The organism is Streptomyces sp. NPDC041814 (genome assembly GCF_055590565.1).
Genome location: NZ_JBVJAM010000005.1, coordinates 230,428 through 288,098, shown reverse-complemented (window position 1 = coordinate 288,098; position 57,671 = coordinate 230,428). Strand labels below are relative to the sequence as shown.

General features: G+C 71.7%; 29 protein-coding genes and 2 pseudogenes (2 of these 31 only partly in view). 20 read left to right on the top strand and 11 right to left on the bottom strand.

The annotated features are described in order from the left end of the window. The 5 genes from ACZ6C6_RS15870 to ACZ6C6_RS15850 all read left to right on the top strand — a co-directional run. Positions 1-580, top strand: partial view of a serine/threonine-protein kinase gene (locus ACZ6C6_RS15870; RefSeq protein WP_469203096.1) — the 3' portion only. Its footprint begins 566 nt before the window's first position; the window shows 580 of its 1,146 coding nt (coding positions 567-1,146); its start codon lies beyond the left edge, outside the window; the stop codon is at positions 578-580. Positions 581-707: 127 nt separating this feature from the next. Next, complete coding sequence (locus ACZ6C6_RS15865) at positions 708-3,953, top strand: SNF2-related protein (protein WP_469203095.1); 3,246 nt, start codon at positions 708-710, stop codon at positions 3,951-3,953. Then, positions 3,950-9,595 (top strand): hypothetical protein, encoded by a 5,646-nt coding sequence (locus ACZ6C6_RS15860; protein WP_469203093.1) that lies wholly within the window; start codon positions 3,950-3,952, stop codon positions 9,593-9,595. Before ACZ6C6_RS15865 ends, ACZ6C6_RS15860 begins: the two co-directional genes overlap by 4 nt. Beyond that, positions 9,592-16,446, top strand: coding sequence for a DEAD/DEAH box helicase (locus ACZ6C6_RS15855; RefSeq protein ID WP_469203092.1), 6,855 nt, complete (start codon positions 9,592-9,594; stop codon positions 16,444-16,446). The genes ACZ6C6_RS15860 and ACZ6C6_RS15855 overlap by 4 nt, the downstream gene beginning before the upstream one ends. Further along, positions 16,443-18,782, top strand: coding sequence for a UvrD-helicase domain-containing protein (locus ACZ6C6_RS15850; protein ID WP_469203090.1), 2,340 nt, complete (start codon positions 16,443-16,445; stop codon positions 18,780-18,782). Before ACZ6C6_RS15855 ends, ACZ6C6_RS15850 begins: the two co-directional genes overlap by 4 nt. Before the next feature lie 22 nt (positions 18,783-18,804). Here the strand turns inward: ACZ6C6_RS15850 and ACZ6C6_RS15845 are convergent, their stop codons facing one another. From ACZ6C6_RS15845 to ACZ6C6_RS15830, 4 genes are all read right to left on the bottom strand, one after another. Further along, the gene (locus ACZ6C6_RS15845; RefSeq protein WP_469203088.1) at positions 18,805-21,636 is read right to left on the bottom strand and encodes an FAD-binding and (Fe-S)-binding domain-containing protein; all 2,832 of its coding nucleotides are present in this window, start codon (positions 21,634-21,636) and stop codon (positions 18,805-18,807) included. A gap of 34 nt (positions 21,637-21,670) precedes the next feature. Next, complete coding sequence (locus tag ACZ6C6_RS15840; RefSeq protein WP_469203086.1) at positions 21,671-22,609, bottom strand: formylglycine-generating enzyme family protein; 939 nt, start codon at positions 22,607-22,609, stop codon at positions 21,671-21,673. A gap of 87 nt (positions 22,610-22,696) precedes the next feature. Continuing rightward, positions 22,697-24,892 carry an arylsulfatase gene (locus tag ACZ6C6_RS15835; protein WP_469203084.1) on the bottom strand — a complete coding sequence of 732 codons (2,196 nt, stop codon included), beginning with the start codon at positions 24,890-24,892 and terminating at the stop codon, positions 22,697-22,699. Then, positions 24,889-26,355, bottom strand: a complete 1,467-nt coding sequence (locus tag ACZ6C6_RS15830; protein ID WP_469203082.1) for a sulfatase-like hydrolase/transferase — start codon at positions 26,353-26,355, stop codon at positions 24,889-24,891. The genes ACZ6C6_RS15835 and ACZ6C6_RS15830 overlap by 4 nt, the downstream gene beginning before the upstream one ends. Before the next feature lie 153 nt (positions 26,356-26,508). Here ACZ6C6_RS15830 and ACZ6C6_RS15825 point away from each other — a divergent pair, with 153 nt between their 5' ends. From ACZ6C6_RS15825 to ACZ6C6_RS15795, 7 genes are all read left to right on the top strand, one after another. Continuing rightward, positions 26,509-27,969: an MFS transporter gene (locus tag ACZ6C6_RS15825; RefSeq protein WP_469203080.1), complete on the top strand. Its 1,461-nt coding sequence runs from the start codon at positions 26,509-26,511 to the stop codon at positions 27,967-27,969. A 58-nt stretch (positions 27,970-28,027) separates the two neighbouring features. Then, complete coding sequence (locus ACZ6C6_RS15820; RefSeq protein WP_469203079.1) at positions 28,028-28,771, top strand: GntR family transcriptional regulator; 744 nt, start codon at positions 28,028-28,030, stop codon at positions 28,769-28,771. Between the two features lie 155 nt (positions 28,772-28,926). After that, positions 28,927-31,212: a hypothetical protein gene (locus tag ACZ6C6_RS15815; protein ID WP_469203077.1), complete on the top strand. Its 2,286-nt coding sequence runs from the start codon at positions 28,927-28,929 to the stop codon at positions 31,210-31,212. A 94-nt stretch (positions 31,213-31,306) separates the two neighbouring features. After that, a complete protein-coding gene (locus ACZ6C6_RS15810) occupies positions 31,307-37,297 on the top strand; it encodes a hypothetical protein (RefSeq protein WP_469203075.1) in 5,991 nt (1,996 codons plus the stop codon). A 244-nt stretch (positions 37,298-37,541) separates the two neighbouring features. Continuing rightward, positions 37,542-41,303 carry a S8 family serine peptidase gene (locus tag ACZ6C6_RS15805; RefSeq protein ID WP_469203073.1) on the top strand — a complete coding sequence of 1,254 codons (3,762 nt, stop codon included), beginning with the start codon at positions 37,542-37,544 and terminating at the stop codon, positions 41,301-41,303. 62 nt (positions 41,304-41,365) lie between these two features. Beyond that, positions 41,366-44,650 (top strand): S8 family serine peptidase, encoded by a 3,285-nt coding sequence (locus ACZ6C6_RS15800; RefSeq protein WP_469203071.1) that lies wholly within the window; start codon positions 41,366-41,368, stop codon positions 44,648-44,650. A gap of 104 nt (positions 44,651-44,754) precedes the next feature. After that, a complete protein-coding gene (locus tag ACZ6C6_RS15795; protein ID WP_469203069.1) occupies positions 44,755-45,132 on the top strand; it encodes a nuclear transport factor 2 family protein in 378 nt (125 codons plus the stop codon). Positions 45,133-45,250: 118 nt separating this feature from the next. Here ACZ6C6_RS15795 and ACZ6C6_RS15790 read toward each other — a convergent pair whose 3' ends face one another. Further along, positions 45,251-46,048, bottom strand: a complete 798-nt coding sequence (locus ACZ6C6_RS15790) for an alpha/beta fold hydrolase (RefSeq protein ID WP_469203067.1) — start codon at positions 46,046-46,048, stop codon at positions 45,251-45,253. 83 nt (positions 46,049-46,131) lie between these two features. Here ACZ6C6_RS15790 and ACZ6C6_RS15785 point away from each other — a divergent pair, with 83 nt between their 5' ends. The 3 genes and pseudogenes from ACZ6C6_RS15785 to ACZ6C6_RS15775 form a co-directional block, all read left to right on the top strand. Beyond that, on the top strand, positions 46,132-46,773 hold the full coding sequence (locus ACZ6C6_RS15785) for a class I SAM-dependent DNA methyltransferase (protein ID WP_469203065.1): 642 nt from the start codon (positions 46,132-46,134) through the stop codon (positions 46,771-46,773). A gap of 358 nt (positions 46,774-47,131) precedes the next feature. Further along, positions 47,132-47,428 (top strand): annotated as a pseudogene (locus tag ACZ6C6_RS15780) (rhodanese-like domain-containing protein); the annotation flags it as partial. Then, positions 47,425-47,970 (top strand): annotated as a pseudogene (locus ACZ6C6_RS15775) (TSUP family transporter); the annotation flags it as partial. The pseudogenes ACZ6C6_RS15780 and ACZ6C6_RS15775, both read left to right, overlap by 4 nt. Positions 47,971-47,988: 18 nt before the next feature. Here the strand turns inward: ACZ6C6_RS15775 and ACZ6C6_RS15770 are convergent. Further along, on the bottom strand, positions 47,989-48,267 hold the full coding sequence (locus tag ACZ6C6_RS15770) for a metal-sensitive transcriptional regulator (protein WP_469203063.1): 279 nt from the start codon (positions 48,265-48,267) through the stop codon (positions 47,989-47,991). A gap of 186 nt (positions 48,268-48,453) precedes the next feature. Between ACZ6C6_RS15770 and ACZ6C6_RS15765 the strand changes: the two genes are divergently transcribed. The 3 genes from ACZ6C6_RS15765 to ACZ6C6_RS15755 are packed head-to-tail and all read left to right on the top strand — an operon-like array spanning position 48,454 to position 52,439. Continuing rightward, entirely contained in the window at positions 48,454-50,355 is a 1,902-nt protein-coding gene (locus tag ACZ6C6_RS15765; RefSeq protein WP_469203061.1) for an alkyl/aryl-sulfatase, read from the top strand. A 34-nt stretch (positions 50,356-50,389) separates the two neighbouring features. Next, the gene (locus ACZ6C6_RS15760) at positions 50,390-50,845 is read left to right on the top strand and encodes an SRPBCC family protein (protein ID WP_469203059.1); all 456 of its coding nucleotides are present in this window, start codon (positions 50,390-50,392) and stop codon (positions 50,843-50,845) included. Positions 50,846-50,876: 31 nt separating this feature from the next. Then, a complete protein-coding gene (locus ACZ6C6_RS15755; protein WP_469203057.1) occupies positions 50,877-52,439 on the top strand; it encodes a phytoene desaturase family protein in 1,563 nt (520 codons plus the stop codon). A gap of 8 nt (positions 52,440-52,447) precedes the next feature. Here the strand turns inward: ACZ6C6_RS15755 and ACZ6C6_RS15750 are convergent, their stop codons facing one another. After that, a complete protein-coding gene (locus ACZ6C6_RS15750) occupies positions 52,448-53,320 on the bottom strand; it encodes an SDR family oxidoreductase (protein WP_469203056.1) in 873 nt (290 codons plus the stop codon). A 195-nt stretch (positions 53,321-53,515) separates the two neighbouring features. Here ACZ6C6_RS15750 and ACZ6C6_RS15745 point away from each other — a divergent pair, with 195 nt between their 5' ends. Next, complete coding sequence (locus ACZ6C6_RS15745; protein ID WP_469203054.1) at positions 53,516-54,193, top strand: HemK2/MTQ2 family protein methyltransferase; 678 nt, start codon at positions 53,516-53,518, stop codon at positions 54,191-54,193. Continuing rightward, positions 54,123-54,425: a CDGSH iron-sulfur domain-containing protein gene (locus ACZ6C6_RS15740; protein ID WP_469203052.1), complete on the top strand. Its 303-nt coding sequence runs from the start codon at positions 54,123-54,125 to the stop codon at positions 54,423-54,425. Before ACZ6C6_RS15745 ends, ACZ6C6_RS15740 begins: the two co-directional genes overlap by 71 nt. Here the strand turns inward: ACZ6C6_RS15740 and ACZ6C6_RS15735 are convergent. The 4 genes in view from ACZ6C6_RS15735 to ACZ6C6_RS15720 are tightly spaced (at most 8 nt apart) and all read right to left on the bottom strand, a layout consistent with a single transcriptional unit that may run on beyond the window. Then, positions 54,373-55,605 (bottom strand): cytochrome P450 family protein, encoded by a 1,233-nt coding sequence (locus ACZ6C6_RS15735; RefSeq protein ID WP_469203050.1) that lies wholly within the window; start codon positions 55,603-55,605, stop codon positions 54,373-54,375. The genes ACZ6C6_RS15740 and ACZ6C6_RS15735 overlap by 53 nt on opposite strands. A gap of 8 nt (positions 55,606-55,613) precedes the next feature. Beyond that, the gene (locus tag ACZ6C6_RS15730) at positions 55,614-56,825 is read right to left on the bottom strand and encodes a cytochrome P450 (RefSeq protein ID WP_469203048.1); all 1,212 of its coding nucleotides are present in this window, start codon (positions 56,823-56,825) and stop codon (positions 55,614-55,616) included. Beyond that, complete coding sequence (locus tag ACZ6C6_RS15725; RefSeq protein ID WP_469203045.1) at positions 56,822-57,448, bottom strand: GTP-binding protein; 627 nt, start codon at positions 57,446-57,448, stop codon at positions 56,822-56,824. Before ACZ6C6_RS15725 ends, ACZ6C6_RS15730 begins: the two co-directional genes overlap by 4 nt. Next, positions 57,426-57,671, bottom strand: the 3' portion of a protein-coding gene (locus tag ACZ6C6_RS15720) for a DUF742 domain-containing protein (protein ID WP_391263479.1). Its footprint extends 81 nt past the window's final position; 246 of the gene's 327 nt are visible here — the last part of the coding sequence; its start codon lies off the right edge, out of view; its stop codon occupies positions 57,426-57,428. Before ACZ6C6_RS15720 ends, ACZ6C6_RS15725 begins: the two co-directional genes overlap by 23 nt.

Here is a 57,671-nt window from a genome sequence, read left to right as displayed (position 1 = left end):
GGCCCCGGCCGACGTGTACGGCCTGGGCACGGTCCTGCTGTACGCGGCGACCGGCCACTACCCGTACGAGGGCAACGGCTGGCCCGCGATCGTCGCGAAGGTGACCGACGAGACCTGCCCGCCGGACCTCTCGGGACTGCCCGGGGCGCTCCGTCCGCTGGTCACGGCGATGTTCGCCCACGCTCCGGAGGACAGGCCCGGCCTCGCTGACGTCACCGCCCAGTGCGTGGGGCTGATCAAGGGCTCGGGTTCCACTCCGGTCGAGGCGCGGCACGCCCTGATCGACGTTTCGGCCCGCCCCGGGGAGCCCCGGCGAGGCCCTTCGCCGGACGTGTGGGAGCGCATCACCACTCAGCACGTGGACGCCCTCGACGTGCTCACCTCGATCGTGGACGAGGAAGGGCTCGACAGCCCCCTGGACCGCCTGGTCCCCACCGATCCCTCCGACGTCGCGGAGCAGCCGCCCCGTCCACCGGACCGGACGCCACCCGGGCCCCGCCCCAGACCCAAGCGGAGGCCGGCCTCGCAGAAGGTGGCCGAAGAGCTGAGGGCCAGGTACGCCATGCAGGCGGCCCTGTAGCGGTATCGAGCGGGCGGCACCGGTAGGGACCCGCATCGCCGTGCGGCACGGAGTGGGATGGCCCGGACCCGGCGTGGCCACGGCCCGCGCGGGCGAGAACGATGCGGAAGAAGCGGTGGGGAGCGGTATGCGGGACGTCAGGGACGACGAGGAAACGGAGCGGTTCGTGAGTGGTGCGGCGGCGGGCGGGGACACGGTTCCGGGGCAGGGCACCTTCGATGCGGCGTACCGGGACCAAGCCGCAGCGGAAGCGTCCGCCGACGCCCCCGCCGGTTCCGCGCCGCGTTCGCACCGCCCCAGGTTCGCCCCCGGCTCCCAGGTCCTGGTGCGCGACGAGCAGTGGCTGGTGAAGAAGGTCGCCGACACGACGCACGACGGCTGGATGGTCGAGGTCACCGGTGTCTCCTCCCTGGTGCGCGGCACGGACGCGGTCTTCTACGAGAAGCTCGACCACATCGAGCCGCTCGACCCGGACCGGACCCGCCTGGTCCCCGACTCGTCCCCGAACCACCGCAAGGCGCGCCTCTACCTGGAGGCCGTCATCCGCAAGACCGCCCTGCCGCAGACCGAGCAGGGCCTCGCGCTGGCCGACAACTTCCTCATGGACCAGCAGACGCACCAGCTCCGCCCCGCTCAGCTGGCCCTGTCCATGGAGAACCCGCAGCCCCGCGTGCTCGTGGCGGACGTGGTGGGCCTCGGCAAGACCCTGGAGATCGGCATCCTCCTCGCCGAGCTGATCCGCCGGGGCCGCGGTGAGCGCATCCTCGTGGTGACCCCGGCGCATGTCCTGGAGCAGTTCCAGCGCGAGCTGTGGACCCGTTTCTCCATTCCGCTCGTCCGCCTCGACTCCACCGGTATCCAGCGCATCCAGCAGGACATCCCGGCCGGCCGGAACCCGTTCGCCTACTTCAAGCGGGCGATCATCTCCGTGGACACCCTCAAGAGCGATGTCTACGCCCACCACCTGGAGAACACCGACTGGGACGCCGTCGTCATCGACGAATCCCACAACCTGGTCAACCGGGGGACGAAGAACAACGCCCTCGCCAGGCTCCTCGCCCGCCGCACCGACGCCCTCGTGCTGGCCTCCGCCACCCCGCACAACGGCGATGGGGAGTCCTTCGCCGAGCTGATCGGCATGCTCGACGAGGCGGCGATCGCCGACCCCACCGCGTACGACGTGAAGGACCTGGGGCACCTCTACATCCGGCGTACCAAGACCGACCCCGAGGTACGCGACTCCCTCAAGGGCGTGTGGGCGGACCGGGGCCCGTCCCGGCCGGTGATCGTCGAGGCCACCGCCAAGGAGCGGGCCGTCCTGGAGGAACTGGCCGCGCGCTGGATCCCGCGCGACCCGGCGGCCTCCTCGGTGTGCGCGGACCCGATGGTCGCGTACAACCTGCTGAAGGCGTTCCTCTCCTCCCACCGGGCCCTTCAGGATTCGGTCCAGGCACGGGCCAAGGCCCTCGACAAGCCCCTGAAGGGCCGCAGGAACCAGGACCCGGCCAAGCTGGAGGCCGCGCGACGGGTCGAGCGGGAAGCCATCCTCGACCTGGCCCGCGTCGCGGGCGACCTCGGCAGCGACGACTCGTCCAAGCTCGACGCCCTGGTCGAGGCGCTGAAGGAGATCGGTGTCGGCCCCGGTTCGGACACCCGCGTCGTGGTTTTCTCCGAGCGCGTCCCCACCCTCAAGTGGCTCGCCGAAACCGTACCGGCCCGGCTCGGATTCCCGGCGAAGCAACTGGAGCCGGGCGAGAAGAAGACGAAGCCGTGGAAGGCGTACGGCGGGGTCGTCGAGGTCATGCACGGCGACGCCACCGGTGAGGACGAGCAGAAGCGCATCGTCGAGGACTTCGGCCTGCGCACCGCGCCCGTCCGGCTCCTCTTCACCGGCGACGTCGCCTCCGAGGGCGTCAACCTGCACCAGGAGTGCCACCAGCTGATCCACTACGACCTGCCGTGGTCGCTGATCCGCATCGAGCAGCGCAACGGCCGCATCGACCGGTACGGGCAGGAGACGAAGCCCCAGTTCCGGGCCCTGGTGCTCACCAGCGACGTGGAGTGGCGCACCGACCCGGAGACCGGCGAACCCCTGCCGCTGGACGACCGGCTGGTCGGCGCCAAGCTCCTCGCCCGCGAGGAGGAAGCCCACCGCATCGAGGGCACCGCGGAGGCCGTCACCGGAATCTACCGGGCGAAGGAGGAGGACGACCGGCTGACCCGCGACCTCATCGCCGGGCGCACCGTCGAGCAGTCGATCAAGCAGTCGTCCGCGGGTGGCGGTGTCAAGGGCATGCTCGGCCGGCTGATGGGCAACGTCGGGGCGAAGAAGACGACGGACGACGTGCCGCGCGCCACCGTGCCCAGCCTGTTCGGTACCGGCGGCGGTACGGGCGCGACCTCCGGCTATTTCGACGAGGCGCTCCGCCAGGTCTGCCACCCCATCAGTCCGGACATCGCCCTCAAGCTGCGGCGTGAGGAGGACGGCACGATCGCCTTCGAGCCGCCGTCGGACCTCCTTCACCGGCTGAAGGCCCTGCCCAAGTCGTATCTCACCGAGCAGCAGATCCTCCCCACGGCGAACAAGGCCGGCCGCATCCGCCTCACCTTCGACAAGGGCCTCGCCGCCAAGCGCCTCAAGGTGGCCCGTGAGGACTCCGCCAGCCAGTGGCCCAACGTCAGTTACGTCTCCGACGTGCATCCCGTCCTGGACTGGGTCACCGACAAGGCGCTCGCGGCGCTCCGCCACGACGAGGCGTTCGTGCTCGCCTTCGACCCCGACAAGGAGAAGGCGGCCGACATCGATTCGGAGCTGGCCGCCGCCCTCGACGGCCCCGTCTACCTGCTCCAGGGCATCTACTCGAACACGGCCGGGCGTCCCACCGTGGTCGAGTGGATGGCCGTCAGCGGCCTGCCCGACGCCCCCCGCGTCCACCGGATCGACGACTCCTTCCTCGCCGCCTGCCGGGTCGGTCCCGGCATGCCCGGCCGGGCCACCCCGGTGGACCTCCCCCTCCTCCAGTCGCGCGTGCCGGATGCCGTCGCCGAGGCCCGGCGCTTCCTGACGGACCGCGAGGGCGCGTACGCGCAGGAAATCGACGCCGTACTCGCCCCGTACGAGAAGCGCGTCACGGAGTGGCGGCAGACGGCGCTGTTCACACCGGCCGCCCGCCGGTCGCACAAGGTCAAGCAGGACGTCGACCTCACAGCGAGCAGGCGCAAGACGCTGATCCGCTCCCTGCGGACCTCCGGCGCCCCGCTGCTGCGGCTGCTCGCCGTCCTCGAACCCCTCGCCGCCACCCCGGCACCGCGACCCACCGCCGTACCCGCCGAGACCGCCACGCCCGACGCCGGGGAGACGACCGCCCGATGAGCACCGACTTCGATTCCTTCTCCAACCGCGGCGAGTACCTGTCCGCCCACTACTTCGCCGAGCAGCTCGCCGACGGCCTGAAGAAGGGCGTCTTCGCGGCTTGGGCGGACCGCGAGTCCGACCAGAACGACGACCGCCCCACGCCCCGGGTCGCCCTGCGCGGCCTGCGGTCCGTCTACCTCGACGAGAAGTACCGCGGGTTCTTCGCGGAGCAGGCCAAGGCGGACGCCGAGGAGGACGAGCGCCCCGACGCAGTGGGCTACGAGAAGTTCTTCCACACCTACCAGGACGAGGAGTGGAGCGAACGCGTCGAGGACTGGCACCGCAAGGTGCTCGCCGCCCTCGGGTACGTACAGGCGGGTGCCGAGTCCGGTCCGCGCGAGCTGACCGTCCACCGGGCCGGGCGCGACCACACCGTCCCTGTCGCCTGGCACGGCGACGGCATCGTCGCCGTCGACTGCGGCTGGTCCGCGAGCAATGACACGGCCCTGGACGCCGACTCCTACGGCCGCCTGCTGCACCCGGTGCGGACGGTCGGCAGCGGCGAGACCTACGAGTCGGGGTACGCACTCGCCACCTGGCTGTTCCAAAGCGAGCTGGGAGGCGAGGGCGGCAGCGCTCCGCGCTTCGTCCTGCTGCTCTGCGGCGGCGTGATCGTCCTCGCCGACCGCCAGGCGTGGGGCGAGGGCCGCTACCTGGCCGCCAACCTCGATGCCGCCCTGGAGCGCAACGACCGCAGGCAGTCCGGCGAACTCGCCACCATCGCCGGCCTGTTCAGCCACGATGCGCTCGCTCCGGCCGAGGACGGCAAGGGCCCCGCCATCGACGCCCTCGTCAAAGCATCCCGCGACAACGCCGTCGGCGTCTCCGGCGAGCTGCGCCAGGGCCTCCAGAAGTCCGTCGAGATCATCGCCAACGAGGTCCTGGCCCGCCTGGAGGAGACGGGCCTCGAACCGCGCGACCTCGAAACGCCCGGCGACCCCTTCGCACGGCAGCTCACCCGCGAGTCCCTGCGCTACCTCTACCGCATCCTGTTCCTCCTGTACGCCGAGGCCCGCCCCGAACTCGGCATCCTCCCGGCCGACGACGGCACCTACGAGGCCGGCTACTCGGTGGCCCGCCTCCGCGATCTCGTCGAGCGGGACGCGCAGCTGACGGACGAGACCGCCCGTCGTGGCTTCCACCTGCACGCCTCGCTCGACCTGCTGTTCAACAAGGTCAACTACGGCCACCGGGAGTACGGCACCGAGCCCTGGGACGAGCGCCCCGGCGATGACGCGGAGACCCGCAAGAAGAAGGCCAAGCAGCGCAGCGAGGGCCGTGGCCTGCGCTTCGACCCCCTGCGCAGCGAACTCTTCGAACCGGCGTCGGTGAGGCTCATCGGCCTCGGCACCCGCGACCCGCGCCGCGACGAGGAGGGCCCCGAGGGACCGGCCTGGCTCGACCTGCGGCTCCGCAACAGCGCCCTGCACGAGGTGCTGCGCCTGCTCACCATGAAGAAGGCCAAGCGGCGCGGCGAACGCGGTGGCTTCATCTCGTACCGCAACCTCGGCATCAACCAGCTGGGAGCGGTCTACGAGGGCCTGATGTCGTACACCGGCATCATCGCCGAGGAGGAGCTGAGCGAGGTCGCCAAGGGCGGCGACCCGGAGAAGGGCTCCTGGCTGGTCCCCTCGCACCGGCTCAAGGAGTACCCCGAGAACACCTGGGTCGAGTACGACGAGCGGGACCGGGAGGAGAAGGGCCTGCGCGGGCCGAAGAAGTACCCGGCGGGCACCTTCGTCTACCGGCTCGCGGGACGCGACCGGGAGACCTCGGCGTCGTACTACACCCCTGAGTCACTGACCCAGGTCACCGTCGAACTGGCGCTCAAGCACCGCCTGGACCAGGAGAAGGACGCCGAGGGGAACGCCGTCAGGACGCGGGCCTCGGAGCTGCTGAAGTACCGCATCTGCGAACCCGCGCTCGGGTCCGGCGCCTTCCTCAACGAGGCGATCAACCAGGTCGCCGAGGAGTATCTGCGGCGGCGCCAGGACGAGTTGGGCACGTCGATTCCCACGTCCGAGGCGCTGACGGAGAAGCAGAAGGTCAAGGCGTACATCGCCCTGCACAACGCGTACGGCGTGGACCTCAACTCGACGGGCGTCGAGCTCGCCGAGGTGTCGCTGTGGCTCAACACGATGCATCCCGGGATGCGTGCGCCGTGGTTCGGGCTCCACCTGCGGCGGGGCAACTCGCTGATCGGCGGACGGCGTTCGGTGTACGAGGCGGAGGACGTCGCGCCGTGGAAGGGCAAGGCGCTCTGGCTGAACGCCAAGGGCACCCAGGCGCCGACGCCGCTGCCCTTCCGTAACAACGAGGCGGGCGGGGAGTGGCAGCCGCTGCCGGACGGGGCGGTGCACCAGTTCCTGCTGCCGACGCCCGGCTGGGCTGCGGTGACGGGTGCCAACGGCGACGCGAAGAAGCTGCTGGGGCAGCTGGCGGGGGACGGCGTCGACCAGCTCAAGGCGTGGAAGAAGGGCATCCTCCAGAAGCCGAAGCGACGGCTGAACGCCAAGACCGGCAAGCCGATCCTTGCGGGCAAGACGGGACGCGAGACGACCTCCCAGTACACGAAGTTGAGGGACGCGGCGCGGCGGGCGGAGTTCCTGTGGTCGCTCGTCGTCAAGCGGATGGAACTGTCGGAGCGGGAGATCGCCCGGACCGTCGACGTGTGGGGTGCGGATTCGGGGGAGGACGGGGAGTTCGCGTTCCTGCGCCGGGCTGCGGGCGACGCGGAGGGGGCCAGCGGTGCCACCCGTCTGTCGAAGGAGAAGGTGTACGCCGAGCTCTTCGAGGCCGTGGGGTCGCCGTACTGGCGGCTGAAGCAGGTCATGGACGCCTGGTGCGCGCTGTGGTTCTGGCCGACGGGCGAGGCCGCGCTGCTGGACGGGAGCGCGTCGGAGTACGACCCGAAGGAGGCGGTGAACGCCGCGGAGCTGCTGGGGGAGATGTTCGGGGCGGCCGGGGCGGTGGTCGGTGGGGAGCCGGAGTCCGGTGAGGTGGGGGAGCCGGTGCGCCTGGACGTCGTGCCGACGCCCCGCTTCACCGAGCAGACCACGCTGTTCGCGACCGAGTCCGGCGTTCAGGAGTCGCTGCTCTTCGCGGAGGCCGGGGGCGAGGCAGGGGAGGGTAAGCCCGCCCCGGCGAAGCGGAGGAAGGCTGCGGCGAAGCGGGCTCCGCGCGACTGGCGGGACGTCATTCCGCTGGTTGACCTGGACGACTGGATCGACTTCCTTGAGGCGATGCTCGGAACCGTCGAGATCGACGAGAACGACCTGCTCACGGATTTCGCCCACCTGGACGCGCTGAAGGACTTCGAGCTGAGCCTTCCGTACCTGCTGGGGATGGACGTCAAGGATCCGGAGGAGCGGTTCCCGTGGATGCGGGTCGTGAGGGACATCGCGGAGGAGCAGGGGTTCCTGCACTGGGAGTTGGACTTCGCGCTGGCGTTTGCGGAGGGCGGCGGGTTCGACCTTCAGGTGGGGAACCCGCCTTGGGTGCGGCCGGAGTGGAAGGAGAACTCCGTCATCGCGGAGTTCGAGCCGTGGTTGATGCTGACGGAGAAGCCTCCGGCGGCGGAGAAGCAGCGGCGGCTTACGGCTGAGCTGGCCAAGGCGGAGGTGGCGGCGTACGCGCTGGGGGAGGTGGCGGCCACAGTCACGTTGGCTGACTACCTGGCGGCGCCGCAGGTGTATCCCTTGGTTTCAGGCAGCCAGCCGGACCTGTACCGGGCCTTCATGTGCCAGGTGTGGGATCACACAGCGGCGTTCGGTAGCGCTGGGTTGGTCCACCCGGACACCCACTTCAATGGGGACAAGGAGGCCGCGCTCAGGGAGGCCGCCTACCGGAGGCTCCGGATGCATGGTGACTTCGTCAACGCGGGCAATCGCTTCTTCCCGCCGCCCGTCGGCAGGTCCAGCCACTTCGGTGTGCACATCTACGGCACGCTTGGGGAAATCGATTTCCAGCACCTGTCCTGGCTGTTCTCCGTTGAGGCGCTGCGGTTGTCTGCTGCGCACGATGGCGCGGGCGAGGCGCCGGGTGTGAAGTTTGAGGGTGACTGGGACGAACGACCGCACAGCAAGCGTGTCGTTCAGGTCACCACAAGCACCTTGGCGCGCTGGCAGAAGCTCTCCGGAGAGCAGGGTGTCCCCGTCGAGCAAGCGCGTCTGCTTACTCCGGTGAGCACGGCAGAGGACCCAGCTATCGGCGCGCTCGCGGGCTATCCACTGCGGCTTGGCAACCTTTCCCCGCAGATCAGTAGCGGTTTCCATGAGAGCGGAGCGAAGAAGTCCGTCTATGGTCCCGCCGAGGACACGCCTCTGATTGACTACAACAAGGATCTCGAGGACAGGGGCGATTTCCAGGCGAGCAGCTGGGAAGACGTTGTACTCAAGGGCCCCCAGATCGGTGTCGCCAACCCGTTCTTCAAGCAGCCCAGTCAGGGTGGCGGTGAAGTACGCGGGCTCAATCACCTGGAGCTTCAGTCGGATGCGATTCCGGAATCGGAGTACCGAAGGGTCGCGAACGAGGACACGTACCGGGACGAGCAGGACCGATGGGTGGACTACGCGGAGCTGAAGCGGCTGAGAGCTTCGGATGAGGGGATCCGGGCGGTGAAGGGGGCGGTTGCACGGGAGCTGGGGTGTCTGCCAAGGGAGGTTCCGTATGAGTCGGTGGACAAGGTCTTCGTGGCGCGCGCGACGAAGCCATACACGCGGTTCTACCGCGTGGCATGGCGCGAGATGATCGCCCCTGATACCGAGCGGAGCCTCTATCCGGCTCTGATCCCGCCAGGTGCAGCACACATTCATGCCGTGCGATCCGCCGAGGTCGGGAGTGGTTCCGGCACTACCTTGTTGGCGGGACTGTGGTCATCACTGCCTGTGGACTATTTCTTGCGCATCGCGGGGGTCGGGCACCTTGATGTTGCCCAGGCCCGACGCCTTCCCTGGCCGAACGAGTCCCACCCTCTGGCGTCAGCTCTCCTCCTCCGGACTCTCCGGCTCAACTGCCTTACCAGTGCCTACGCCGACCTCTGGAGAGAACTTCACGACTCCACTTGGTCGGCGTGCGAGCCTTGGGCTCTTCGTTGGCCACTGATGTCTACGCAACTCCACCAGACCACCTCGGCTTGGCAGCGCAACACCCCCCTCCGTACCGAGTACGCCCGCCGCGCCGCCCTCGTGGAGATTGACGCACTCGTGGCGGTGTGGCTCGGCATTGACGCCGACACACTCATCACCATGTACCGGGCCCGTTTCCCGATCATGCAGGACTTCGACCGGGTGACCTGGTTCGACGCTGCCGAGCGCAAGATCGCCGGTGACCGGTACACCTACGGCCACGGCCAGACGAAGGACCACTGGAAGCAGTTCGAGGCCTACATGGCCGACCCCGCCTTCGCAGCCCACCAGGCCGACCCCACCACCAACCCCGCCCCCCAGACCCCCGTCCCCGACGGCTACACCGCGCCCTTCTACAAGGCCGACCGTGAGACCGAGATGCGGGAGGCGCACGCCTACTTCCAGAAGCGTCTGGACGCAGCCGTGGCCGCCGGACAGTGGGACCCGGTCACCCAGGAGGTGCCCAAGCCGTGAGGCCCACGCTCGAAGCGGAAGGGCTCAAGGAGAGCCTGCTCCAGTACCTGTCCACCACCTACGCGCTCACCGACGAGGGCGCGCGGCAGGCGCTGCACCGGTTCCTCGGGGACGACAACTCCGGGATGTTCCGGGGGCCGTTCCTCCGGCTGCGTACCCCCTTCGTGGACGCGGACCCGTCCTGGGAGGAGTACCTGGACTGGCGGCGCACCGACGGCTGGAAGCCGTACGCGCACCAGGCCGCGGCCTTCGAGCGGCTGTCCTCGGCCGGCGGCCGTACGCCCCGACCGACGCTCGTCACCACCGGGACCGGGTCCGGCAAGACGGAGTCGTTCCTCTACCCCGTCCTCGACCACTGCGCGCGCGAGCGGGCGGCGGGGCGCGGCGGGGTGAAGGCCGTGCTCCTGTACCCGATGAACGCCCTCGCCACCGACCAGGCGCAGCGCATCAACGCCCTGCTCGGCGAGCATCCCGAACTGGGCAAGGTGCGGGCCGGGTTGTACATCGGCGACCGGGCGGCCACCCGGTACGGGCGGGTGTTCACCGACCGGTCCGACATGCAGGTGACGCCGCCGGACATCCTGATCACGAACTACAAGATGCTGGACCTGCTGCTCCAGCGTGCCGCCGACGCCCCGCTGTGGGCGGACGCCGACATCCGTTACGTGGTGGTGGACGAGTTCCACACGTACGACGGCGCGCAGGGCACCGACGTGGCGATGCTGCTCCGCCGGCTCGCCTCCGCCGTCGGGGCCTCGGAGGAGGGGCGTCCGCTGGGGCGCATCTGCCCGGTCGCCACGTCGGCGACCCTCGCCTCCGGGACGGACGCCGACGGCGTACGGCAGCTGCTCGACGTGGCGACCGAGGTGTTCGGGACCGAGTTCCTCGCGGACGCGGTCATCGGGGAACAGCGGCTGACCGTGGACGAGTTCGTGCCGCGCGCCGACTACGACCCGCTCGTCCCCACGCCCACACCGGACGAACTGGCGGCGCTGCCCGACCCCACGCTCGGCGAGGAGGAGTTCGCCGCGCTGGCCGAGGCCGTCACCGGCAGCCGGGACACCGACCCGCACGTGCTGGGCCAGGTCCTGAAGCGGCACCCGCTGACCTCGGCCGTGCTGCACGCACTGGACGGGCAGGTGCGTCCCGTGCCCGAGGTCCTCGACCTGATGTGGCGGAGCGGGGCGCAGTCCTGGGGCCGCACCATCACCCTGCGGCCCGAGCTGGCGGCCAAGGCGCTCGCCCGCTTCATCGCGCTGCTGTCGGTGGCCCGTGACCCGGCGTCGGCGCCCGAGAAGCCGCGCCCCTTCGTGCAGGTCGAGGTGCATCAGTGGGCCCGGTCGGTCTCCCGTCTCGTGCGGGGGGTGCTGCCGTGGCCGAAGGCCGAGTTCCAGTGGGACGCGGCCGGGGCCCCGGAGGCCTCCGAAGGGGGCGCGGCGCACACCGCGCCGGTGACCACGGCGACCGCGGGGCAGACCGCGAACCTCTTCCTGCCCGCGGTGTACTGCCGTGACTGCGGCCGCTCCGGCTGGGCGGTCTTCACCCCGGAATCCGACGACCTGGACGTCGAGGTCGATACGCACAAGATCCGGCGGGCCTCGGTCAGCCAGGACAAGATGCGGGTCCGCAACCTGATCGCCGCCACCGACGGGGAGGCGAAGGAGGGCTCCGGGGCCGCCCCCATGGAGGGCGCGGGCCGCGCCGCCGGACGGGCCGACGCGAACGCGCTCAGCGTGTCCGGGGCCGGTCAGCTCCGCGTCCTGGACGGCCCCAAGCGCAGGCTGCGGCTGCCCGACCCGGTCGCCGACTACGACCCGGAGACGGGCAGCCCCCGCCTCGCCGGATCCGACTCCGCGTTCGTTCTCGTGTACCTGGGGGAGACCGCGACCAGGGCCGCCGAGGACGACTGGTGCCCGGCCTGCGGCTCGCACAACACGATCCGCTTCCTCGGCACCGGCGCCGCAGCCCTCGCCGCCGCCTCCGTCACCCAGCTGTTCACCGGCGGCGAGCTCGACGCGGAGCAGGGCGAGACGAAGACTCTGATGTTCAACGATTCGGTGCAGGACGCCGCGCACCGGGCCGGCTTCGTGGCGAGCCGTTCGTACACCTTCTCGCTGCGGGCCCTGTTCAAGAGCCACCTGTCGGAGGACCGTCCGACCGCGCTGAACGACCTGATCGCGGACGTGGTCGCCGCGACCACCGACCGTAGGACGCTCGCCGCCGTCGTCCCCACCGACCTGCACGACTTCAAGGGCGTGAAGCGGCTGCTGTCCGGCGAGGGCCGGGGCGGTGACGAGAAGACGTGGAACCTGATCGGGGAGCGGTTCGCGTTCGAGGCGCTGATGGAGTTCGGGTTCCGGTCCCGCAACGGCCGCACCCTGGAACTCACCCGGACCGCCGCCGCCCAGGTGCGGATAGCCGATCCGGCCGCCGCCGTCGCACTCGTACGTACCGCGCACACCGCGCCGTACGGAAAGGGCGGCCAACTGCCCGTTCCCGAGCCGCTGGACGACGCGCGGTACCTCGGCTTCCTGCGGATCTTTCTGGAACGGCTGCGGACCCGGGGCGCCATCGGCCACCGCTGGCTGGACGGTTACCTGAAGGAGGCCGGGACCAGCCGTTACTACATCTGGGGCAAACGGCCCGCCGGCATGCGGGCCTTCCCCAAGGGCATCGCCGCCCCCGTGTTCCTGCTGAGCGCGCCGAAGACGAAGAGCGAGTTCGACTTCGCCACCGGACGGCTCTCCTGGCCCGAGCGCTGGGCACAGCGCAGCCTCGGGCTGCCCCGCGAGCAGGCCGCCGAGTTCTGGTCCCGGCTGCTGCCCGACCTCGTCGCCGCCGGGCTGCTCGCCGTACGCACCCCGGAGGACAGCAGCCTGCGGATCTACGGGCTCAAGCCGGGCGCCGTCGACGTACAGCTCCTGAAGGACAGCGAGGTCAACGAGGCGTTCGTCCGCTGCCCCTCCTGCTTCTGGGAGCAGACCGTCCACCCTGGGCTGCTGCCCCAGTGGGACGGCCAGAAGTGCCCCGCCTACCGCTGCCGCACCGGCCGTCTCGTCGCCGGAACCCGGCCGGAAGGACTCGGCCGGCACCAGCGCGACCGGGACTACCGCGAGGACTACTACCGCAGGCTCTACCGCAAAGCCGGCACCTACCAGGTCATCACCGCCGAGCACACCGGCATGCTGAGCCGGCCGGAGCGCGAACGGGTCGAAGCGGCGTTCCGTGCGGGCACCGGGTTCAAGGACCCCAACGTGCTCTCCTGCACCCCCACCCTGGAGATGGGCATCGACATCGGCGACCTGTCGGCCGTCGTGCTCGCCGCGCTGCCCCGCCGCGCCGCCAACTACGCCCAGCAGGTCGGCCGCGCAGGCCGGCGTACCGGCAACGCCTTCCTGCTCACCATCCCCGACCGCAGCCGTCGCGACCTGTACTACCTCGACCGGCCCCACGACATGATCGCCGGGCAGATCGTGCCGCCGGGCAGCCACCTGTCGGCCATCGAGATCCTGCGCCGCCAGTACCTCGCCCACCTGCTCGACCTCGCCGCGCAGGGCCGGCTGAAGCGCGCCGACGGGCGGCCGCTGGCCGCGGTCCCGCACGAGGCACCCGCCCTGTTCGGCCCCTCCGGATACCTCGCCGACCTCGTGGACGCCGCGCTCGCCGGTGCCTCGGGACTCGTCGAGCACTTCCTCGCTCTCTTCCCCACCGGAGTCAGCCCCAAGGCCGCCGACGACCTGCGGGCCTATGCCGGACGCGGGCTGCGCGGCGCCGTCGAGGAAGCCGGACGCCAGTGGAAGCGCGGCGAGGAGGAACTGCGGCGCAGGCTGAAGTTCATCGACGAGGCCGTGCACGAACTCCACGAGGACGACGACGAACAGCGCGTCCGCAAGGCCGAACTCGAAGCGGAACACCGGGCCGTCGGCAAACGCCTGATGAAACGCGGCCTCACCACCGCCCAGCAGGCCCTCTGCGATCTCGGGCTGCTCCCCAACTACGCGCTCATCGACGCCGTCACCACCCTCAACGCCACCCTGTACTGGCCCGACGGCACCGACCCGAAGACCGGCCGGGAACGCTTCGACTCCAAGATGCGCCCCTACGACCGGCCGCGCCGCTACGCGCTGTCCGAACTCGCCCCCGGCAACACGTTCTACGTCAACGGCTACAAGCACCAGATCACCGGCATCGAGATCGGCAGCTCCACCCGGCCCGACTGGAGCCCGTGGCGCTTCTGCCGGGACTGCGGGTACGTCCGCACCGAGAACGCCGCCGAGGACCGCAGCCCGTGCCCGCGCTGCCACAGCACCGGCATCGCCGACGACGGGTCCTGCCTCCACCAGGTGATCGAACCCACCGTCGTCACCTCCCGCGACAAGCGCGACGACGCCCGCATCGGCGACGACAAGGACGACCGCGAACAGCGCTTCTACACCGTCGTCGATGCGGTCGACATCCCTGCCGAGCACATCGAGGCCGGGTCCTCCTGGCGGCACACCCGCGAGACCTTCGGCGTCGACTACTCACGCAAGGCCGTCATCCGGAAGATCAACGCCGGCCCGCTCCGGTTCGACGCACGCGCTGATGACGAACTGGCCGGGCATGACGTACGGCTGGCGCCCTTCCACGTGTGCACCGCCTGCGGAGCGGCCACCGCCGACGGCAAACCGGTCTTCGACCACGACACCGACGCCCTCGACACCTCCGCCGTACGCAACCCGGACGTCAAACACCACCAGCCCTGGTGCCCGCTGCGCCGCGGCAAGAAGGGGCCGGACGCCCCGAAGCAGGAGCCGGTGCTCCTCGCCCACCAACTGACCACCGAGGCCCTGCGCATCCTGCTTCCCGCCGCGACCGTGCTCGTGGACGAGAAGGTGCACTCCTTCCGGGCCGCGCTGCGTCTCGGGGTCGACCGCCACTTCGGCGGCGACCCGTCCCACCTGGACACCACCCTCGCCAGGATGCCCGACAAGGCCACCGGCGAGAAGCGGCACTTCCTCGTCCTCTACGACCGCCTTCCCGGCGGCACCGGCTACCTCGACCGGCTCACCCGCCCCACCGCCTTCCGCGACACCCTCGCCGAAGCACGCCGCGTGCTGCTCGCCTGCCCCTGCAAGGACGAGGGGCGCCGAGCCTGTCACCGCTGCCTCCACCGATATGCCGAGGAACGTCACCAGGACGAGGTCTCGCGCCGCGAGGCCCTGGAGATCCTCAACAGCCTCCTCGGCCCCGTCGACGAGAACGGCCGCCCGCTGACCGACGATGAAGGGAACCCCGTCGACCACTGGCAGGTCGCGGAAGTCCCCACGACCGAGGCGATCGGCCTGGACCGGCAGGTCGAGTCCGACCTGGAGTCCCGCTTCCTCGCCGCCCTCCGCACTTGGAGCGGCGACCAGGACGATGCCTCCCTGGAGGAGAGCGGCGCACACAGCGGCAACCTCCGCTTCACCGGAGCCGCGGCCTGGCGGCTGACCGCCCAGCGGGACGAGGAGTTCACCCGTACCGACTTCACCTTCGAGAGGACCAACGGAACCCCCCAGAAGGTGCACGTCTTCCTCGACGGCCACCGCTACCACGCCACCCGCGCGCACAACCGCATCGCTTCCGACTGCAGGAAGAGGGACGAGCTGCGGGCCGGCGGGGCCCTCGTCTTCCAGATCACCTGGGACGACCTCGATCTCTTCGAGCAGGGCGAACGGGCCAAGGTCCGCCCGGTGTGGCCGCCCTATCGGCGCACCGGGCAGGACGCCGCCAAGGACTGGTACGAGGAGCTTGGCGGCGAACGCGCCGACCTCGCCCCCGCCGTCTTCGGCAACCCCATCGACACGCTCCTCGGCTACCTCCGCGACCCCTCCCGCGCCCGATGGGGACGGCGGGCGGAGGCACTGGTCGGCGGGCTCCTCAGCGCCCCTGAACCACTGGCGCAGAACGTCGACCGCGCGCAGGCCCGCGAAGCGGTGCGGGGCGCACTCCGCGCCCTCGCGAAGGGCGGGAGCCCGGCAGCAGAGGCCGAACCCGTCGCCGGGGACGCGGAGATCCTCGTCCTCCACGCCGCGGACGAGCACGGTCTGCCGCTGCTCTACACCGTCGACCCGTCCGGTGGGCCGGACGGGACGGCCGCGGTGGGCTGGGGTGCGATCGCCGTACTCGACGACCATGACGACGACCAACTCGGCACTGCCGCACACAAGCTCCGCTGGCGGTCCTGGCTCTACTGGTCCAACCTCCTCCAGTTCCTCGCCTTCACCGGCGGCGACGGCGTGCAACTCGCCACGAGCCTGGCCGCCGACTTCCCCGTGGACGTCCTCCGCGTCACAGGCGGGGCCGGTGAACTGGAGACGCTCGTCGCCCGGCTGCACCCCTCGACAGACGCGGCGGAGAACGGCCCGACGGCTCCGGAGGAGCCCACAGGTCCGGCGCTGGAGGCCGGCCGGCTCCCGAACCGCGTGCCCGTGCCCCCCTCGTCCGCCTCCGTCGCCGAGCGGGCCCTCGAAGGGCTGCTGCGGGACAGGGCCTGGGACGAGGACATCCTCGAACTCCTCGAAGAGGACGAGCCGGATTCCGACCTGACCCGGCTTGCCAGGGAGCTCGCCGAACGGGGCAAACGAGCGCCCGTCTTCGGCCATGAACTCGGCGACCGCGGCTGGCAGGCCGACTTTGCCTGGGCCGACACCGGTATCAAAATCGCGGTGGTCGCGGACTCCGACGGTCACGACAGCGAGGAACGCCGTAAACGGGACGACGCCTACACCGGTGACGGCTGGACCGTACGCACGGCCGCCGACTGGCTCGACCACCTCGATACCCTGCTGGCTCTGCTCCCCGACACGGAAGGCCCGACCCACCGATGACCGCACGGCTCAGCCTGTACGAGAAGGCCGAACAGGAGCTGTACAAGCTCGACCGCTCGGTCAAGGGCAAGTTCTACGACTTCTCCCACCGCTTCCGGCAGAACCCCGACCACCCCGGCCTCGATCTGAAGCCGCTCAAGGGAGACGGCCGCGTCTACCGGGCGAAGATCGACCAGTCCTACCGGGCGCTGCTCGCCAAGATCGGTGTCGACGGCGACGGCCACGAGAAGTGGCTCGTCGTCGCCGTACGGCACCGGAAGCACGTTTACGAAGAACTTTCCGTCGCCATCAACCGCATCACCGGAGAGATCGAGTTCGTCGACCTCTCCGTGGTCGGCCAGAGCGTCCTCCAGCGCGCCGGGATGACCCTCACCCCGGCGGAGCAACCCGAAGCCGGGGAGGAACCGGAGACGCCGGCCCCGGCACCGGAGGCAGCCGAACCGGACACAGCCACGCCCGCCGTCCCGGAGGCCGAACCGCTCCTGGCCGGTCTCACCCCGGACGATCTCCGGGGACTCGGCGTCGCCGAACAGCTCATCGGACTCGCCCTCGCGGTCACCGAGAGCGGGGAGCTCGACGCCCTCGTCTCCGGCGCCCCGCTCCTCACCAAGGACATCCTGTACGGGCTCGCCGCCGGCCTCTCCCTCGACGAGGTACGCAAGGAGATCACCGCCCCGGTCGAGGTCGAGCTCGACGAGTCCGAGCGTCACGACCTGGACGCGGCGCTGGCCCGTACCACCGTCACCACCGTCGACGACGCCCTCAAGGACGTCCTCGAAGAGGGCGACTTCCGTGCCTGGAAGGTCTTCCTCCACCCCGCCCAGGCCAAGCTCGTCGACCGCCGCTACAGCGGCCCCTTCCGCGTGTCCGGCGGTCCCGGCACCGGCAAGACGATCGTCGCCCTGCACCGGGTCAAGCACTTGGCCGAGCAACTGCCCCCCGGCCACAGCAAGCCGATCCTGCTCACCACGTTCACCAAGAACCTCACCACCGACCTGCGGGCCCGCCTCGCCTCCCTCCTCGAACCCGAGCAGCTCGCCCGCGTCGACATCACGCACATCGACCAGCTCGCCGCCCGCGTCCTCAACGAGAACACTCTCTCGGGCGCCGGTAAACAGCGCATCTACGACAGCGTCGCTCTGAACACCCTGCGCCAGATCCTCGTCGAACTCGACGAGAAGCGCTGGGACGCCGAATTCCTCTACGAGGAATGGGAGCAGGTGATCCTCGGGCAGTCCCTCGGTAGCCGCAAGGCGTACTTCGACGCCCGCCGGGCAGGACGCGGCCGATCCGTCAGCCGCACCGACCGGGCCCAGATCTGGAAGATCCTGGAGCAGTTCACCACCCGTCTCGACAAGGAGAACCGCGAGACCTGGGGACAGGCCGCCGAACGCGCCGCCCGCTTCGAGATGCAGCGTGCCTCCAAGATCAAGGCCCGTCAGGAGCACAAGGAGGAGATCGGCGGGAAGGACCTCATCCACCGCGACGACAGCTCCGGCATGTACTACCTGAGCCACCGCTACCAGCACATCGTGGTCGACGAGGCGCAGGACCTGCGTCCCGCCCACTGGAAGATGCTCCGCGCCATGGTCGCCACCGGCGACGATGACATGTTCATCGCAGGCGACACCCACCAGCGCATCTACGACCAGCAGGTTACCCTGGGGACCGTCGGGGTCCATATCCGCGGCCGCGCCGCGCGTCTCACACTGAGCTACCGGACGACCCGCGAAATCCTGAACCGCGCCATGGAAGTGGTGAGCCCCAAGAGCGCCCAGATCGCCTTCGACGACCTCGACGACGGCACCGACAACCTCGACGGCTACCGATCGGTCCTCCGCGGCCCGGTGCCGGAGCTCGTTGCCTGCGACTCCTGGGACGACGAACTGGCCCAGCTGGCTGTCGTACTGCGGACCTGGCGGGAAGAACTCGCTGTGGGGGGAGCCGACGGCAGATCCCGCGACCCACGTGGCACCATCGCCGTCTGCGTCGCCGACCGCGACGCCGTCAACCAGGTCATGTACTACTTGGCGACCGAGGCCGGTCTCACCGTCGCCGAGCTCACCAAGGACGGCGCCAAGGGCGATGGCGACATCCACGTGGGCACCATGCACCGATTCAAGGGCCTCGAATACCAGAGACTCGCCATCGTCGGTGCCCGGGACGGTGTCATCCCTCGCGCCTCACTCGTCCAGCGCTACCGGGAAACCGATCCGAAGCGTCTTGCCCGTGAGGAACTGAAGGCGCGCTCCCTGCTCTTCGTGGCGGCCACCCGGGCCCGCGACACCCTGCGCATCAGCTGGCACGGGAAGGCGAGTCCGTATCTGCCACGGTAGCGGGTGAGGCCGGCACTGCCCCTCACCCCCGCAACGCCTCCGCGATCACCTGCACCAGATGCCGGCTGTCCAGGCCCGCCAGGTCCCGGACCTGCGTGCGGCAGGAGTAGCCGTCCGCGAGGATGCGGCGGTCCGGGGTGGCGGACGCCCTGGCCAGGATGCCGTCGCGGGCGATCTTCTCGGAGACCTCGTAGTGGCCCTTCTCCATGCCGAAGTTTCCGGCCAGGCCGCAGCAGCCCGAGGAGATGTCGATGTCGCAGCCCATGGACTCCAGGAGCGAGCGGTCCGCCTCGTAGCCCATGACCGCGTAGTGGTGGCAGTGGGGCTGGACGAGGAGGTGTGAAGCCGCCTGCGGGGGCGTCCAGTCGATCGAGGTGAGGAATTCGGCGACCGTCCGGACCGCGCCCGCGAGTTCCGCCGCCCGGGGGTCGTCCGGCAGGAGCTCGACCAGGTCCGAGCGGAGCGTCGCCGTGCAGCTCGGCTCGATGCCGATCACCGTCCGGCCGGCCCGGACGTGGGGGAGCAGCAGGTCCACCGTGGAGCGGAGCTTCGCCTTCGCGGCGGTCAACTGGCCCGTGGAGATCAGGGTCAGGCCGCAGCAGGCGCCCGGCGCGGCGATCTCCACGTCGCAACCGGCCGCCGTCAGCACCTCCAGGGCGTCACGGGGGATCTCCGGTGCGAGCGCGTCCGAGAAGGAGTCGACCCAGAGCAGCACCCTGGGGCCGTTCGACCGCACGGACGCGGTCCTGCGATTCCCGCGCCACCGGAACGGCCTCGCCGGCAGCGGCGGCAGTGAGCGACGGGCGTCCGCGCCCATCAGGGTCATCATCGTCCGCCGGAGCACCGGCACCCGGCGGGCCAGGTTGACCAGGGGGGCCAAGGGCGCCAGCAGGCGCAGCCACTGCGGGAGCCGGCCCAGGGTGTAGTGGCTCAGCGGGCGGCGGCGGCCCCTGTACGTCTGGTGCAGGGCCTCCGACTTGAACGTGGCCATGTCGATCCCCGTGGGGCAGTCGCTGGCGCACGCCTTGCAGCTCAGGCACAGGTCCAGGGCCTCGTGGACCTCCGGGGAGTTCCAGCCCTCCGAGACGAGGCCGCCGTTCAGCATCTCCTGGAGCGCCCTTGCCCGGCCCCGCGTGGAGTCCTTCTCGTCGCGGGTGGCCGTGTACGAGGGGCACATGAAGCCGCCCTGGCCGCGCAGGTCCGCCCGGCACTTGCCCACCCCGACGCACCGGTGCACGGCGTCCGTGACGTCCCCGCCGTCGTGCGCGAAGGCGAACCCGTCGCTCGCCCGCAGCCGCCGCGCCGCTGGCCGCCGGAGGTCCGCGTCCAGCGGCGCGGGGCGGACGACGACCCCGGGGTTCATGACGTCGTCCGGGTCCAGAAGGGCCTTGAACGCCTCCATCGCGCGCAGCGCCTCGGGGCCGTACATGGAGGGGAGGAGTTCCGAACGGGCGCGGCCGTCGCCGTGCTCGCCGGAGAGCGATCCGCCGTGCTCGGCGGCCAGGGCGGCGGCGCGTTCCAGGAAGTCGCGCATCGGCGCGCCCCCGGCGTCGAGCGGGAAGTCGATGCGGGCGTGGACGCACCCGTCGCCGAAGTGGCCGTAGGCCAAGCCGGAGAGCCCCTTCTCGGCCATCAGGGCCTGGAGTCCGCGCAGATAGTCCCCGAGCCGTTCCGGTGGTACGGCGGAGTCCTCCCAGCCCGGCCACGCCTGCTTGCCGTCGGCGGTGCGGCCGGCCAGGCCGGCGCCGTCGGCGCGGATCTGCCAGAGCCGGGTCGCCTCGGGGCCCGCCGGGAGGACGACGCCGTCGGCGGCGTGCGAGGCCGCGGCGAGGGTGCGCGCCGCCTCGACCGCCTCCGCCGAGGTCGCCCCGCCGACCTCGGCGATCAGCCAGCCACCGCCCTCGGGCAGCGTGGGGACGGCCGCGTCGCCGTGCGCCCGGCGGACCACGTCCACGAGCTGCGCGTCCAGGCCCTCCAGTGCGAGCGGGCGGAGCGGAAGCAGGTGCGGCACGTCGTCGGCGGCCGTCGCCATGTCCGCGTAACCGAGGACGGCGAGCGCCGGAGCGGGTGCCTGCGGGACGAGCCGGACCGTGGCTTCGAGGAGGACGCCGCAGCTGCCCTCCGTGCCGGTCAGCGCGGCAGCGAGGTCGCGCCCGTTCTCCGGCAGCAGGTGCTCCAGCGAGTAGCCGGAGATCTGCCGCCCGAAGCGTCCGAACTCGGTACGCAGCACAGCCATGTGCTCCGTGACGAACGCGTCGAGCCCCGGCACCGCCCCGAGCGCCTCCGGCCCTGAGGCCGCCGTGATCACCTCGCCGCTTCCCGTCAGCCAGGTCATCGACACCACGTTGTCGGCCGTTCGCCCGTACGAGAGGCCGTGCGGCCCGCAGGCGTTGTTGCCGATCATCCCGCCGATCGTGCACCGGGTGGCCGTCGAGGGATCGGGGCCGAACCGCAGCCCGTGCGGCAGGGCCTCCTTCTGGAGGGTGCTCAGGACCGCGCCCGGCTCGACCACGGCCGTCGAGGAACCGGGGTCGACGGACAGCACGCGGTTCATCGAGCGGGAGAAGTCGATCACCAGGCCCGGCCCCACCGCGTTCCCGGCGCATGAGGTCCCGCCGCCCCTGACAGTGACCGGAACCCGGTGTTCACGCGCGATCCGGACCGCGGTGATCACGTCCTCCCTCGCCCGGGGCATGAGGACCGCGCCCGGCACGATCCGGTAGTTCGACGCGTCGGTCGAGTAGACCGCCCGGGTCGTCGCCGAAGCGTCGACGAGATCGCCCAGCTTCCCGCGCAGGGCGTCGAGAAACGCCTCGGTGAGGGGGACCGGGGCGTCTGCGGTGGTCGCGTCCATCGGGTGCTCCTGGGGGTCGGCGGGTGGACAGGCGTCAACCGGCTTTCGGCGACCACACCACCCGGAAGCCGATGTTGCCCGCCGAGCTGTCCACCGTGTTCGACGTACGCGCCGCGACCCGGTAGCGGTTGCAGTACGAGTCGTGGCAGAGGTACGAGCCGCCGCGCATCGTGCGGCGGTCGTCGGTGCCGGGCTGCCAGGGGTCGGCGGACCACTCCCACACGTTCCCGGCCGTGTTGTACAGCCCGAACCCGTTGGGCGCGTAGGTGTGGACGGGCGCCGTGCCCGCGTAGCCGTCCTCCTCCGTGTTGCGGGTGGGGAAGGACCCCTGCCAGATGTTGCAGCGGTGCTCGCCGCCCGGGACGAGCTCGTCGCCCCACGGATAGCGGGCCTGGTCGAGCCCGCCCCGGGCGGCGTACTCCCACTCCGCCTCCGTCGGGAGCCGGGCACCGGCCCACTGGCAGTACGCGAGCGCGTCGCGCCAGGTGACGTGGACGACCGGGTGGTCGCCCCGGTCGCGTATGTGGCTCCCCGGGCCCTCCGGCACGTCCCAGCGCGCCCCGTCCACCCCGCACCACCAGGGCGTCTGCCGCGGGCGCGGCGAGACCTTGCGCAGCGAGCCCGGCAGGAACTTCGCGAAGACGTAGCTCCAGCCGAACTCCTCCGCCTCGGTGCGGTGGCCGGTGGCCTCCACGAACGCGGCGAACCGGTCATTCGTCACGGCGTACGCGTCGATCGCGAAGGCCTCGACGCTCACCTCGCGCACAGGCCCCTCACTGTCGCCCCGGTTCACATCGGGGTCCTCGCTGCCCATGCGGAACGTGCCGCCGGGCAGCTCGATCCGGTCCGCGTAGGCCGCCTCCCGGGCACGCGGGGCGGCCGGCCCGATGCTCAGGACCGGACCGGCCGCGGCGGCCCCGTCCCGGGACGGGGTGCAGCAGCTCTTGGGGGCTTCGTCGGGGGTGTGGCTCATCGCTGCCTTCGTCCTGGAGGAGTCGGAGACGAGGGCCCCGCACCCGCGGCGCCCCTCGCCCGATCGTAACCGCGGCCGTTCGAGCGCCTATTCGACGGCCTCCATGGTCCCGGCGACCTCCTCGATGTCCTCCGGGCCCGTGAAGTGCAGGTCCACGTGGAGCAGCGCGCCCTCGGGCTGGGGGAACGCGTCCGGGTACACGGTGGAGACCCGGCTCGCGGTATCCCGGCCGACGTCGAGGCCGTAGCCGGAGAGCCGCCCGGCCGTCATGGGTATCTCCGCCTGCGCGAGCGGTACGCCGCCGGCCTCCAGGGTGACGCTCGCCGACCGGTCGTCCCGGCACCGGAGGCGGAAACCGGCCGTGGTGGTGAGAGAGGGCAGCGGCCCGGGCGAGACGCAGACGACGTCGTCGCCCAGCAGGTGGTGCTCGAACACCAGGTGCCGGTCCTTGACGTACAGCACATAGCCGCCCGCCGCGGTGCCCGCAGCGAGCAGGACGCCGTCGGCCGGGCGCCGCAGCCGCGCCGTCGCGCGCATCGAGCGGTTGCTCCCCGTGATCCGGGTCGGCGCGGGCACGTGCGACGCCCCCGCCTCCAGCCGGATGTGCGTGGCGCCGTGCATCCCCTGCCCGGTGCGCAGCGCGAGGAGTTCCTTCAGGGGCCGGTCGTCCAGCGGGAACACCCCGTGGTGCGCGGCCTCCCTCTCCCAGATCGCGCGCAGGCCCGCCAGCCGGTCGGGCTGTGCCGCCGCCAGGTCGTGGCACTCGGAGAAGTCGCGCCGGGTGTCGTACAGGCGCCAGACGTCGTCCTCGTACGGGGTCCCGGGGAGGTGCGTGGTGACGGCCTTCCAGCCCTCGTGCCAGAGCGCCCGGTGCCCCAGCATCTCGAAGTACTGGGTGCCCCTCGGAGCGGGGGCGGTGGCGTCCGTGAGTACGGCGGTGGCGCTGCGCCCGTCGAAGCCCGCTTCGTCGTACGGGATGCCGGCGGCCTCCAGGAGGGTGGGCGCCACATCGACGGCGTGCAGGAACTGGTCACGGATGCCGCCGTGTTCGGCGAGGCCGTCCGGCCAGTGCACGACCAGGGGCACGCGGACGCCCCCGAGGTCCGTGTACTGCTTGTACAGCCGGAACGGGGTGTTGCTCGCCGTCGCCCAGCCCTCGGGGTAGTGCGCGGGACCCTCGGGGCCGCCGAGCTTGTCCAGGCGGGAGAGCTCCTGCTGGACGGTCTTGCGGATGCCGTTGTAGGGGGCGTTGACGTCGACCGCCCCCTGCGGCCCGCCCTCCCGGCTCGCACCGTTGTCGGAGAGCACCAGGACGAGGGTGTTGTCGAGTTCGCCCCAGTCCCGCAGGGCGTCGACCACCCGGCCGATCTGGGCGTCGGCGTGCTCCAGGAATCCGGCGTACACGGCTTGCAGATGGGCGTACAGGTTCCGCTGGTCGTCGGCCAGTTCGTCCCAGGGCTCGACGCCCGGGTTCCGTTCGGTCAGCTCCGTGCCCTCGGGAACGAGTCCGGCCTCCGCCTGGCGGCGCAGCCGGTCGACGCGCGTCCGGTCCCAGCCCTTCCTGAACACGTCCAAATAGCGGTCGATGTACGCGCGGGGCGCCTGGAGCGGCGCGTGCGTGGCACCGAGCGCCAGGTTCAGGTAGAAGGGGCTGCCCGAGCGGTACGTGCGGTGCTCCCGCAGATAAGAGATCGCGCGGTCGGCCAGGTCCGCCGACAGGTGGTAGTCCGGGTCCTGCGACGGCGGGACCGGGTGGTGGTCCTCGAAGAGTTCGGGCGAGCACTGGTCGGTCGCCCCGCCCATGAATCCGTAGAACCGGTCGAAGCCCCGGCGCAGCGGCCAGTTGTCGTACGGGCCCGCCGGGGTGATCTCGTGCCCGGGCGCCAGGTGCCACTTGCCCACCTGGTACGAGCCGTAGCCGTGCGGGCGCAGGAGGTCCGGCAGCAGCGGGACGTCCGGGTCGATCCGGCCGCGGGAGTTCTCGAAGCCGGTGTCGGTGTCCGCGATGAAGCGCATGCCGAGGCGGTGGTTGTTCCGGCCGGTGAGGAGGCTGGCCCGGGTGGGCGAACACATCGGGTTGACGTGGAAGTTGGTGAAGCGCAGCCCGTTCGCGGCCAGCGCGTCGATGGTGGGGGTGCGGATCTCGGAGCCGTAGCAGCCGAAGTCCGACCAGCCCGTGTCGTCCAGGACCACCGTCAGGATGTTGGGGCGGCCGGGCGTCGGCGGGGCAGGCCACCACGGCGTGGACTCGGCGGCCGTGCGGCCGGGGGCGGCGGTGCTCACTGGGCGCCCCCCTCGCTCTCGCGCTGCTGCCGGCGCCGCTCCTGGATGCGGGCCTCCAGGTCGTCCAGCCACTGGCTGGACTCGGCCAGGACGGGCGGCCGCTCGTCCCGCCAGGCTTCGTCACCGTTGTGGCGGGGCTGCTCGAGCACGTGGACACCGGCGCGGCCAGGTTCCTCGTGCGTGGCGAAGTACGTGTTCATGGCGGCGTCCAGCGCGTTGCGCCGCTCCCGCAGCTCGGGGGCGTCGATCGCGTCGACCGTCTCGCGCGGATCGCGTTCCAGGTCGAACATCTCGTGCGGGCCGTCCGGGAAGCGGCGGACGAGCTTGTGGCGGTCCGAGCGCACCATGCGGAGGTTCCCGTACTCGACGAAGACCAGGTCGCGGGCCTCGGGCAGCGGAGCGCCGAGCAGGGCGTCGCGGTAGCTGCGGCCCGGGTACGGGGTCGGCCGGTCGTCGGGCAGGTCCGCGGCGGCGGTTTCGAGCAGTGTCCGGAAGGTGTCGACGTGGCTGACGTTCTCCTTGCGCCGCTGGCCGCCCAGGACGGAGCCGGGGTGGTTGACGATGAGCGGGACGCGGATGGACTCGTCCACCACGTTGTAGGGCAGGGTGCCGTTGCCCTTCCCCCAGATGCCGTGATGGCCAGTGTTCAGCCCGTGGTCGCTGGTGTAGATCACCAGGGTGTCGTCGCGGAGGTCCAGCGAGTCCAGCTCGTCCAGGACCCGCCCGACTTGGTCGTCGATGTCGGTGACGGCCGCGTAGTACTGGGCCAGTGCCTCGCGCGGATCGTCGCGCGACGGGTACAGGGACTCCGAGCGGGGGCGGCCGAACGGGTGCGTGACGTCCTCGGGGATGTCCCGGAAGGTGGCCCGCCGGTAGCGGTTCACCAGGCGCTCGGGCGCGCCGGCCCAGGGGCTGTGGGTGGCGAGGTGGCCGACGAACAGGAAGAACGGCTTGTCTTCGTCCCGGTGGCGCAGGAACTCGATGGCGCGGTCGGTGATGGCGTGCCGGTCGTAGCGCTTCTCGACGGCCTCGGTGCGCCGCCACGGGGTGTGGTAGCCCTCCGCCTCGGAGACGGGCGCGCTGCGCGAGTACCAGAAGTCGAAGCCGCGAGCCGGGCGTTCGCCGTGGCCCAGGTGCCACTTGCCGCTCAGCCCGGTGACGTACCCCCGCTCCTGGAGGACCTCGCTGATCAGGCGTTCGTCCTTCAGCCACTCGACGGAGCGGACCTCTGGGTCCGCTTCGGCGAGGTAGTCGTGCACGCCGTGCTGCGAGGGGAGCCGCCCGGTGAAGAAGGACGCCCGGGCGGGGGAGCAGACCGGGGAGGGTGTGTAGGCGTTGTCGAAGATCACGCCCGTCCGTGCGAGGTGATCCAGAGTGGGGGTCCGCACCTCGGAATTCCCGTAGCAGCCGGCGGCCCACTGCGCGTGGTCGTCGGTGAGGAAGACAAGGATGTTCGACGGCATGTACGACTCCAGCTTCTGTTGAACGCCACCTCAACTTAAAGATTGGACCTCTGGATGTCCATCCCTTGACAGGGGTTCTCGTGCGTCTTTACATAGCGAAAGCCTTGGACCACCAGAGGTCCAATCTCACTGCTCTGTACTGAGGAGCCCTCGATGACCTCCGTCGATCGCACATCGGGAAGCCGCGCAGCGGCGAGCCGACGCCCGGCCACCGCGTGGCTGGTGACGGCGCTCCTGCTCTCCGTGGGGAGTTACCAGCTCAACAACACGATGGTCGGCCCGGCCAACGCGAAGATCATCGAGAGCCTGCACACGGACACGGCGACCGTCGGCCTCGCACAGACGCTCTTCTCGATCGTCGGCGCCATCTCGGCCATCGTCGTGACCCGCATCAGCGACTGGACGGGGCGCCGCCGCGCCCTGCTGTTCAGCCTGAGCACGCTCGTCGTCGGGAACGTGATCGTGGCGCTCGCCCCCGGCGCCGGCGTCTACATCGCCGGCCGCGCCCTGTCCGGCATGTGCGGCGCCGTGTTCGCCTTCGCGTTCCTGATCCTCCACGACCTGCTCGACCTCAGGACCTTCAGCAAGGCGCTCGCGGTCATCGCCGCCATCAAGGCGGGCCTCGGCGGTATCGAGGCGGTCGTCAGCGGCAGCATCGTGGACTCGTTCGGCTACCGGGGCGTCTTCTGGTGTATGGTCGCCTTCACCCTGGTGGCGGTCGTCTGCGTCTACTGCGTCGTCCCCGAGATCACCCCGGCCGAGAAGCGGCGCCTGGACTGGCAGGGGTCGATCGTGATCGCCCTCGGTCTGGCCGGTCTCTCGCTGACCCTCTCGCAGGGCAGCAAGTGGGGGTGGTCGAGCCCCGGCACGCTCGCCGCCCTCGCCGGCGGTCTCGTCTTCCTGTGCAGCTTCCCCCTGGTCGAGAAGCGCGTGAGGGAGCCGCTGATCCGGACGAGCGAACTCGCCTCGCGCAAGGCGTGGCCGCTGCTCCTCACCAACGTCCTCACGCTCGCCGGGGCGGGCGCGGCCACGCTGTTCGTCCTGCCGCTGCTCGCGCAGAACGCGAGCGGCGGCTTCGGGATGAGCGCCACCACGGCGGCCCTGCTCTACACGATGCCGGTCTCCGTGGTCGGCTTCGCCTTCGCCCCGGTCGCCGGGACGTACGCACCCCGGATCGGGTGGCGCGTCATCCTGCTCGCCGGGCTCGTCATCACGGTCATCGGCCTCGCCGTGCTCGCCGCGTTCAGCGACAGCTCCAAGGTCGCCTTCGCGATGACGCTCCTGCTCGGCGCCTGCTACACGGGCCTGGTCCTAACCGCCCTGGACGGCCTGGGGGTCCTCCTGTCCTCCGCCGAGGCGCCCGGCGCGCTGACCGGCTTCAACACCGCCGCCTTCGGCATCGGCGCCTCGCTCGGCATCGCGGTCAGCAGCGGCATCATCACCCAGCACCAGGTGAACGGAGCGGCCACGCACAGCGGTTACGCCACCGCCCTGTGGACGTGCACCGGCCTGGCCTTCCTCGGCCTGCTGGTCTCCTTCGTCATCCCGCGGACCAGCGTCGGCGAGGTGGCCGACGACCGGTCCGGAGCGGGAGCCACGGCCGCCTCCCGCTAGATTCATTGCGACCGACGGCACCGCACGGCTGCGGGCAGCTCATGACGATGGAGAACCCTTGACACGGCTACGAACGCTCCGCGCCCAGGCGGCGGAAGAGCTCCGCGCGCTGATCAACAGCGACTACAGCCCCGGGGACCGGCTGCCCCCCGAGGCCGAACTCGCCAAGCGCATCGGCTTGAGCCGCAACACCGTCCGCGAGGCCGTCGCCCTCCTCGTGGCCGAAGGGCTCGTCCAGCGGCGCTGGGGCGTGGGCACGACCGTCCTCGCTCCGGTGCCCCCGGCCTCCTTCAGCGTCACCGACATCATCCCCGTCAAGGAGATTATCGAGAACGCGGGCCACGAACCCGGCCTCTCCCACTGGCACCACGCCTCGGTCAGGCCCGACCCGGACATCGCGGCCCACATCGACCTGCCCGAGGACGAAGCGGAGACCTGGTACGTGGAGCGCGTCTTCACGGTCGACGGGCGGCCCGCGGTCCATCTGCGCGACTGGTGCCTCAAGACGATCGGCGGACGCACCGTCGACCTGACCCGGTTGCACGACGTGGAGGTCGATTTCATCGGCCTCCTGCGCGAGCAGTCCGGCGAGATCCTGCACCGCATGGAGGGCAAGCTCCAGGGCGCCCTGTCCGGCGAGGCGTTCGCGACGCCCGCGAACCCGCATCCGGTCCCGCTCGTGCAGATCACCCAGACCTGTTACACGACGGGCGGCTCGGCCGTCGTCTACTCGATCGTGCAGTTCGACACGAGCGTGGTGGACCTGACGCTCCGCCGGGCGTTCACGGGGGCGGAGGGGTAGGGCCTGGTGCACCCGACCAGTGGTTGCCGTTGGCTGGTACCTGCGTTGATCCATGGCTGGAAAGAAGAAAACGCCACAGGGACCCTGCGTATCGGCGTACTCTCCGGGAGTTACCGCAGGCCGGCCGGGGTGGTCCGTCATGCGGCGGAGGTGACATGGGTGGGGATCCGCATGAGTCAGCAACGGCCGACGATCACGCGCGCACGGGCGTGCCCGATCCCTACGGCGATCAGGCTCTGCTGACCCGATCCATGGTCCAGGGCTACCACGCCACGTCTCTTTCGGAACGGTCACGTCTGCTGCGGTATCTCGAAGCCGTTGTCGCAGCGCGGCGGATGGCTGTGCACACGGCTGTCGCGTTCAACGCCGCGTACTTCGGCTACGACCTCGGTGGTGACGGCTATGGCGGAAGCCCTCTGAGCCTCGACGATTTCCCCGTCATCACCTTCGGAGAATCGGCTCCGGTGCTTCCGGTGGGCGCCATGGTCTGCGTGACCACGGGCTCGGACCCGCTCTACGCGGAGATCGTCCACCGCGAGGGTGCCCACCCGGGCGTGGGGGCCGCCGGGGACATCCCTGCTTGGGTGTCCGGGGCACCCGCCGGTGCCGAAGGACCCGGAAAGCCGGGGAGTGGCACGGCACCGTATCGAAGGGAGCTCCTTGTACCGGACCTCCGTGCTTTCGGCCCGGCACTCAGCCTGTCGCCCGCCCAACTTCACCGACTGCGTACGCGTCGGCGCTGGATCAACGAGGACGGACATGTTGTCGTGGACGTCTGTTACCCGTCTCCCGACGCCGCTCGGCGCGATGAGCTCTCGGCCTACGTGGACCATCTTCTGACCACCGCCCGGGAGCACCTGCTCAGTCCCCTCGTGCCGGTTTCCCTCGCCGAACTGGTGGGTGGTACCGGTACGGACGATCTGAGGGTGGGGCTGCTCGGGCTGCTCGACACGATCCGTGGCGTTCTCACATCGAGTGTCTTACTGCGCACCTGGGGGCATTACGCCATGACCCGGGCCTCCCTGGCTGAATGCTGGGGCGACGCCGGCCCGTTGGGCGGCGACGACCTCCGGGCCCTTGCCGCCGCAGTCGAGCACGCGGCCGTTCCGGCCAGGCGGCGCCACGGTGTCACCGCCCCGATCACCGCGTACACGCCGGTCGGACCTCGGCTCCGCCAGTTCCCGGGCGCCAAGGAACTGATGAAGGAGGTGGGGTACGTCACAGCCGTCTGCCGGGCGAACGTGACGCTTGCCGATGTGGTCCGCGGCGACAGCGACCGGGGACTGTTCGAGAACGGTGCTCGGGTCACGCTCGATGACGACTTCGAGAGCGGAGGGATCTGGCGGACCCGTTACCCTGGTGCTGCCGAAGCCGCCGATGATCCGCTGCGTCCGGCAGGGCGCGGATGGTCCTCGACGCTCCCCGTACCGTCCGCATCAAGCGCTGAGGCGGAACCGGTCGACCTGCCGCTGGCCGACGGTGCCTCCCTCGGCCCCGGTGAACTGCTGAGGAACGACGCGGATGAGATCGTATGGCGGCAGCCCCTGAGACTGCGCCACCTCATCGACGGGTGGTTCTCCCTGCACTCCGACGTCACGCGCGAACTCCGCAGCGCTCACGGCCCACGACTCATGATGCGCGTGGAACTCGACCACGTCGACGGAGTTCTGAGCAAACACGAGGAAACGCAGGACGTCACCGCGGAACTCGACTTGGGCGCCGGGCGGCTGACAGGGCTCGCGTGGCCGCGTGACTTTCTGCCCGGCCTGGTGCTGGAGCTGCGCTGGGCCCGGGGGGCCGAAACCATCCGCATGGCGACGATTCCGCTCGCCAAGGCGGTGGAAATCGGCGACCGTGTGATCAGTCACTGCCACGACCTCCGCGTCCTCACCAGGGAAGACGCCCCAGGAAGCAGCCGCCTCGGAGACAGTGCGGTCGGGCTCACCCCCCGGGGGTTGATCATGCGCACCGTCCGACGCTGTGGACTGCTCACTCTCGACGGCCACGCCTTGCTGGACCGCTCTGTTCTGCCGAGTGCGATTTACGGAGAACAGCTCGCACTCTCGCAGGCAGCCGCCCTGGAGACAGCTGTGACGGCGCTGCTCGCGGAGGGGCTCCTGAAGCCGGCAGTCGGCAGCCGGGACGCCTGGGGCCAACCGCACTATCCGGCGCGTGAGGGACAGACCGTTATCCCGCTCATCGGCTACCGCCCTGCTCGGCGTCGGCTGACCCGCCCATGGGGCGGCACGGAAGCGGACCATGAGGAAACGCTCGTACTCCAATTCGTCGCCGGTCATCTACGACGCCTGCGACCGGGCTGCTTCGCCAGCAGTGCGCAGCGGGTGGCCTTCCGCGAACACTGTCGCGCGCTCGGGAAAGCGGATGGCTGGGAGCTGCCGCCTGGCTACACATTCGTCACCGAGCACGCACGCGGCGGTTGATTCCGTACCCACATCACTTTCTCCTCCCGGTTCCTCGGCGTCGAGCGAACCGGCCCAGCAGCCATTCCTACACCCGGAAAAGGGGCAGGCGTACATGCACGATCGCTACCGCGTCATCACGGGGCCGCCGTTGTCCCCTCCGACCGTCTCGGCCAAGGATCTGGAAGGTCTGGCCGATGCGCTGAATGCCATGGAGACCTCCGCCGCCACTGCCCTGAGCGTTCTCACGGCCGACATGGTCGAGCTGGCCTTCAACTCCTTGCCGCCCAAAAGTCGCCAGGGGCTGTTGGGACACCTGGGCATTCGGATGGCAGCGCCAAGGCGGGCTGGCAACGCACTGTGCAGGGACATTCTCGCCAGATTGCGACGCGAAGCACGGCAACGCTCCTGCACGTGCGGGCTCAGGGACCTGACATACACAGTGCTCGGTCAGATCAGTACGGTTGCCCTGACGAGCGACGGCCGGGCCGTCGCCGACCCCGTTTCCCGGTGGGGGGCGACGCTGGTCAGAGCCGCGGTTTTCGCTTGGTGCAACGCGTCTGTCGAGGACGCTCACCTCCTGGCCTGGGCAGCGGACCAGACGTGGTTCGCGGCGGACGTCGACGAGGCCGAGTGCGCCCGCCTTGCCCTGGTGGCCGAAGAGGCTCGGTCCGTGGCCGCCGCGTGGCCCGGTTGCGGGGGTTCGCAGAACACCGCGCACCGGGAGGTCGTCGTAGCCGAGCATGTCGCAGCGGGCTCAGCTCCCTTGGATGTCGAGGAAGTGAGTGTGGGTGAAGCGGCCGAGCCGGATCCCGTGCACGCATGCCGCCGACTCGACGCGGTACTGGAACAGGCCGGCCAAGCGGCGCGGAATGTGTCCGACGCCATCGCGAACGGCTGCCCTCCGCAGGCAGCTGACCTGGCCGGCCTGGAGGCATTGACGGTCGCGTTCGACCATGCGGGTGCGGTGTTCCGTGCCGCCGGGCTGGACGGGGTTCCGCACCGGCTGAAGGACATGCAGCAGGCCGCACAGGAACGTTGGGAGGCGGGTGAACACGACCGTCGGGCGCGGGAGAGCCTCCGGGCATTGCTGACCGTCGGATGCCGGTCGGACAGCCCGGCCGTCCCTGCGACTGAGGCCGTGCGCGAGACGGCCCGTCGTCTGATCGAAGCGCCGTCCTGGAGCGAGCGGCAACGCGAGGAGAGCGCCGCTCTCGCCGACTTGGCCGAGCTCATCCGGCTCGGGCGGGACCCGGACGCGGCCGCGGAGATCCTCGGGCTCCAGCAGAAGGTGGTCCGCGTGCTGCCGACGTGCGCCATGGCAGCGATCGTGGCACCCGAACTGACCCTGTCACCGTCCGGCGAATCCGACGGCGACACGACGGACGCCATCGGGGCGGAGCCTCGTGCGGCAGAGGCGGAACCGGTGACCGAACCGGCCGGCACCGAAACCGGGCTGCCCGCGGAAGAGAGCCTGGAGGAGGAGTCCGCCGACTCCGGCGAACAGTCCCGCACCGTTGATTCGGAGGCGGCCGCCTCGCCTGCTGCGGAGGCTCAGGTGCAGCCCTCGACGTCGGTGCAGGATCCGCTCGACGGCGACGACGCCCAGATCTCGGCACCCCGGGACGAGCCTGCGGCGGCGGCCGGGAAAGCCGCGGAAGACAACGGTTCCGGCGACGTCGTGGCCGAGGAGTCCGTGGTCGAGGAAGCCCTGACACGGCTGATCAGGGACCGGCGCTTCGGACTGGCCCACCACATCGCGAGTGGTGGCGGATACCCCGAGTCGCAGGCCGAGGCGCTCCGTCTGGCCGGCGCCGCCGACGTGCTCACCTCCGGCGACAGCCAGGGAGCCCGGGTCACCGCGGATCTGCTTCAGCAGTACGGCGCTTACGCGGGCCGTGATGCGGAGGGGAGCGAGTTCCTGCTTCTCCCCGCCCTGTTGCGGACGGCGTTGATCACCGGAGACCACCTGGCGGGTGCCCAGCTGAAGGCTCTGGTGCCCCGGTTGCCGGAACGGCTGGCGGAAGCGGCGGCCGCCGTCGCCGACCGTGCTCTCAGCGGTGCTTTGATGATGGCGTCCCCGCTGGCCGTCAGCGCCGACATCTCCGGAGCGGAGGGACGCCTGAGGGAGTTGACCGAACAGAGCCGTCTTCTGCTCGTTGCCCCCAGACTGCGGTTTGCGCGGGCCACGGACATCGCCAAGCGGTGGCTGGCCGACGGCGGTCTTCTCGGTGCATTTCTCGGGACGGTGTCCGGGGACCGCCGTGACGAGGTGGCTCAGGTGCGTGAGCAAGTCGAACGTCTCACGAAACTCGGCGAGGTCAGTACCGAGATCGACCGCATGGACCGAAGGCATCGCTCACCCAGCGGCAAGCCGCTCCAGGGGTCCGGGCGACAGGATCTGGTGCACCTCGTGGAACGCGCCGTCGATGTCGCCAAGGAATGGTGTCTCGCGGTCGACACCATCCGTCGTGGTGACCGCTCCGACGGGAACCGGGCGGTGAAGGAGATCTCCTCCCTGCGGCGTTCCCTGCTGGACGGCAAGGACATGGCACTGGCCGAGTTGGAGCAGGTCGAGGGAAGCACGGATGTCGTCAAGGCCGCGACCGCGTGCGCGGCGCGCAGTTCCATGCGGGAGCTGTTCGATCTGCTGGCCGGCGACGTCGGGATCACGAACACGCGCTTCGGTGGTGCGATCGACCTTGAGCTCGTGTTGGACGCCGAACTGCTCAAGGTGCGGAATCGTCCTGACGAGCAGCCCTCGCTCGACGAGTTGCTCGTGGCCGTGGGCCGCAGTTGGCAGGACGGGCTCGCCGAGCGAATCGCACAGGACGCCTTCGCCGCCGCTCGTTCCCTCGTGGAGCTGGCACAGCGCGGACTGCTCCCCGATGCCCGGGGGTTCACCCCTCCGCCGGTCGCCGACATCGAGGCAAGGGCCACGGCCCGGCGCGCGGAGCTGCGGGCGGGGCACGACGACCTCGTTGCCGAGCTGCATCGCGCACAGGCTGACGGCGCGGTGACCGACGATCAGGACCTGCGACTGCAGGAATTGCTCGCCGACGCCAAGGACGCGCTCGACAGCGCGGGCACGCACGATCTGGTGGTCGTGCGGCGGGCGCTCGACACCGTACGAGGCGACTTGCCGGCCTTCCGGCAGCAGGCAGCCGACCGGATCCGGGCAAGACTCGACGCCCTGGATCCCACCGCCGAGCAGCGTGCACAGGTACTTCGGCACCTGGACACGGGCGGCCTTGCCACTGCGGCCGACCTCGTTTATTTCCTGGAGATCGGGGAGGACGTCCCGGAGATCGACGGCGGTGAGTCCCACCTGACCGAGTTCTTCCCGGCCGTCCCCGATGGGTTGCCCAAGGGCATCGACCGCAGTCTCGTCGAGCTGGTGCGGTCCGCCGGAAAGCATCTGCGGGTCCCCGTCCTCGACTACAGCGGCCTTTCGAGCGACGAGGCTGCTCTGGCTGCCGACGTTCTCGACGAGTGGCGGGAGCTGGGTGCGACGGAACCGAAGGACCGGCTGGACGTGTCCGCACGCCGGCAGCTGCCGCCCCTGCTGAAACTGCTGGGCTACGAGGCGAAGAGCGCCCGACCGCTGGACGAGCGGTCCCCACATCTGCGCAGGCGCGAGTACCGCCTTTTCGAGGCCACCGAGGTGGAGACGAACGGCAGGGCGAAGGCACCGGCATTCGGCTCGCAGATCCGTGAGCAGGGCGGCAGCCTCCGCGTGCTGATGGTTTGGGGTCGTCCGTCCGCCGAGTTCGTCATGAGCCTGGCGGAGCGGGACACGAGTGGCGCAAGTCTCCTCGTCCTCTACTTCGGCACTCTCAGCCGCGAGGCGCGCGTCGAACTCGCCGTCGGCTCCGGTCGGCTGCAACCGATGCTCGTCGTGGACGACGCCGCCCTGGCCTACCTCGCCGCACGCGGCAACCGCCAGGTCAGTACGGCCACCCAGACTCTGCTGCCGTTCTCGGGCGTCAACCCGTACATCAGGGAGAAGCGCGGCCGGATCGGCGGGGAGATGTTCTACGGGCGCGACGCCGAACGGAAGAGTGTGCTCGACCGGTACGGCACGCAGGTCATCTTCGGCGGCCGAGGGCTCGGCAAGTCCGCCCTGCTGAGTGATGCCGGAGAGCGGTTCGAGAGCCAGCGCCCCGGCTACCACATGGCTGTGTATGTGAATCTCGACCAGGAGAACATCGGCAAGGGAAGCTCACTGGGTCCGGAGGCCCTCTGGAGCGTCCTCGACCGTGAACTCCGGGCCGCAGAGGTGCTGGGAGGACAGCCGGGCCGCAAGTCACGGCAGGACATCGCCGAGCGGGTGCGCGCCGGCATCCGGTCCTGGCTCGACGGGGAATCGCGGCGAAGCCTGCTGATCCTGCTCGACGAATGCGACCAGTTCTTCGAGGCGGACGCCCCCCGATTCGACCAGACGAAGAAGCTCAAGGGCCTGGGATCGGACACCAAGGACAGGGCCAAGGTCGTCTTCGCCGGGCTGCACTCCGTACAGCGGTTCTCCAAGCTCGCCAGCAACGGGCCGTTCGGGCATCTCGCACAGACTCCGAAGGTGATCGGGCCGCTCGCACCGCAGTCCGCTGCTGATCTGCTCGTTGATCCGATGCGGGCGCTCGGCTTCGAGTTCCAGGACATGGACCTCGTCAACCGAGTGCTCGGTTACTGCTCCTACCAGCCGTTTCTCCTTCAGATGTTCGGTCACCGGCTGGTCGAGGTGATGCACCGCAAACGGACGCGGCGGGGGACCGAGGAGGGGCCACCGTACGCGGTGGAGAACGCGGACATCGAGATCGTCGAGGCGGACACGGGGCTCAGGGACGGCATCTCGGCGGCCTTCAAGGACACATTGAGTCTCGATCACCGTTACGACGTGATCGCCAACGTGCTGGCCTACCACGCACGCCACCGCGGCCTGGAAGTGCGGCTCAGCGACGCCGAACTGAGGGAGGAATGCGAGACGTTCTGGCCCAAGGGCTTCGAACAGCTCGACGCCGAGGGTTTCCGTGCATACCTCTCCGAGATGGTGGGGCTGGGCATTCTCGCCCCCAACCACGACGGTCAGGGATGGCACCTGAGGGGGCCGAACGCCCTGCGGATGATCGGCACCTCGCACGAGGTGGACGCCCGCTTGCTCCGAGCGGAACAGGACTGCGAGCTTCAGGAGAGCATCGTGCAGGAGGGGCGCCCCGAGTTGCCTGACGGGCGGCCGGCACCGCTCACCATTACGCAGCTCGACGACCTTCTCGGCGAGCGATCCAATCAGACGAGGGTTGTCCTCGGCACTGCCGCGACCGGAGTCGGTGACGTCGGGGAGGCCCTTCGTGTCGTGGCAGGGCGCATCGCTGACTGGACGCTGCCGCCCGTAGGGAAGCCGAGCGTCTACAAGCAGGAGCTGGTAGGAGGAAGGCCGCGCGAGAGAAGGGTCGTCATCAGCGACTTCGCCCGCTACCCCGACGCCCGGCCCGAGGCCCCCCGACAGGCTGTGGACTGGGCAGAGGCCTTGCTTCCCGCGACGCCGGGGGTGACACGCGCGGTGGTCGTCGTCACAGACCCCTCCCAGTTGGGTCTCTGGCGACCCCTGCTCATGGGCGACGAGGCGACATCGGCGGCGCCGGTGGCGTTGCGCCGGCACGACCGCAGGAGCCTGCGTAGTTGGGCACAGCGGGTCGAGAGGTTTCACACGGAGGACCGTCTGGAGCGACTCCATGAGCTGACCGGAGGCTGGCCACATCTCGTCAATCAGGCCCACCGCCTGCACGGTGAAATCGGTGATCCTGAAGCGGTACTGGATCGGTTGACCGATCTGCGTCAGGACGTCGCCGAGGCTCGCGCCTTCGCGGAGGCGACCGGCGTGTACGCGGATCAGTTGCTGACCACCGGGTACCGGGCGCTCGTGGACGCGTTCAAGGACGAGCCCTTCGATGGGGAGAGCGCGGTGACAGCCGTGGCCGTCCGTATCGAGGACGAGGACGAGGCCCGTTGGATCATCACATGCCTCGATGCTCTGCAGGTATTCGAGCGTGAGGAAGCCCAGTTGCGACTGGAGCCGCTCCTTCGCGAGTGCATGGCCGTTCTGGGCTGACCTCCGTCTGCCCTTGAGGGTGCCTCCGGGCGAGAACCTTCCCACCCGGAGGCACCCCGGCGAACAGGCGACATGTCGCATCCTCGCCACCCGTATCTCCTATGCCTGACCGCGGCGCCGAGCCGAGGATGTCCGGCAACGGGCCGCGCGGCTGCCTTCAGCGGTCGCCCGGCCCGTGCCTGTGCTCCCGTTCGTCCGTCGCCCGGCAGCCGCTGCCGGCGCCGCACCTCGCCAGGAGGCCACGATGCGCACCGGTCCCGTCAGACGCGGCGGAGGAGCGGCGCGTGGCACCGCGCTCCTCGCCTCGGCGTTCGTCCTCACCCTCCTCGGCCCCGTGCTCCCCGGACAGGCCGCCGGGACCGCGCCCGTCGCCGTGCGCACGCAGAGCACCGCCGCCGGTCAGGCCCCGCACCGCGACACCGTCACCCTGGTCACCGGGGACACGGTCACCGTCACCACCGACGCCGACGGGCGCGTCTCGGTCGACGCCCGTCCGGCGGCGGGGACGGCCACCACCTTCCGTACCGAGCAGGGGCCTTCGGGGGACACCTATGTCATCCCGGACAGCGCGGGGGAGGGGCTGGCGTCCGGGCGGCTCGACCGGGAGCTGTTCAACGTGAGCCGCCTCGCCGCCGACGGGCAGGGAAACAGCGGGGGCGACACCCTGCCGTTCATCGTCGACTACGCGGGCACCCCGGCCCGCTCCACGCTCGCTGCGCGCGCCGGGGACGTCCCGGGCGTCACGCACCGGACCCCGCTCGCCTCGGTCGGCGCGGCAGCCGTGGACGTCGAGAAGGACTCGCTGCACGCGTTCTGCCGCGCCGTGCTGGACGGGCCGGAGGCCGTGGTGCGCCCGGACCGCAGGGTGCGGGCGACCCTGGACGTCAGCGTGCCGCAGATCGGCGCCCCCGAGGTCTGGAAGAGCGGCTACGACGGCAGCGGGGTCGAGGTCGCGGTGCTGGACACCGGAATCGACTTCGGGCACCCCGACTTCGAGGGCCGGGTCCTCGGCTCGAAGAGCTTCATACCCGGCCAGGACGTCCAGGACGGGCGCGGCCACGGGACCCACGTGGCGAGCACCGTCGCGGGCAGCGGGGCCGCGTCCGGCGGGACGTACAAGGGCGTCGCGCCGGGCGCCGGGCTCCTCGTCGGGAAGGTGCTCGACAACGCGGGCAACGGTGACGAGTCCACGGTCATCGCCGGCATGGAGTGGGCCGTCGCACAGGGCGCCGACATCGTCTCCATGAGCCTCGGCGCGCCCACCGAAGAGGGCAGCGACCTGCTCAGCGAGGCCGTGGACGCGCTCAGCGAGTCCTCCGGGGCGCTGTTCGTCGTCGCGGCCGGCAACACCGGACCCGGCCGGTCCACCGTCGCCAGCCCCGGCACCGCGCGGACCGCGCTCACCGTCGGCGCCGTCGACCGGCAGGACCACCTCGCTGCCTTCTCCGGGCGCGGGCCGACCGCCTTGGGCGCGCTGAAGCCGGAGATCACCGCGCCGGGTGTCGGGATCGTCGCCGCCCGGGCCGCGGGCACGCACATCGGCAGGGACGCCGGTGAGTACTACACCGCTCTGGACGGCACCTCCATGGCCACCCCGCACGTGGCCGGAGCGGCGGCCCTCCTCGCGCAGCAGCACCCGGGGTGGCGGGCGGCCCGGCTCAAGGACGCGCTGGTCTCCGCCGCGCGGACGAGCCCCGGCGACGAGGTCTACGAACAGGGCGCGGGGCGTGTCGCCGTGGACCGCGCCTCCGCCCAGTCGGTCACCGCGACCGGGACGGCCGACTTCGGCGACCTGCGCGACCAGGAGCAGAAGGCCGACCGGGACGTCGTCTACACCAACGACGGCGACCACGAGGTCACGCTGAGCCTCGGCCTCGACCTCGGGCGCGGGTCCACCGTCCCCGAGGGGGGAGCCGCCCTCTCCGCCGACACGGTCACCGTCCCCGCCCACGGCAGCGCGGCCGTCACCCTCACCGTCGACCCCACCCGTACCGGCACCGGACGCTACGACGGCTACCTGACCGCCACGGGCGACGGCACCCACCTGACCACCGCCGTCGGGTGGACCGAGCAACCCCCGAAGCACACCGTGCACTTCACTTTCACCGGCCGCGACGGAAAGCCCGGCGGGCAGACGAACCTTCAGATACTCGACATGGCCAGTGGTGACGCCGAGCTGCAGAGCCTCACGTTCATGGGGGACGGCAGCTGGGAGACGCGGCTCCCGGAAGGCGACTACGCACTTCAGGCCCTCGTCACCACCTACGACACCAACCGCGTCCCGCTGGCCGTCGACACCTTCGCCGAACCGGAGTTCACCGTCGGCGGCGACGCCACCGTGGACATCGACGCCCGGCAGGCCCACGAGCTGACCGCCCGGGTGGACGGCGAGGACCGCCCGCTGGAGCGCGCCGCGCTCGGCGTCACTGCCCGCCGCACCCTGGACGACGGCGCCACCGCCGCGATCGGCGTCGCGAGCGGCGTCAGCGACCGCACCACCCGGTACGGGGCCATCGCCTCGCACACCACCGCCGAGCACGGCACCTTCGACCTGACCGCCGAGCACCGGCTCCGCGACCCGCTCGTCCGGGGAACCTGGCGGGCAGGCACCACCACGCACCCGCTCGACCTCCTCACCCCCGACCTCGGACAGCGGTTCACCGGCGACCGCGAGCTGCCCGCCGTCGACGTGGGCACCGGCACCGAGGCCGACTACGCGGGCCGCGACCTGACCGGAAAGCTGGCCGTCGTCCGGGCCAACGGCTGGCTCCCGCCCGCCCTCGCCACCGCCGCCCGGCACCACGCCGCCGCCGTCCTCGCGATCCGCCCCACCGACGGGGCCACCCTGATCCAGGACAGCGGCACCAGTACGGTCCCGGGCCTGGCCGTCAGCCGCGAACAGGGCGCCGGTCTCCTGGCAGCCCTCGCGAAGGGGCCCGTCGCGGTCACCCTCGACGGCCGCCCCGACAGCCGCTTCACGTACACCGCGCCGTTCCACTCGGCCGGGGCCATTCCGGAGCGCACCGCCCTCACCGTCCCGACGGACCGGTTCGCCCAGCTCGTGAACACCTTCCACGCGGACGGCACCCCCCGGATCGCCGACGACATCCTGACGGTCCGGCACCCGTGGGAGAAGGCCACGTTCCGCGTCGCCGCCCGGCACCTCGCCCCCGGCACCCGCACCGACCACGTGTACGCCGACGACAGCCAGTACGCGCAGACGGTCAGGGCGTCCGACCTCACCGACACCTACCTGGAGGAGTACCCGGCCACCCATCGCGCCCGCACCACCGCGGACCGGGTGTGGGGAGCCGCGCCCATCCACCCCACCCTGCCGCGCCGCATCAGCTGCGCCCTCTGCCGCTCCGACCTCGGGGCCAGCTTCCTGCTCGCGCCCTACGGGGACGGGGACCCCGCCCACTACGGCATGGGCTCCTCCACGAGCACCTTCACCTACCGCCGCGACGGCCGACAGGTGCCCGCCGCCCAGCTGTTCGTGCCCGAGGACGCCGAATACCGCATCGACCAGAGCGTCGTGCGCCGCACCAACGCCCTCGAAACCCTCGGAACGCGCACGGACACCACGTACACCTTCCGCTCGACGGCGCCCGCGGCCGGAGCCACCGCGGCCGGCTGCGCCGAGGTCTACGGCCCGGACCACCCGTGCGCCGTCCTGCCGGTGATCCTGCTCGGCTACGACCTCGGCGTCGACGGCGACAACACCGCCCGCGCGGGGCGCGCCTTCCCGGTCCGCGTCAGCACCCTGCGCCCGGACGGCTACCGGGGCCCGCGCGTCACGGGGATGCGCGTCGAGGCGTCCTACGACGACGGCGCGACCTGGACCGATTCCGTGCGGCCGCACGTGCGCCCCGACGGATCGGCCACCGCCGTCCTGCACCACCCGCGCACCGGCGCGGAGCACGTCACGCTCCGGGTCACCGCCTGGGACGACGCGGGAAGCCGCACCCGGCAGACCGTGGTCCGGGCGTACGCGCTGCACCGCTGACCCGGGGCGCGGGGCACGACGGAACCGCAAGCCCACTCCTACCAGGAAGGGTTCACCTCTCCATGACACCGAGACACGGCAGACCGCGACGCGCCTGGGGGCTCCTGCTCGCCGCGGGCCTCGCGGCGACGGGACTCCCCGCCGCCACGACCGCCCAGGCGGCGCCCGCGAGCGACGAAGCCCGGCCGTCCGTCGAGCGCGCCCTGACCCGCGACCTCGCGGACGGCGGCAGCGCCACCTTCTGGGTCTACCTCCGCGAAGAGGCCGACCTCAAGGGCGCCGCCCGGATCAAGGACCGGGCCCGGCAGGGGCGCGAGGTGAGCAGCCGCCTCCGGAAGACGGCCCGGACCAGCCAGGCCGCCCTGATCGACGTGCTGCGGGACGCCGACGCCTCGTACACGCCCTTCTGGATCGCCAACACCGTCGAGGTGAAGGGCGACGCGAAGCTGCTGAAGCGGATCACCGCCCTGCCGGACGTGGACCGGGTCACCGGGGACCGGACGTACGCCCTGCCGGAGATGAAGGCGGCGCAGGACGAGCCGACCGTGGACGACGTCGAATGGGGCGTCGACCGGATCGGCGCGCCCCAGGTGTGGAAGGACTACCGGGCGACCGGCGAGGGCATCGTCGTCGGCAGCATCGACTCCGGCGTCCAGTACGACCACCCGGCACTGGTGAAGCAGTACCGGGGGAACAACGGCGACGGCACCTTCACCCACGCCTACAACTGGTACGACCCCACCGTCAGTTGCGGCATCGTCGTCTCCACGCCCTGCGACAACGTCGGCCACGGCACCCACACCGTCGGCACCATGGCCGGCGACGGCGGCACCGGCAACCACGTCGGCGTCGCCCCCGGCGCCAAGTGGATCGCCGCGAAGGGCTGTTCGACCAGCAACTGCAACCAGCGCGACCTGCTGGCCGCCGGACAGTTCATGCTGGCCCCCACCGACGCCAACGGCCGCAACCCGCGTCCCGAACTGCGCCCGCACGTCGTGAACAACTCGTGGGGCAGCGCCGCGGCCGGTGCCGACCCGTGGTTCGAGCAGACCGTGCAGGCGTGGGTGGCGGCCGGGATCTTCCCGGTCTTCTCCAACGGCAACGAGGGCCCGGACTGCGGGACCGACGGCAACCCGGGTAATCTGAAGGAGAGTTACGGGGTCGGTGCGTTCGACGCCGACGGCAACGTGGCCTCCTTCTCCAGCCGCGGCCCCTCGGAGTTCGACGACGACTTGATCAAGCCGGACGTCTCGGCGCCGGGTGTCGCGATCCGCTCCGCGTACCCCGGCGGCAAGTACGCCGTGGGCAGCGGAACGTCGATGGCCGCGCCCCATGTCGCGGGCGCCATCGCCCTGTTGTGGTCGGCGGCCCCGGCGGTCGCACGGGACATCGACGCGACCCGCAGGCTCCTGGACGAGACCGCGGTCGACGTGTCCGACGTCTCCTGCGGCGGCACCGCGCAGGACAACAACGTGTACGGGCAGGGCAGGCTGGACATCCACGCCGCCGTCGAGAAGGCGCCGCGCGGCACCACCGGCACCCTGAACGGCACGGTCACCGACGCGGCCACGGGCGAGCCCGTGGAGGGCGTCACCGTGCAACTCACCGCCGACGGGGAGCCGGTGGGGCTTCCGGCCACGACCGACACCGAGGGGCGGTACACGGTGCTCGCCACCATCGGCGACTACACCGTGACGACGTCCTCCCCGGCCTACACCGCCACGAAGACGGAGGTGACGATTGCCGAGTCCGCCCCGGCCACCGCCGACATCCGCCTCCCGGCCCGGCCCGGCAAGGTCCTGTCCGTCACGCCGGACGACATCGACTTCGGCACCGTGCCTGTCGGGACGACCGGCGGCCCGGTCACCGTCACCCTCACCAGCCTCGGCAGCGAGCCGGTCACGGTCACCCGCGTCACCGACCACGACGGCGCGTTCGTGGCCGGCCCCGGCACCTGCGGCAAGGCCCCCTACCGGCTGAAGCGCAAGGAGCACTGCACGCTCGACCTCAGCTTCCGGCCCACTGCGAAGACCGCCCAGGACGGGAAGGTCACCCTCCTGGACAACGCGGAGGGCCTCGCGCACACCGTGCGCGTCCACGGCAGCGGCACCGCGATCCCCGCCCGCACCGGCGCGGTGAGCACGTCGGCCATGCAGCGGGACCTCCACGCCGCGGCCATCGACCCCCAGGGGCGTTACGCGTACTTCGGCACCGACAACCCGTTCGATCCGCTGCCCGGGTTCATCACCAAGGTCGATCTGAAGACGTTCAAGAAGGTCGGCACGCTGACGGTGGGGGTCGGCCAGAAGGTCATACAGGACGCGGTCATCGATCCGGCCGGGAAGTACGGCTACTTCGCCGTCGCCGCCTACCCGAGCCGCCTCGTCCGCGTCGACCTGGACACCTTCACGCTGGACAAGATCATGGTGATGGGCGCGGAGGACGGCAACGTCCGCTCGGCGCTCATGGACCCGGCCGGGAAGTACGCCTACTTCGGGACCGGTACGGAGCCGGGGCGGCTGGTCAAGGTGGACCTGGCCACGTTCACCCGCGTCGGCGCGGTCACCCTGGGCGCCGGGGACGACTTCCTCGACGCCGGGGTCATCGACTCCAAGGGGGAGTTCGCCTACTTCGGTACGGTGACGAGCCCGCAGGGCCGCGTGGTCAAGATCGACCTGGCGGCCATGAAGGAGGCCGGCTCGCTCACGCTGCCCTCGGGCGAGGGCCCGTTGCGGTCGGCGGTCATCGCGCCCGACGACGGCCACGCCTACTTCGGCACGGGTGAGGGCGCCGGCGGCGGGAAGATCGTCCGGATCGACCTCACGTCCTTCACCCGGGACGGGGTCCTGGCTCCGTCGGGCGGCGGTCCCTTCTTCTCGGCGGTGATGGATCCGGCGGGCCGGTTCGCGGCCTTCGGCACGCTGTCGGTTCCGGGCCATGTCGTCACCGTCGACCTGGAACGCTTCGAGTCCACGGGCTACGTGACCCTCGGCGAGAACGAGGACGGGCTGATCTCCGGAGTGATCGACCCCCAGGGCGCCTACGCGTACTTCGGTACGAAGACCGCGCCCGGCCGGGTCGTCGAGGTCAGGGTCGGCGCCCGCTTCGAGCTCACCGCGGAGGCGGGCCCGGGCAAGCTGCTGCGCACCGCGTCCCTCGCCTGGAACGGGGCGACGACGGCGAAGGTGCGGGTCGTCCGGGACGGCAAGGTGGTCGCGACCGTGCCGAACACCGGGCGCTGGACCGACCTGATCACCGGCAGCCGCCGGACCGCGTACACGTACAAGCTGTGCGACACGGGCACCGACCGCTGCTCCGGCGAGGCGCAGGTGGCCTTCGGGGAGTAGGCACGGGGCCTCCGCCGGTCCGTTCCCCACCGGCGGAGGCCCTGAGGGGGTCTTGCCGATCGGACTCGGTCAGGCCGCCGCGAAACGGCTGGTATTACTGGGGCATGCAGGAAGAGACCGCACGCTCCGCGATCGACACGTTCGTCTCCGCGTTCAACGCCTCGGACGACAGCTATGTGACTGCCCTGCTCTCGCAGGCCCTGACCTCGGACGTGGTCTTCTGGGGACCGCTGGGCCGCAGCGACGGAATCGCGGCGGTCGAGCGGTTCGTGCTGGACATCCGGCGCCACCCGGCGGGGACCGGCACGATGGTGCGCTGCTCGGCGGTGGACATGCCTGACGAATGGGCCCGGTACCAGTGGGTCTTCACCACGCCCGACGGAGGCCCCCGCCTGGCGGGAACGGACGTCGTCCATCTGCGGCGGAGCCTCATCGACCAGATCATCGTCTTCGCGGGAGAGATCGAGCCGTCCGCCTCCTGAGCCGTCCTCCCTTCGCTGCCCCGCTGCCGGTCGAGCCACCGGCCGAAGCGGGCGGCATCATCGCGCGGGGTGGCGCACCGGAGTCGTGCGGCCCCGGCGAACCTTGCGGGTCGGAGCGCTACACGGCCTCCAGGAACGCCGCGAGCGCCCCGTGCAGCGCGTCCGGGCGCTCCAGGTGCAGGTCGTGGCCCGTGCCCGGGACGCTCACCGCGTGCGTGTCCGGGCGGCGGCGCAGCATCGCGTCCACCTCCTCGGCCGGGACGAAGCTCTTCCGGGCGAGGACGAGCAGGGCGGGACACACGACCCGGTCCCATTCCTCGTGGAACGAGCGCCTGGCGTTCTCCGCGAGGGACCCGGTCATCACGTCCCGGTCGAAGCGCGGCCCCCAGCCGCCGTCGCGCTCCACGAGCCCCGCCGCCCAGCCCGCACCGGCCGGGCCCCCGCCGAAGAACGCGGCCGCCGCCTCCCGGGAGGGGAACGGCACCGGCCACGAGTCGAGCCACCGGCCGATGTGCTCGTCCACGCCCGGGGCCGGCCCACCGCACCCGGCCTCCACCAGCACGAGCGCGCCCGGCAGGTCCGGGTGGCCGGCGGCCGTCAGCATCGCCGTGTGCCCGCCCAGCGACTGGCCCACCAGGACGGGCCGTTCCAGGCCCAGACGCCGTACGACGGCGACGACATCCGCCACGTACGCCGCGCGCGAGACGTCTCCCGGCCGCCGCTCGCTCGCGCCGTGCCCGCGCTGGTCCACCGCGACCACCCGGTGCCGGGGTGCCAGCCGCTCCGCGAGCGCGTCCCACTCGCCCGCGTGTCCGGCGAGGCCGTGCAGCAGGACGACGGGCCGGCCGGACCCGCCCCCGTCCCGGCAGACGAGCCGGACTCCCTCACGTACGACGGTGTGCTCGGTCCACGACATGGTGCCCCCCGGACGTTCGGCTGCTGTCGGCGATCATGCCGCACGCCGGTAGAGGGCCCGGCGCGGGCGCTACCCTCGCCGCCATGGCCGAACACGAAGCACTCTCCGTCACCCGTGCCGCCTACGACGACGCCGCGGAGCTGTACGCGCGGCTGTTCAGCGACTCGTTGCGCGACAGCCCCCTGGACCGCGCGATGCTCGATGCCTTCGCGGAGTCCGTCGGCGCGGGCGGGCGGGTGGCCGACGTCGGGTGCGGACCCGGGCATGTCACCGGCTATCTGACCGGCCTGGGGCTCGACGCGTTCGGGGTCGACGCCTCATCCGCGATGGTCGGCCTCGCCCGCCGGGCCTGCCCCGGACTGCGTTTCGACGTGGGGGAGATGGGCGCCCTCGACCTCGTCGACGGCACGCTGGACGGTGTGCTCTCGCGGTGGTCCGTCATCCACACCCCGCCGGCGGCACTCCCGCCGGTCCTCGCCGAGTTCAGCCGCGTACTCGCCCCCGGCGGCCACCTCCTCATCGGCTTCTCCGCGACCGACGGGCCCGGCCGCCCCACGCAGTCCTTCGACCACGCCGTCACGACGGCCTACCGGTGGGCGCCCGACCACCTCGCCGGCCTGCTGCGTGCCCAGGGGCTGACCGAGACGGCCCGGATGGTCCGCGAGCCCCGACCGGACGACCGGCGCCAGTTCCAGGAAGTGCACCTGCTGGCCCGTAAGGCGTAGAGCGGGGCGGTGCCCGGGGCCCAGGGGCACCAACGACCTGAAAAATACCCTGGGGGGTATCTCTGTTACGGTGGAAGCAATATACCTCCCGGGGTAATAACCCCGGCTGACCGGCGCCCGGTACCTGGTCCCGGCGGCGGCGCGGGTCTCCTTCGACTTCGCCGCCCTGAAGCGGGCCCGTGAGCGCGGCGACCCGCCGTCGCGGCCCCTCCCGCCAGGTAGCTGCGGTTGCCCAGGCCGGCTCCCCGACGACGTCCGGGTCCTCCCCACCCCGGCCAGCCGGTGCGCGGAGGCGTGCTGGGCCCGGGCCGGCCGCTAAGGACCCGCTCCACGTCGCGCGGGGGATCCACGACGACGTGGGAAGCCGGTGACCCTGCTCGTCGCCACTGCCGAACAGCTCGCGGACGCCCAGCGGGAGCTGGTCCGTGCCGAAGGTTATGTACGGGACTTCGTCCACATGCCCGTGCACGAACTGCACGAGCGCTCCGGCGAGCTGCCGGACGGCGAGGTGTGGGTGCACTGCGCGGGCGGGATGCGCGCGGCGATCGCCGCGTCCCTGCTCGACGCGGAGGGCCGCGCGGTCGTCGCCGTGGACGACGGCTTCGAGGGGGCGCGGCAGGCGGGGCTGACGGTCGCGCCCGGTTCCGCCGCGTGAGCGTGCTGACCCTCGCCCTGGTCTCCGGGGCCGTGGTCGGTCTCGCGCTCGGTGCGCTGGGCGGGGGCGGCAGTGTCCTGGCGATCCCCGCGCTGATCTACCTGCTCTGCCTCAGTCCGGCCGCCGCGACCACCGCGAGCCTGTTCATCGTCACCGCCACCTCCGTGACCGCCCTGTACGCCCACGCCCGCGCCGGACACGTCCGCTGGAAGGCCGGGGCCGCGTTCGCCGCGGCGGGCGTCGTCCCGGCGGCGGTGGCCGGTCTCGCCGCGGCCCGGATTCCGCAGGCGGTCCTGACGGCGGCCTTCGCCGCGCTCGCCGCCCTCACCGCGGTGCGGATGCTGCGCCCGAGGGGCGAGGGCGCGCCGGGCGAGGTGCGCCCGCTGCGGGCCGGGGGCGCCGGGGCGGGCCTCGGCGCGGTGACCGGGTTGCTGGGCGTGGGCGGCGGCTTCCTGGCCGTCTCCGCCCTGGTGACGGTCCTGGCGTTCGAGATGCAGGCGGCCGTCGGGACGAGCCTGCTGGTCATCACCGTCAACTCGCTGACGTGACGGCGGCGCCGCTCACGCCAGGGACAGGAACAGCTTCTCCAGGCGGGACCGCATCTGGTCCCGGTCCATGGCGGGCCGGTCGCCGTCGGTCATGCACTGCTGGAGGCCGGTCGCGATAATGGCGAACCCGGCCCGGTCCAGGGCGCGGGAGACGGCCGCCAGCTGCGTGACCACGTCCTCGCAGTCCCGGCCCTCCTCCAGCATCCTGACGATCCCGGCGATCTGGCCCTGGGCGCGCTTCAGCCGGTTGAGCACCGACTTCAGCTCGTCGGCCGCCATGTCCAGCTCCACGGTTCCTCCCAAGTGCGGGGCCGTCGGTCACGGCCCCCGGTCAAGGTGTCATACCCCGAGGGGTATATCCTACCCCGTTCGCCTCCCCGTACGGCGTACACCCGCTTGTGGGGTCCCTTACGCCGGGTGAGGGTGGCGGTGCCCGGGCCCGCGCGCGGTCCGGCCGTCGCCGCGAGGGAGAGCGCCATGACGCAGGACACCGACGCCAAACCCGCCGAGCGGGCGGTGGCCCGGGCGAACCAGGCCGTGCGGCGCGACTACCCCTTCGGCGACACCCAGGACCTGGAGGACGCCCGGCGCGGATTCATGGGCACCGCGCAGGACCCCGTGATCCGCGACGCCACGGGCGGCGCCGTCTGGGACCTGGAAGCCTACGGCTTCCTCGACCAGGAGTGCCCGGACACCGCCAACCCGAGCCTGTGGCGGCAGAGCAGGCTCTGCTCCGAGCACGGGCTCTTCGAGGTCACCGAGGGCATCTACCAGGTACGCGGCTTCGACCTGTCCAACATGACGATCGTCGAGGGCGAGCGCGGCATCCTCGTCATCGACCCCCTGGTCTGCGCCCCCACGGCCGCCGCCGGCCTCGCGCTGTACCGCGCCCACCGGGGCGAGCGGCCCGTGACGGGCGTGCTCTACACGCACAGCCACGTCGATCACTTCGGCGGCGTACGCGGCGTGCTGACCGACGAGGACGTCGCGGCCGGGATCCCGGTGCTCGCCCCGCACGGCTTCCTGGAGCACGCCGTCAGCGAGAACGTCTACGCGGGGGCGGCGATGAGCCGGCGCGCCGCCTACATGTACGGCGCCGCCCTGGAGAAGGGGCCCCGGGGCCAGATCGGCGCGGGCCTCGGGCAGACCGTCTCGACGGGCGCGCCCGGGCTGATCCCGCCCACCCTCGACATCACCCGCACCGGCCAGACGGAGACCGTCGACGGCATCCGCATGGTCTTCCAGCTCACCCCGGGCACCGAGGCCCCGGCGGAGCTGAACATCCACTTCCCCGGCTTCTCCGCCCTGTGCATGGCGGAGAACGCCACGCACAACCTGCACAACCTGCTGACGCTGCGCGGCGCCGAGGTCCGCGACCCGCACGTGTGGTCCCGCTACCTCACGGAGTCGGTCAGCCTCTTCGGCGACGTGTCGGACGTCGCCTTCGCCTCGCACCACTGGCCGGTCTGGGGCCGGGAGCGAGTGATCTCCTTCCTCATGGAGCAGCGCGACCTGTACGCGTACCTCCACGACCAGGTCCTCCGGATGCTCAACCAGGGACTCACCGGGCCCGAGATCGCCGAGGAGATCATGATGCCGCCGGCCCTGGAGCGGGCCTGGCACACGCACGGCTACTACGGCTCCGTCAGCCACAACGCCAAGGCCGTCTACCAGCGTTACCTGGGCTGGTACGACGGGAACCCGGCGCACCTGTGGCAGCACCCCCCGGTCGAAGCGGCCCGGCGTTACGTCGCGTTCATGGGCGGCGCCGGCGAGGTCCTGCGCAGGGCCCGGCAGTCCTTCGAGGACGGCGACTACCGTTGGGTGGCGGAGGTCGTCAACCACGTGGTGTTCGCGGACCCGGACAACGCGGAGGCGCGCGCCCTCCAGGCCGACGCGCTGGAGCAGCTGGGCTACGGCAGCGAGAACGGGACCTGGCGCAGCGTCTACCTGATGGGCGCCCGGGAACTGCGCCACGGCAGCCTCGGCACTCCCACGGACACGGCCTCGCCGGACGTCCTGGCCGCCCTCACCCTGGACCAGCTGGTCGACTCCCTCGCCATCCGGGTCAACGGCCCCCGCGCCTGGGACGCGGACATCACCGTCCGGTGGGAGATCGCGGGCGGCGAACCCCTCACGATGCGGCTGCGCAACGGCGTCCTCACCCATGTCGTGGGCACCGGACCCGCCGTGGCCGAGCCCGACGTCACCTTCGCGCTGACCGAGGCCGATCTGCGGGACGTTCTGGTGGGCGCGGTGCAGCCCGGCGATCTGGCGGCCCGGCCAGGCGTCGAGGTCACCGGGGACGCCGGCCGGCTGGCCGAACTGCTCGGCCACCTCGACGCCCCGGACCCGGACTTCGCCATCGTCACCCCCTGAGCATCCGGCGCACGGCACGACAAGAGGAGGACCCATGGCGGTACGGCATCGCCTGATCGAGGCCACCGTGGCAGACGTCTGGCGGGTCCTCGCGGACCCCTCGCGCTACAGCGACTGGGTGGTCGGGACCTCCGGCTCACGCCCCCGCCGGGGCGACTGGCCGGAGGTCGGCGCCAGCCTCACGTACGCCCTGGGCGTCGGGCGGTGGTCCGTGCGGGGGCGGACCGTCGTGCGGCGCTGCGAGGCCCCGCACATCCTGGAGCTGGAGGCCGACAGCGGGCCGATCGGCACCGCCCGGATCGCCCTGGAAGTACGACGCTGGGGCGACAACGCCCTGGTGACGCTGGACGAGCACCCCCTGCGCGGACCGGCGGGCAAGCTCCACAACGCCGCCGTCGACGCGCTGATCCAGATCCGCCACCGCAGCGTCCTCGCCCGTCTCGCGCGGACCGTCGAGGCGACCCCGAAGGGCGCCCACGAAGCGGGCTGAAGCCCTTCCCGCGACCCACCTGGAGGCATCGATGCCGGACGCCGTGGTCATCGGCGCGGGCCCCAACGGGCTCGTCGCGGCGAACCTGCTCGCCGCCGCCGGGTGGAGCGTGGAAGTCCTGGAGGCGCAGCCCGAGCCCGGCGGAGCCGTACGCAGCGACCGCGCGGTGCACCCCGACTACGTCACCGACCTGTTCAGCGCGTTCTACCCGCTGGCGGCGGCCTCCCCGGTCATCGACGGGCTCGACCTCCAGGAAGAGGGGCTGCGCTGGTCGCGGGCCCTCCGGGTGCTGGCGCACCCGCTGCCGGACGGGCGGTGCGCGGTGCTGGAGGACCGTGCACGGGACACGGCGGCCGGGCTCGACACCTTCGCCGAGGGGGACGGGGCGGCGTGGCTGGAGCTGTGCGCCACCTGGGACCGGGTGCGCCGCGATGTGCTGGGCGCCCTCTTCACGCCCTTCCCGCCGGTGCGTTCCGGCCTCCGCCTCGCCGCCCGGCTCCGGGCCGCCGGGGGGCTGCGCCTGGCGCGGACCATGCTGCTGCCCGTACGCCGCCTGGGCGAGGAGCGGTTCGGCGGCGAGGCGGCCAGGGTCCTGCTGGCGGGCACCGCGCTCCACGCCGACCTCGGCCCCGAGGCGGCGGGCAGCGGCGGTTTCGGCTGGCTGATGTCCATGCTCGGGCAGACCTACGGCTTCCCGGTGCCGGTCGGGGGCGCGGGCGCGCTCACGGCGGCCCTGGTGCGGCGCCTCGAACGGCACGGCGGCGTACTCCGCTGCGGTGAGCGGGTCACGGAGGTCGTCGTGCGCGGCGGACGCGCCGTCGGCGTACGCACCGCCAGGGGCGAGGCCGTGCCCGCGTCCCGCGCCGTGCTCGCCGACGTCTCCGCCCCGGCGCTCTACGGCGGACTGGTCGACGCGCACCATCTGCCCGCCCGGCTCCTGGACGACCTGCGCCGCTTCCAGTGGGACTTCGCCACGTTCAAGGTGGACTGGGCACTGAACGGGCCGGTGCCCTGGACCGCCCGCGAGGCCGCAACGGCGGGCACCGTGCACCTGGCGGACGGCGTCGACGGCCTCACCCGGTTCGCCGCGCAGATCGCCATGGGGCAGGTGCCGGACCGGCCGTTCCTCCTCTTCGGCCAGATGAGCACCGCCGACGCCACGCGCTCACCGGCCGGCACCGAGGCAGCCTGGGCCTACACCCACGTCCCGCACCGCATCAAGGGCGACGCGGGCGAGGACGGTCTGACCGGGCGGTGGGACCGGGGCGAGCAGGAAGCCATGGCCGACCGCATGGAGCACGAGGTGGAGCGCTGGGCCCCCGGCTTCCGCTCCCGCATCATGGCCCGCCGCCTGCTGGCGCCCCCGACCATCGAGTCCATGGACGCCAACCTTCACGGGGGTGCGATCAACGGCGGTACGACGTCGGCGCACCAGCAACTGGTGTTCCGCCCGACCCCGGGCACCGGCCGCCCCGAGACTCCGGTCAGAGGGCTGTACCTGGCCTCGGCCTCGGCGCACCCGGGCGGCGGGGTGCACGGCGCCCCGGGCGCGAACGCGGCGCGCGCTGCGCTGCGACGACGGCTGCGGCGCTGAGGCGCGGGTCAGTCCGGGTCCGTGGGCTCCGCCGCCGCCCGGCCCCCGGCCCCCAGCAGGCCGGTGGCCGTGAACTGGGAGCGGTTCAGCTCCTTGCGGGTCGCGAGCGCGACGACCCCCGGCAGCCCCGCCCGCACGGCCTGGACGCCCCGCAGCCAGCCCGGGACGTACACCGACGGCGACCGCCGCTCGATCGCCGCGGCCAGGCGCCGGGCCACCTGGGGCGCCGGGTAGGTCTTCCGGGCCGGCGGGGGCATATGGGCGCGCAGCTCGCGGAGCACCGGGAAGCGGTCGGCGTCCCGGACCATGTCGGTGTCCATCCAGTTCAGATACGCGATGCCCACCCCCACCCCGCGTGGCGCCAGCTCCGCGCGCAGCGAGTGGCACAGGGCCTCCACGCCCGCCTTGGAGGCGCAGTACGCGCTCATCATCGGCGCGGCGCCGATGGACGCCAGCGAGGCGATCTGGAGGTAGTACCCCCGGGTGTCCAGGAGCTGCGGCAGGAACACCCGGGCCGTGACCGCGCTGCCGATCAGGTTGACCTCGACCACACGTCGCCAGCTCGCCGGGTCGGAGTCCGCGAACGGACCGCCCTCGGCGACGCCCGCGTTGGCGACGACCACCGACGCGGGGCCCAGGCGCCGGCGCACCTCGTCGGCGACACGGGCCATCGCGGCATCGTCGGTGACGTCCACCGGCCAGTGCCCGGAGGGCGCGGGGAGCGTGGCGGCCACCCCGGCGAGCGCTTCCTCCTCCAGGCCGAGCAGCGCCACCCGGGCGCCCCGGGCGGCCAGCTCCCGCGCCATGGCCTTGCCGAGGCCGCGCGCCCCTCCCGTCACCACGGCCGTACGGCCGCGCAGCAGGTGCTTCCGGTCAGTCACGGGACTCCTTCGCGGTGACGGGAGGGCCGGGCCGCCCTGTTCCGGCCATGGTCACCCGGGGATGCCGGATGTGCGCGGCGGGAGCCCCGGAAGACGGATTCCCGGGTCGCGGCGGGCGGCGGGCCCGGTCACGCTGGACTGGATGAGCCCGCGCCGGTGGGAACGAGGACCGCTTTCCCCCTCATGGAGGACCGGATGAGGACTGCCGCCGCACCGCCCGTGGACCTGGGCAGGCTGTGGACCCTGCCCGGGGTGTACGCCCCGCAGGCCGACACCCATCTGCTGGCGCGGGCGCTCCAGGCCGAGGGCCCGTCCGCCGGCATGGACGTCCTCGACGTCTGCACCGGCAGCGGCGCCCTGGCCCTGCTGGCGGCGCGCGGCGGGGCCCGGGTCTCCGCGATCGACATCTCGCGGCGGGCCGTCCTGACCACCCGCCTGAACGCCGCCCGGGCCGGCCACCGCGTCCAGGTGCTGCGCGGCGACCTCACCGGCCCCGTACTGGGCCGCCGCTTCCACCTCATCGTGAGCAACCCGCCGTACGTCCCCGCCCCGCAGGCCCGGGGCCACGGCCGCGGGATCGCCTGGGACGCCGGGCTCCGCGGCCGGGAGGCCCTGGACCGCATCTGCGCCCACGCCCACGACGCCCTCCACCCGAACGGCGTGCTGCTCCTCGTCCACTCCGGGCTGTGCGGGGCGGAGGAGACCCTGGCCCGGCTGGCCGCGGGCGGGCTGCGCGCCGCGGTCACGCACCGGTCCCGCGTACCCTTCGGGCCGGTCATGACCGAGCGGCTGCCGTGGCTCCGTGCGCGGGGCCTGCTCGGCCCCCGCGACCGCACCGAGGAACTGGTGGTCATCCGTGCCGAACGCCCGTGAACCCCGCCGCCTCGCCGTCGAGCCAGGCGGTCCGGTGCTGATCGAGGGGCCGGTCGAGATCGTCCGGGAGGACGGCTCGACCGTCACCTCCGACCGCTTCGTCGTCGCCGTCTGCACCTGCCGCCGCAGCCGGATGTACCCCTGGTGCGACACCAGCCACCGCCGTCACCGGCGGCCCGTCAGCCCGCCGTCGGGTGAAGGTGGACCGGAAGGGCCTGGTGGCCGTTGCTGATCAGGGACGGCAGCGGGAGCAGGTCCTCCGCGGGGACCGCGAGGCTGATGCCCGGGAAGCGGTCGAAGAGCTGACGGAGGGCCGTGGCGATCTCCAGCCGGGCCAGCGGGGCGCCGAGGCAGAAGTGCACACCGTGCCCGAAGGCCAGGTGGTCCTTGGCGGTGCGGGTCACGTCGAAGTCGTCGGCGGTCTCGCCGTGCCAGTCGGGGTGGCGGTTGGCGGGCGCGAAGGAGACCAGGATCGCCTCGCCCCGGGCGATCTTCCGCCCGTCGGGCAGCGGGATGTCCGAGAGGGCGTAGCGCATCGGGATGTGCTTGACCGCGGGCTCGTGGCGCAGGGTCTCCTCGACCACGTCGTTCCAGTCGGCGCGGCCCTCGCGGAGGTGGGCGAGCTGTTCGGGCTGGGTCAGCAGGGCGGTGATCGCCTGGTCGATGACGTTGACCGTGGTGTCGTAACCGGCGGAGATCATCAGGAGCAGCGTGTCGCGCAGTTCCTCGTCGCTGAGGCGCCCGCCGTCGCCCTCCTCGTCGCGGGTGGCGAGCAGGAGCGAGGTCATGTCGTCGCCCGGCATCTCCCGCTTGGAGGCGATGAGGTGGTCGAGCGCTCCGTACAGGGCGGCCGTGTTGGCCGTGGCCTCCTCGAAGGTGAGGGTGGAGTCGAAGACGCCGTCGACCTTGGCGCGGAAGCCGTCGAGCTGGTCCTCCGGGACGCCCATGAGGCGGCCGATCACGGCGATCGGGAGCGGGTAGGCGAGTTCGGTGCGCAGGTCGACCGGTTCACCGGCGGGCCGCTCGGCGAGGCCGTCGAGGAGTTCGGAGACGATCTTCTCCACCGAGGAGCGCAGGTCCTGGATCCGGCGGGCACTGAACGCGGGGGAGATCATCCGGCGCAGCCGCCGGTGGTCGCCGCCGTACGCGGTGAACATGTTGTTCACCGCCACCCACAGGGCGAGCGGCCAGGTGGCCACCGTCTCGGCGAACGCCGGCCAGTGCGCGCGGGCGTCCTTCGAGACCTGGGAGCTGGTCAGCAGCTCCTTCAGGAGGGCCGGGTCGCTGACGGACCAGGCGGTGACCCCGAGGACGTCGACGCGGGTGGCGGGACCGCGCTCGCGCAGCGCCCGGTACTCCGCGTGGCGGTCGGTGCCCGCCGGGTCGAGGACGATGATCGGCTGCTCGGACATGGGGCTCCTTAGTGGGAGGCGGGGAAGACGATGGGGAGGGATTCCAGCGCGCGGTGGAACGGGCCCGGGCGCCAGCGCAGTTCGGCGGCCGGGACCGCGAGGTCCATCTCGGGCAGGGCGTCGAGCAGAGAGGTGACGGCGGTCTCCGCGATCAGGTACGCGTGCGAGCGCGCCGGGCAGGTGTGCGGGCCGATGCTCCACGCCAGGTGTGCCCGGTTGCCCGCGATGCCGCCGGACGCCAGGGCGATCGCCGGGTCGTTGTTGCAGCCCGCCATCGAGATCAGGACCGGCTGGTGGGCGGGGAGCAGCACCCCGTCGATGTCCGCCGGGTAGGGCGGATAGGTGACGCAGTAGTTCGCCATCGGCGGGTCGGTGTAGAGGACGGTGTCGAGCGCGTCCCGCACGGTGGAGTGCCCGGCGTGCAGCCCGGCGGAGAAGTCCTCGTCGGTGAGGATCTTCAGCTGGGTGTTGGCGATGAGATTGGTCAGCGGCTCGATGCCCGCCCCGTACAGCGTGACCAGCTGGTGGCCCATCTCCTCGTCGGTCAGCTGCGCGGAGTGGCCCAGCAGCCGGGAGGTGATGTCGTCGGCGGGGTGGCGGCGGCGCAGTTCGACCAGGTCGCTGACCGCCTGGCCCAGGATCTCGTTGCCCCGCTGGGCGTCCGTGGCCTCGAAGATCCGGGACATCCCGTCGGCGATGCGCGCCCCGATCTCGTCGGGGCAGCCGAGCAGGGAGCTCAGGACGCGGAAGGCGATCGGCCACGCGTACTGGGTGAGCACATCGGCCCGGCCCGCCGTGATGAAGTCCCCGATGGCGGCCTCGGCCAGCTTCTCCACCCGGGCCCGCAGCTCGTGCTGGTCCACGGCGTCGATCGCCGTGGTGTTGGCGGACCGGTAGCGGGCGTGCGCGGTGCCGCTGCTCCGCAGGGCGTTGGGCCGCCACTCCATCATCGGCCGCACCGGGCAGGAGGCCGGCACCTGTTCCTGCCAGACACGCGGGTCGTGCGGGAAGTACAGGGGGTCGTTGAGGATGCGCCGGGCCTGGAAGTAGCCGATCACCAGGGTGGCGGGGATGCCCGGGGACAGCTCGACGGGCACCAGCGGCCCGTACACCGCCCGCATCCGCTCGTACGCGCCGTGCGGGTCGGCGGCGTAGGCCGGGTCGTAGAGCGCGACCCGGCCCGACGGGGCCGACGGCAGGGTGAGGCTGGGGGACGTCATGGGGTGGGCTCCAGGGAGAGGGCCGATCGTTGCGCGGCGAGGTATTCCGTGAGCGTGATCAGGGCGTACACGCAGGAGGTACGGTCCCGGGCGTCACAGGTGGTCAGGGGCGTCTCCGGATCCAGCGCCAGGGCCTCGCGGATCTCGTCCAGGCCGTATCCGGGCGCGTCCGGGAACACGTTGATCGCGACCGCGTACGGAATCCCCTGGTCCTCCAGGAGCCCCAGCGCCTCGTGGCTCGCGTCCAGGTCGCGCGTGTCGGCCAGCACCAGGCAGCCGAGCGCGCCATGGGCCAGGTCCTCCCACAGCGGCTGGAAACGCGCCTGTCCCGGCAGGCCGAAGAGATACAGGGCGAGGGCGCCGCCGGCCAGGTGGATGCGGCCGAAGTCCATGCCCACGGTCGTCGTGGTCTTGTCCGGCACCCCGCGCAGATCGTCCACGCCGGCGCTGTCCTCGGTGATCGGCTCCTCCATCCGCAGCGGCCGGACCTCCGAGACGCTGCCGATGAAGGTCGTCTTGCCGACGCCGAAGCCACCGGCGATCACGATCTTGGCGGACTGGGTCACCGTGGCCGGTACGTACGAGACGCCGTTCGAGGCTTCAGACCAGTTCTCGGAGTCCATCGAGCACCTTCTGGAGGATGTCGTTTCGGGGCTGGTCACCGGCGGCGGGGGCCGGGCTGGCCAGATGGCCGCTGTCCATCAGGGAGGACACGATGATCCGGACGGTGGAGGGCGGCAGCTGGAGCGCGGCCGCGATGTCGGCGACGGCCAGACCGCCCCGGCCCACCGCGAACAGGCTCATCACCCGCCGCGCGTCGGGCCCCAGCTCACCGGCCGGGCCCGG

Bases quoted from the DNA above. Each gene is read 5' to 3' on its own strand.
- ACZ6C6_RS15850 (WP_469203090.1), top strand. From the start codon at position 16,443: ATGACCGCACGGCTCAGCCTGTACGAGAAGGCCGAACAGGAGCTGTAC.
- ACZ6C6_RS15800 (WP_469203071.1), top strand. From the start codon at position 41,366: ATGACACCGAGACACGGCAGACCGCGACGCGCCTGGGGGCTCCTGCTC.
- ACZ6C6_RS15725 (WP_469203045.1), bottom strand. From the start codon at position 57,448: ATGGACTCCGAGAACTGGTCTGAAGCCTCGAACGGCGTCTCGTACGTA.
- ACZ6C6_RS15845 (WP_469203088.1), bottom strand. From the start codon at position 21,636: ATGGACGCGACCACCGCAGACGCCCCGGTCCCCCTCACCGAGGCGTTT.
- ACZ6C6_RS15840 (WP_469203086.1), bottom strand. From the start codon at position 22,609: ATGAGCCACACCCCCGACGAAGCCCCCAAGAGCTGCTGCACCCCGTCC.
- ACZ6C6_RS15735 (WP_469203050.1), bottom strand. From the start codon at position 55,605: ATGTCCGAGCAGCCGATCATCGTCCTCGACCCGGCGGGCACCGACCGC.
- ACZ6C6_RS15785 (WP_469203065.1), top strand. From the start codon at position 46,132: ATGGCCGAACACGAAGCACTCTCCGTCACCCGTGCCGCCTACGACGAC.
- ACZ6C6_RS15760 (WP_469203059.1), top strand. From the start codon at position 50,390: ATGGCGGTACGGCATCGCCTGATCGAGGCCACCGTGGCAGACGTCTGG.
- ACZ6C6_RS15765 (WP_469203061.1), top strand. From the start codon at position 48,454: ATGACGCAGGACACCGACGCCAAACCCGCCGAGCGGGCGGTGGCCCGG.
- ACZ6C6_RS15745 (WP_469203054.1), top strand. From the start codon at position 53,516: ATGAGGACTGCCGCCGCACCGCCCGTGGACCTGGGCAGGCTGTGGACC.
- ACZ6C6_RS15865 (WP_469203095.1), top strand. From the start codon at position 708: ATGCGGGACGTCAGGGACGACGAGGAAACGGAGCGGTTCGTGAGTGGT.
- ACZ6C6_RS15860 (WP_469203093.1), top strand. From the start codon at position 3,950: ATGAGCACCGACTTCGATTCCTTCTCCAACCGCGGCGAGTACCTGTCC.
- ACZ6C6_RS15815 (WP_469203077.1), top strand. From the start codon at position 28,927: ATGGGTGGGGATCCGCATGAGTCAGCAACGGCCGACGATCACGCGCGC.
- ACZ6C6_RS15755 (WP_469203057.1), top strand. From the start codon at position 50,877: ATGCCGGACGCCGTGGTCATCGGCGCGGGCCCCAACGGGCTCGTCGCG.
- ACZ6C6_RS15795 (WP_469203069.1), top strand. From the start codon at position 44,755: ATGCAGGAAGAGACCGCACGCTCCGCGATCGACACGTTCGTCTCCGCG.
- ACZ6C6_RS15825 (WP_469203080.1), top strand. From the start codon at position 26,509: ATGACCTCCGTCGATCGCACATCGGGAAGCCGCGCAGCGGCGAGCCGA.
- ACZ6C6_RS15790 (WP_469203067.1), bottom strand. From the start codon at position 46,048: ATGTCGTGGACCGAGCACACCGTCGTACGTGAGGGAGTCCGGCTCGTC.
- ACZ6C6_RS15830 (WP_469203082.1), bottom strand. From the start codon at position 26,355: ATGCCGTCGAACATCCTTGTCTTCCTCACCGACGACCACGCGCAGTGG.
- ACZ6C6_RS15810 (WP_469203075.1), top strand. From the start codon at position 31,307: ATGCACGATCGCTACCGCGTCATCACGGGGCCGCCGTTGTCCCCTCCG.
- ACZ6C6_RS15730 (WP_469203048.1), bottom strand. From the start codon at position 56,825: ATGACGTCCCCCAGCCTCACCCTGCCGTCGGCCCCGTCGGGCCGGGTC.
- ACZ6C6_RS15805 (WP_469203073.1), top strand. From the start codon at position 37,542: ATGCGCACCGGTCCCGTCAGACGCGGCGGAGGAGCGGCGCGTGGCACC.